This window comes from Paraburkholderia solitsugae (assembly GCF_013177695.1).
Taxonomy (GTDB): domain Bacteria; phylum Pseudomonadota; class Gammaproteobacteria; order Burkholderiales; family Burkholderiaceae; genus Paraburkholderia; species Paraburkholderia solitsugae.
Genome location: NZ_WOEY01000029.1, coordinates 1 through 56,827 on the forward strand (window position 1 = coordinate 1; position 56,827 = coordinate 56,827).

The 56,827-nt window shown below is 60.7% G+C and carries 50 protein-coding genes, 2 tRNA genes and 4 pseudogenes; 32 read left to right on the forward strand and 24 right to left on the reverse strand.

All coding sequences use genetic code 11. The features are described 5' to 3' along the window. Positions 1–199: 199 nt before the first annotated feature. From GNZ12_RS07735 to GNZ12_RS07750, 4 genes are read right to left on the reverse strand one after another with little or no spacing between them, the layout of a single operon-like run. Positions 200–1,060, reverse strand: coding sequence for an efflux RND transporter periplasmic adaptor subunit (locus GNZ12_RS07735; protein WP_172309787.1), 861 nt, complete (start codon positions 1,058–1,060; stop codon positions 200–202). A 13-nt stretch (positions 1,061–1,073) separates the two neighbouring features. Next, positions 1,074–1,274 (reverse strand): DUF1656 domain-containing protein, encoded by a 201-nt coding sequence (locus GNZ12_RS07740; protein WP_054042269.1) that lies wholly within the window; start codon positions 1,272–1,274, stop codon positions 1,074–1,076. Next, positions 1,264–3,474, reverse strand: coding sequence for an FUSC family protein (locus GNZ12_RS07745; protein ID WP_172309788.1), 2,211 nt, complete (start codon positions 3,472–3,474; stop codon positions 1,264–1,266). Before GNZ12_RS07745 ends, GNZ12_RS07740 begins: the two co-directional genes overlap by 11 nt. Positions 3,475–3,485: 11 nt before the next feature. Next, positions 3,486–5,015, reverse strand: a complete 1,530-nt coding sequence (locus tag GNZ12_RS07750; protein WP_172309789.1) for an efflux transporter outer membrane subunit — start codon at positions 5,013–5,015, stop codon at positions 3,486–3,488. Positions 5,016–5,170: 155 nt separating this feature from the next. On the opposite strand from GNZ12_RS07750, the gene GNZ12_RS07755 reads away from it, so the two are divergent. Both GNZ12_RS07755 and GNZ12_RS07760 read left to right on the forward strand, forming a co-directional pair. After that, positions 5,171–6,109: a LysR family transcriptional regulator gene (locus GNZ12_RS07755; protein ID WP_172309790.1), complete on the forward strand. Its 939-nt coding sequence runs from the start codon at positions 5,171–5,173 to the stop codon at positions 6,107–6,109. A gap of 219 nt (positions 6,110–6,328) precedes the next feature. Further along, positions 6,329–6,487, forward strand: a complete 159-nt coding sequence (locus tag GNZ12_RS07760) for a hypothetical protein (RefSeq protein WP_172309791.1) — start codon at positions 6,329–6,331, stop codon at positions 6,485–6,487. A gap of 95 nt (positions 6,488–6,582) precedes the next feature. Here the strand turns inward: GNZ12_RS07760 and GNZ12_RS07765 are convergent, their stop codons facing one another. From GNZ12_RS07765 to GNZ12_RS07805, 9 genes and pseudogenes are all read right to left on the reverse strand, one after another. Beyond that, positions 6,583–7,302 (reverse strand): SOS response-associated peptidase, encoded by a 720-nt coding sequence (locus GNZ12_RS07765; protein WP_172309792.1) that lies wholly within the window; start codon positions 7,300–7,302, stop codon positions 6,583–6,585. A 224-nt stretch (positions 7,303–7,526) separates the two neighbouring features. After that, a complete protein-coding gene (locus tag GNZ12_RS07770) occupies positions 7,527–8,333 on the reverse strand; it encodes a metallophosphoesterase (protein ID WP_172309793.1) in 807 nt (268 codons plus the stop codon). Positions 8,334–8,384: 51 nt separating this feature from the next. Next, positions 8,385–9,803 (reverse strand): FAD-binding oxidoreductase, encoded by a 1,419-nt coding sequence (locus tag GNZ12_RS07775; RefSeq protein ID WP_172309794.1) that lies wholly within the window; start codon positions 9,801–9,803, stop codon positions 8,385–8,387. Between the two features lie 74 nt (positions 9,804–9,877). Then, on the reverse strand, positions 9,878–10,303 hold the full coding sequence (locus GNZ12_RS07780) for a DUF2069 domain-containing protein (protein ID WP_172309854.1): 426 nt from the start codon (positions 10,301–10,303) through the stop codon (positions 9,878–9,880). Between the two features lie 11 nt (positions 10,304–10,314). Next, positions 10,315–10,917, reverse strand: coding sequence for an NAD(P)H:quinone oxidoreductase (gene wrbA / locus GNZ12_RS07785; RefSeq protein WP_115780521.1), 603 nt, complete (start codon positions 10,915–10,917; stop codon positions 10,315–10,317). 92 nt (positions 10,918–11,009) lie between these two features. Then, positions 11,010–12,017: pseudogene (locus tag GNZ12_RS07790) on the reverse strand (group II intron maturase-specific domain-containing protein); the annotation flags it as partial. Beyond that, positions 11,992–13,689, reverse strand: a complete 1,698-nt coding sequence (locus GNZ12_RS07795; RefSeq protein WP_235993640.1) for a recombinase family protein — start codon at positions 13,687–13,689, stop codon at positions 11,992–11,994. The gene GNZ12_RS07795 and the pseudogene GNZ12_RS07790, both read right to left, overlap by 26 nt. Next, positions 13,686–13,868, reverse strand: a complete 183-nt coding sequence (locus GNZ12_RS07800; protein WP_102857292.1) for a hypothetical protein — start codon at positions 13,866–13,868, stop codon at positions 13,686–13,688. The genes GNZ12_RS07795 and GNZ12_RS07800 overlap by 4 nt, the downstream gene beginning before the upstream one ends. 123 nt (positions 13,869–13,991) lie before the next feature. Beyond that, positions 13,992–14,732 (reverse strand): annotated as a pseudogene (locus GNZ12_RS07805) (reverse transcriptase N-terminal domain-containing protein); the annotation flags it as partial. Between the two features lie 1,179 nt (positions 14,733–15,911). Between GNZ12_RS07805 and GNZ12_RS07810 the strand changes: the two are divergent. Continuing rightward, on the forward strand, positions 15,912–17,228 hold the full coding sequence (locus GNZ12_RS07810; RefSeq protein ID WP_172309795.1) for a YihY family inner membrane protein: 1,317 nt from the start codon (positions 15,912–15,914) through the stop codon (positions 17,226–17,228). 39 nt (positions 17,229–17,267) lie between these two features. Here GNZ12_RS07810 and GNZ12_RS07815 read toward each other — a convergent pair whose 3' ends face one another. The 3 genes from GNZ12_RS07815 to GNZ12_RS07825 all read right to left on the reverse strand — a co-directional run bounded on the left by GNZ12_RS07815 (position 17,268) and on the right by GNZ12_RS07825 (position 19,981). Beyond that, positions 17,268–17,588 carry an Mpo1-like protein gene (locus GNZ12_RS07815; protein ID WP_074282753.1) on the reverse strand — a complete coding sequence of 107 codons (321 nt, stop codon included), beginning with the start codon at positions 17,586–17,588 and terminating at the stop codon, positions 17,268–17,270. 198 nt (positions 17,589–17,786) lie between these two features. Next, positions 17,787–18,632, reverse strand: a complete 846-nt coding sequence (locus GNZ12_RS07820; RefSeq protein ID WP_172309796.1) for an alpha/beta fold hydrolase — start codon at positions 18,630–18,632, stop codon at positions 17,787–17,789. Then, positions 18,629–19,981, reverse strand: a complete 1,353-nt coding sequence (locus GNZ12_RS07825; protein ID WP_172309856.1) for an O-acetylhomoserine aminocarboxypropyltransferase — start codon at positions 19,979–19,981, stop codon at positions 18,629–18,631. Before GNZ12_RS07825 ends, GNZ12_RS07820 begins: the two co-directional genes overlap by 4 nt. 239 nt (positions 19,982–20,220) lie before the next feature. Here GNZ12_RS07825 and GNZ12_RS07830 point away from each other — a divergent pair, with 239 nt between their 5' ends. The 6 genes and pseudogenes from GNZ12_RS07830 to GNZ12_RS07855 form a co-directional block, all read left to right on the forward strand. Further along, positions 20,221–20,685 (forward strand): CBS domain-containing protein, encoded by a 465-nt coding sequence (locus GNZ12_RS07830; protein WP_172309797.1) that lies wholly within the window; start codon positions 20,221–20,223, stop codon positions 20,683–20,685. 162 nt (positions 20,686–20,847) lie between these two features. Continuing rightward, the gene (locus tag GNZ12_RS07835; RefSeq protein WP_172309798.1) at positions 20,848–22,785 is read left to right on the forward strand and encodes an MFS transporter; all 1,938 of its coding nucleotides are present in this window, start codon (positions 20,848–20,850) and stop codon (positions 22,783–22,785) included. A 245-nt stretch (positions 22,786–23,030) separates the two neighbouring features. Beyond that, positions 23,031–24,131 carry a chorismate synthase gene (gene aroC, locus GNZ12_RS07840; protein ID WP_172309799.1) on the forward strand — a complete coding sequence of 367 codons (1,101 nt, stop codon included), beginning with the start codon at positions 23,031–23,033 and terminating at the stop codon, positions 24,129–24,131. 47 nt (positions 24,132–24,178) lie between these two features. After that, positions 24,179–25,477, forward strand: a complete 1,299-nt coding sequence (locus GNZ12_RS07845; protein ID WP_235993641.1) for a tetratricopeptide repeat protein — start codon at positions 24,179–24,181, stop codon at positions 25,475–25,477. A 147-nt stretch (positions 25,478–25,624) separates the two neighbouring features. After that, positions 25,625–27,409: an IS1634 family transposase gene (locus GNZ12_RS07850; protein WP_216673134.1), complete on the forward strand. Its 1,785-nt coding sequence runs from the start codon at positions 25,625–25,627 to the stop codon at positions 27,407–27,409. Positions 27,410–27,484: 75 nt separating this feature from the next. Further along, positions 27,485–27,691, forward strand: a pseudogene (locus tag GNZ12_RS07855) (ADP-heptose--LPS heptosyltransferase); the annotation flags it as partial. Positions 27,692–27,826: 135 nt separating this feature from the next. On the opposite strand, the gene GNZ12_RS07860 reads toward GNZ12_RS07855, so the two are convergent. After that, positions 27,827–29,500: an electron transfer flavoprotein-ubiquinone oxidoreductase gene (locus tag GNZ12_RS07860; protein ID WP_172309801.1), complete on the reverse strand. Its 1,674-nt coding sequence runs from the start codon at positions 29,498–29,500 to the stop codon at positions 27,827–27,829. Positions 29,501–29,690: 190 nt separating this feature from the next. Between GNZ12_RS07860 and GNZ12_RS07865 the strand changes: the two genes are divergently transcribed. After that, entirely contained in the window at positions 29,691–30,467 is a 777-nt protein-coding gene (locus tag GNZ12_RS07865; protein ID WP_172309802.1) for an SDR family oxidoreductase, read from the forward strand. Positions 30,468–30,561: 94 nt separating this feature from the next. Then, positions 30,562–30,993: an acyl-CoA thioesterase gene (locus tag GNZ12_RS07870; RefSeq protein WP_172309803.1), complete on the forward strand. Its 432-nt coding sequence runs from the start codon at positions 30,562–30,564 to the stop codon at positions 30,991–30,993. Positions 30,994–31,117: 124 nt separating this feature from the next. On the opposite strand, the gene GNZ12_RS07875 is transcribed toward GNZ12_RS07870, so the two are convergent. Next, positions 31,118–31,663: a LuxR C-terminal-related transcriptional regulator gene (locus GNZ12_RS07875; protein ID WP_172309804.1), complete on the reverse strand. Its 546-nt coding sequence runs from the start codon at positions 31,661–31,663 to the stop codon at positions 31,118–31,120. 242 nt (positions 31,664–31,905) lie between these two features. Here GNZ12_RS07875 and GNZ12_RS07880 point away from each other — a divergent pair, with 242 nt between their 5' ends. The 15 genes from GNZ12_RS07880 (at position 31,906) to GNZ12_RS07950 (ending at position 45,799) form a co-directional block, all read left to right on the forward strand. Then, entirely contained in the window at positions 31,906–32,610 is a 705-nt protein-coding gene (locus GNZ12_RS07880; protein ID WP_028200192.1) for a CoA transferase subunit A, read from the forward strand. A gap of 2 nt (positions 32,611–32,612) precedes the next feature. Further along, positions 32,613–33,254: a CoA transferase subunit B gene (locus tag GNZ12_RS07885; RefSeq protein WP_172309805.1), complete on the forward strand. Its 642-nt coding sequence runs from the start codon at positions 32,613–32,615 to the stop codon at positions 33,252–33,254. A 261-nt stretch (positions 33,255–33,515) separates the two neighbouring features. Continuing rightward, positions 33,516–34,427 carry an alpha/beta fold hydrolase gene (locus GNZ12_RS07890; protein ID WP_172309806.1) on the forward strand — a complete coding sequence of 304 codons (912 nt, stop codon included), beginning with the start codon at positions 33,516–33,518 and terminating at the stop codon, positions 34,425–34,427. Between the two features lie 83 nt (positions 34,428–34,510). Further along, a complete protein-coding gene (locus tag GNZ12_RS07895; RefSeq protein WP_074282765.1) occupies positions 34,511–34,864 on the forward strand; it encodes a RidA family protein in 354 nt (117 codons plus the stop codon). A 73-nt stretch (positions 34,865–34,937) separates the two neighbouring features. Continuing rightward, positions 34,938–37,181 carry a RelA/SpoT family protein gene (locus tag GNZ12_RS07900; RefSeq protein ID WP_172309807.1) on the forward strand — a complete coding sequence of 748 codons (2,244 nt, stop codon included), beginning with the start codon at positions 34,938–34,940 and terminating at the stop codon, positions 37,179–37,181. Positions 37,182–37,331: 150 nt separating this feature from the next. Continuing rightward, positions 37,332–37,408: transfer RNA gene (locus GNZ12_RS07905), tRNA-Val, on the forward strand. A 252-nt stretch (positions 37,409–37,660) separates the two neighbouring features. After that, a complete protein-coding gene (thrS, locus tag GNZ12_RS07910; RefSeq protein WP_172309808.1) occupies positions 37,661–39,568 on the forward strand; it encodes a threonine--tRNA ligase in 1,908 nt (635 codons plus the stop codon). Between the two features lie 49 nt (positions 39,569–39,617). Further along, positions 39,618–40,142: a translation initiation factor IF-3 gene (gene infC, locus GNZ12_RS07915; protein ID WP_074263967.1), complete on the forward strand. Its 525-nt coding sequence runs from the start codon at positions 39,618–39,620 to the stop codon at positions 40,140–40,142. 247 nt (positions 40,143–40,389) lie between these two features. Then, the gene (rpmI, locus tag GNZ12_RS07920) at positions 40,390–40,587 is read left to right on the forward strand and encodes a 50S ribosomal protein L35 (RefSeq protein WP_074282768.1); all 198 of its coding nucleotides are present in this window, start codon (positions 40,390–40,392) and stop codon (positions 40,585–40,587) included. Positions 40,588–40,616: 29 nt separating this feature from the next. Further along, positions 40,617–40,976, forward strand: a complete 360-nt coding sequence (gene rplT, locus GNZ12_RS07925; RefSeq protein ID WP_006052502.1) for a 50S ribosomal protein L20 — start codon at positions 40,617–40,619, stop codon at positions 40,974–40,976. Positions 40,977–41,133: 157 nt separating this feature from the next. Next, positions 41,134–42,147, forward strand: a complete 1,014-nt coding sequence (gene pheS, locus GNZ12_RS07930) for a phenylalanine--tRNA ligase subunit alpha (RefSeq protein WP_172309809.1) — start codon at positions 41,134–41,136, stop codon at positions 42,145–42,147. A gap of 142 nt (positions 42,148–42,289) precedes the next feature. Continuing rightward, entirely contained in the window at positions 42,290–44,725 is a 2,436-nt protein-coding gene (pheT, locus tag GNZ12_RS07935; RefSeq protein WP_172309810.1) for a phenylalanine--tRNA ligase subunit beta, read from the forward strand. Positions 44,726–44,794: 69 nt separating this feature from the next. Next, positions 44,795–45,205, forward strand: coding sequence for an integration host factor subunit alpha (locus GNZ12_RS07940; RefSeq protein ID WP_063496729.1), 411 nt, complete (start codon positions 44,795–44,797; stop codon positions 45,203–45,205). Between the two features lie 46 nt (positions 45,206–45,251). After that, positions 45,252–45,659, forward strand: a complete 408-nt coding sequence (locus GNZ12_RS07945; protein WP_172309811.1) for a MerR family transcriptional regulator — start codon at positions 45,252–45,254, stop codon at positions 45,657–45,659. Between the two features lie 63 nt (positions 45,660–45,722). Next, positions 45,723–45,799, forward strand: a tRNA-Pro gene (locus GNZ12_RS07950). A 178-nt stretch (positions 45,800–45,977) separates the two neighbouring features. Here the strand turns inward: GNZ12_RS07950 and GNZ12_RS07955 are convergent. Further along, entirely contained in the window at positions 45,978–46,547 is a 570-nt protein-coding gene (locus GNZ12_RS07955) for a hypothetical protein (protein ID WP_172309812.1), read from the reverse strand. Positions 46,548–47,583: 1,036 nt separating this feature from the next. Between GNZ12_RS07955 and GNZ12_RS07960 the strand changes: the two genes are divergently transcribed. After that, positions 47,584–48,462, forward strand: a complete 879-nt coding sequence (locus GNZ12_RS07960) for a hypothetical protein (protein ID WP_172309813.1) — start codon at positions 47,584–47,586, stop codon at positions 48,460–48,462. Between the two features lie 145 nt (positions 48,463–48,607). Here the strand turns inward: GNZ12_RS07960 and GNZ12_RS07965 are convergent, their stop codons facing one another. After that, positions 48,608–49,213 carry a hypothetical protein gene (locus GNZ12_RS07965; protein WP_172309814.1) on the reverse strand — a complete coding sequence of 202 codons (606 nt, stop codon included), beginning with the start codon at positions 49,211–49,213 and terminating at the stop codon, positions 48,608–48,610. 276 nt (positions 49,214–49,489) lie between these two features. Between GNZ12_RS07965 and GNZ12_RS07970 the strand changes: the two genes are divergently transcribed. After that, entirely contained in the window at positions 49,490–49,852 is a 363-nt protein-coding gene (locus GNZ12_RS07970; protein WP_172309815.1) for a hypothetical protein, read from the forward strand. A gap of 84 nt (positions 49,853–49,936) precedes the next feature. On the opposite strand, the gene GNZ12_RS07975 is transcribed toward GNZ12_RS07970, so the two are convergent. Both GNZ12_RS07975 and GNZ12_RS07980 read right to left on the reverse strand, forming a co-directional pair. Continuing rightward, positions 49,937–50,281 (reverse strand): hypothetical protein, encoded by a 345-nt coding sequence (locus GNZ12_RS07975; protein ID WP_172309816.1) that lies wholly within the window; start codon positions 50,279–50,281, stop codon positions 49,937–49,939. An 87-nt stretch (positions 50,282–50,368) separates the two neighbouring features. Further along, the gene (locus tag GNZ12_RS07980; protein WP_172309817.1) at positions 50,369–51,163 is read right to left on the reverse strand and encodes a hypothetical protein; all 795 of its coding nucleotides are present in this window, start codon (positions 51,161–51,163) and stop codon (positions 50,369–50,371) included. 692 nt (positions 51,164–51,855) lie between these two features. On the opposite strand from GNZ12_RS07980, the gene GNZ12_RS07985 reads away from it, so the two are divergent. Continuing rightward, entirely contained in the window at positions 51,856–52,788 is a 933-nt protein-coding gene (locus tag GNZ12_RS07985; RefSeq protein ID WP_172309818.1) for a metallophosphoesterase, read from the forward strand. 11 nt (positions 52,789–52,799) lie between these two features. After that, complete coding sequence (locus tag GNZ12_RS07990; RefSeq protein WP_172309819.1) at positions 52,800–53,840, forward strand: tetratricopeptide repeat protein; 1,041 nt, start codon at positions 52,800–52,802, stop codon at positions 53,838–53,840. A gap of 158 nt (positions 53,841–53,998) precedes the next feature. On the opposite strand, the gene GNZ12_RS07995 is transcribed toward GNZ12_RS07990, so the two are convergent. Both GNZ12_RS07995 and GNZ12_RS08000 read right to left on the reverse strand, forming a co-directional pair. Beyond that, positions 53,999–54,316: a helix-turn-helix transcriptional regulator gene (locus tag GNZ12_RS07995; protein WP_172309820.1), complete on the reverse strand. Its 318-nt coding sequence runs from the start codon at positions 54,314–54,316 to the stop codon at positions 53,999–54,001. A 9-nt stretch (positions 54,317–54,325) separates the two neighbouring features. Then, on the reverse strand, positions 54,326–55,753 hold the full coding sequence (locus GNZ12_RS08000) for a tyrosine-type recombinase/integrase (protein WP_172309821.1): 1,428 nt from the start codon (positions 55,751–55,753) through the stop codon (positions 54,326–54,328). A gap of 352 nt (positions 55,754–56,105) precedes the next feature. Between GNZ12_RS08000 and GNZ12_RS08005 the strand changes: the two are divergent. Next, positions 56,106–56,507: pseudogene (locus GNZ12_RS08005) on the forward strand (IS5 family transposase); the annotation flags it as partial. Further along, a complete protein-coding gene (locus GNZ12_RS45505; protein WP_172309857.1) occupies positions 56,473–56,826 on the forward strand; it encodes an AlbA family DNA-binding domain-containing protein in 354 nt (117 codons plus the stop codon). The pseudogene GNZ12_RS08005 and the gene GNZ12_RS45505, both read left to right, overlap by 35 nt. Position 56,827 lies beyond the last annotated feature (1 nt).

Genomic DNA, 56,827 nt, shown 5'->3' on the forward strand with positions numbered 1-56,827 from the left:
GGTAAATCAAGATGAAATCTCGTCGCAAATGCATCATTTACATGGGAACATTTAAGACACAAAAAATGGCGCAAAGGCGCGCCACTTCTTGCTCAGCAGTGGTTCAGGTGTTCAAACTTCGGACTAGTAAACCAATAAGAAATCAAGGAAAGGCCAACGCCGTAGGTACACAGACACAAGCGCCGCGCAGGCAATTTGCTTAGCTTGGCTTAACAACAACAGTACAAGTAATCCCAGCAGCCAGCACAACCCCATCAGGCACAGAATCGATCTTCACCCGAACCGGCACACGCTGCGCCAACCTCACCCAGTTAAAAGTCGGATTCACATCAGCCAGCAGCTCACGGCTTTCGGGATTATCCCGATCATAGATCCCACGAGAGATGCTCTCGACATGCCCCTGCAGGGTACCCCCGCTCATCAACCGAACTTCGGCCTTATCCCCGATACGAACATGAGGAAGCTTGGTCTCCTCAAAATACCCATAAACCCAGAACGAGTGACTATCAACAATCGCCAGCTTGGCCGAACCAGCCGTAGCATAATCGCCGCGAAACACATTCAGGTTAGTGACATAACCATCAACCGGCGACACCACCCGAGTCCGCTCAAGATTCAACTTAGCCGCATCGAGCGCGGCCAAAGCCTGCTGATAAGAAGCCTCAGCAGCAGACGCAGTGTGAGTAGCATTCTCACGACTCTCCTTGGACACAACCAAAGCATCCATATCCGCACGCCGCTGCGCATCATCGCGCTTCATCTGCAACTCCGCCTTGCGCGCAGCAACCGCAGCCTCTGCCTGCTCAACAGCAATCTGATAGTGCGACGGATCGATCTGCATCAACAGATCGCCCTTCTTGACCAGTTGATTGTCCTTAACAGGCAAATCGACGACCGCGCCCGACACATCCGGCGCCACATTGACGATCTCAGCGCGCACGCGCCCATCCCGTGTCCACGGTTCATCCATGTAATGAACCCACAACACGCGCCCAATCAAAATCGCGACGATAAAAATAATGGCTGTCGCGACGAAGCCAACAATATTTCGGATGGTCATGTTTCGACTCTGATCAACGATAAACGGCGAGACCCAGCACGCCGCACACACAAACGAGCAAGCTGGCCCGGAACAAGGACGGATGCCACACCACGCGATACAGGCCCGTATAGGCAATCACGCGGTCCAACACCCAGGTAAGCGCGGCGCCCGCGACAAACAGCAGCACGATGGCCGGCACGTAGGCGTCGAAAACAGCGATATCACGTGGCATGACGAACTCCTTCTGACGCGTTGGCAGGTCCGCTCATCAGCGGTTCAAGCGGCGATTGCGGATCGAGCAGCGCGGTACGAATGAAATGCAGTTGACTCAGAATGCGTTGCAGTTGATGCTGCTCCTCTCGCGGTGGCGTGAAGGTGGCCAACACCTGCTGAACGGCGGCGATCGCATCGGCAGTCGCCGCCAGTGCGCGGTCGAAGCGGTCCGCGCGCGGCCGTTCGAACAGCGCGGCCAGCGCATCGCACATCGCACTCAAGGTGACGCGCCACGGCATCGACTTCGCGTAGCGCGCGTCGCGGGGCAACGCCGCCACTTCGCCGCGCAAGTCGATCATCGCGTTGCCCACTTCGAGCACCGCGAAGAGCCAGCGCAAGGTATCGCGTTTGACTTCGGGTTCGTTCTGTGCGAGCGCGTTGATCTGGGACATCAGATCGCGTGCGCCGCTCTCGAAGCGTGAACGCACCCGGTGCATGCCCGCGCGGCTCGCCAGCGCCACCTGGCGGCGCAGGTCCACCAGCAGGCGGTTGCGTAGCCACGGCGTCGAGGGCGGCAGCAGTACGGCAAAAGCAACCGCGCACACCAGCATCGACAGCACCAGCGCAATCGCATCGTTAATGGTGCCGCTCGGGTCGTAGTGAATCAGGTTGTCCGGGCCGGCGAGGAAACAGAAGAAGATGCAGTAGCCGGCACCGTAGCCGGCTAGCGCGGGCCGCGTCGTCATGAACACGCCGAGCAGCAGGAACGGCGTGAGCGCGGCGCACAGCAGCGGAAAGCCGTCGATGTGCGGATACACGCCGTACACCGCGATCATCCCCATCACCGAGGCGACCAGCGTGCCGCCGGCCATCTGGAACGCCGTGCGCTTCGGATTCGGCGACGACGATGCCAGCGCACAGATCGCTGCGGCATCCAGCGTCAAGGTCGAGCCGCTCGGCCACGCGGTCGCGATCCAGAACGCGCCGAGCACCATCATGACGATAGCCGCGCGCAAGCCTGCGACGCCCGCGGCGATTGCATTGGTCTTCGGCTCGTAGCGCTCGATCCAGCGCTCACGTTCGTGCGTGTCGACGGCAAGCGACGCATAGGTGGCCGCGTACGCGTGCAGATCGTCGATGAAGCGGTACAGCAATTCGGCGCCGGTGTCGAAGTCGAGCAGCGGCGCGTCCGGCTGCGTTTCCAGTGCGGCGCGTGTCGCGCGGACCCGATTGGGCAGTTCAGCCTTGTACGCGTCGAGTTGCGCGGCGGCGTGGACCGCATCCGCGGCGCTCAACACCGGTTCGCCGGATTTCGCGAGCAAGGGGGCGATTTCCTTGAAGTACGGTTCCAGCGCTTCGATCGCGACCGCCGCGCCGCGCGTGTTCGCATCGCGCAGCCGGTTCATCAACTGATGCAACGCGTGAAAGCGCGTCGACGCGGCCATGAACTCGCTGTTCAGCCGCGTCAGACGGCCGCCGCGCATCCGCGAATCGGGGCCTTCGAACACGGCGACGCTGCGTGCCGCTTCGAAGCCGACGATATCGGCGACAAAGCGCGCATTCGTCGCTTCGATCTGCGCACGGTCGTTGCGGCCGGCCAACGAGGCGGACACATACTCGACGAATGCCGAGAAACGCGCGCGCACGGTGCCGCGCATCTGCAAGCCGGCGAACTGTGGAAACACCAGCCCGCTAACGGCGCCCGCGCAGACGATGCCGACCACCACTTCAGCCACCCGCGTGAGCGCGCTCAGAAACGCGCCATCCGGATGCTGCGAAGCGGGGATGCCGATCAGCGCGGCGGTATAGCCGGCCAGCACGAAACCGTACGACTTGAAGTTGCGATTGCGTGCGGCACCGGCGGTGCAGATGCCGACCCAGATCGCAGTCGTGACGATGAACAGTTCCGGCTGCTGCGCGAACAGGCCTATCAATGCAAGCATCACGACGAGGCCGACTAACGTGCCGCAGATCCGGTAGAAGCTCTTGGCGAACACCATTCCGCTTTGCGGCTGCATCACGATGAACACGGTGGTCATCGCGGTGCGCGGCTGCGGCAGGTCGAGTTTCATCGCGATGCCGAGCGCCAGGAAGCAGGCGGCGAGCGCTTTGAACAGATAGATCCACGTGAGACCGTCGGTGCGCGCCCAGTCGGCGGCGGCCGCGTAGAGCGCGGCAAACGACGCGGGGCGTGGAGCGGGAGAGGGGGAGGCTGACATGGTCGGTTTCCTTAGTCAGCCGCGCGCGCGTTGACGGACGGCTGGCTCTTGCCCTTCCCGTGCGCCGGCAGCGTCTCGTTCGCCTGCGGGCCATTGGCCGGTTCGTCGAGCCCGCCACCCAAAGCCGTGACCAGCGACGCATGCGCGGCGAGACGCTCGGCCTGAATCTTCGCGACGCCTTCCTGCGCGCGCAGCAACTGGCTTTGCGCGATCAGCACATTCAGATAGTCGGTCAAACCGCGCCGATACCCTTCGCGCGCGAGGTCGTAGTTCTTGCGAGCCGCCGCGACCGAACGGTCGGCGTCTTGCGCCTGGGTGGCGAGCGAACGGATCCGGATCACCTGATCGGAGATATCCTTCAGCGCGCCGACAATCGACTGGTTATAGCTATCGACCGCCTCGTCGTACCCTGCCGACGCCGCGCCGAGCTGCGAGCGCAGGCGCCCGCCGTCGAGGATCGGCAGCGACAGCGCCGGACCCGCGCTCCAGCTATGCGCCGGGTCTTTCAGGAACTGGAACAGAGGACCCATTGCCGCATATCCGCCGATCGACGCCAGCAGGTTGATGTCCGGATAGAAGTCGGCCTTGGCGACGTCGATGCCGCGCGCTTGCGCCGCAACCGTCCAGCGCGCTGCAACTACGTCCGGCCGATGGCCGATCAGATCCGCAGGCAGGGCGCTCGGCAGGCTGGCAGGGGCGGTGTCGAGCGAGAGCGTCGGGCGCTGGATCGCGTCGCCCGCGCCCGGACCCTTGCCGGCCAGTGCGGCCAATTGATTGCGGCCGAGTGCGATCTTTTCTTCGATCGCGTCGATCTGGCGCTCGTATTCCGGCATCGGCGTTTCGGCCTGGCTCACTTCGAGCTGCGTGCCGATGCCGCCCTTCAGACGACGGTTCGCCAGGTCGACGATCTGCTGTTGTTGCTGCAGTGTGGATTTGGCGATATCGAGCAGCGCGTAGTTCATCGACATCTCGATGTACGTGCGCACCACGTTGCCTTCCAGTTCGAGCTGGGCGGCGCGGAAATCCGCTGAGCTTGCATGGGCGGCGTCGAGTGCGCGTTCGGCGGCATTCTTGTCCTTGCCCCAGATATCGAGGTTGTACGACAGACTCAGCGTGCCGGTGTTATTCCACGATTGCTCGCCCGCGAGCGGGCCCGGGCCGTAATAGACGTTGTCGGCCCATTTCTGGCGCTGGATCGACAGGCTGCCGTTCACTTGCGGCGATAGCGCCGAACGGGCGACGCCCGCCATAGACATGGCTTCGCGCACGCGCGCCTGGGCGGCAGCGAGACTCGGATTGCCCGCCTGCGCGGCTTCGACCCACTCATTGAGCTGCGGATCGTTATAGGCGCGCCACCAGTCGGTGGCCGGCCATTGGGCGTCCGCGTTGGCGGCCCGGATGGCGTTGCCTGCGTCGAGCGAGGAGGGCTCGATTCCGCGGTCTTGCGGCGCGATGCCTCCGGTACTGGCACAGCCGGCGATTGTTAATAGAATCGTAAGAACCGCGGCTGCGGCGATCCCTTTCTGTACCGGAGACTGCACGATTTCCTCCAAAATTGATTATAGAAGCATGTGCGTCATTATATTTTTCGATTGATTGGGGAATAACCGGTAAAGATGCAAGGCATTTTTACGGAATATGAGACAATCGCCTTTGCGAATCGTGTAACAATCGCTACCGATCACTGGGAAAAAGTATGGATACGCTTCAAAACATGCGCGTATTTGTCCGCGTCGTCGAAGCGGGCAGCTTCACGGGGGCAGCGCAGCACCTGAACACGACCACGGCGTACGCGTCGCGCGCGGTTTCCGATCTGGAAGCTCACCTGCGCACGCGCCTCCTGAACCGCACCACGCGCCGGATCGCGCTGACCGAGGCGGGTGAGCGTTATCTGCAACGCTGCGAACAGATCCTCGCGTACGTGGATCAGGCGGAAGCGGAGGCAGGCGACGCCCACGCGCGTCCGTCCGGCAAGCTCAAGGTCCACGCGATGACGAGCTTCGGTCAGCACTATGTGGTGCCTGCGGTGGGCCGCTATCAGGCGCGCTATCCGGACGTGAATATCGAACTGACGCTCGCGCAGCGCATGCCTGATCTGCTTGACGAAGGTTTTGACGTGTCGCTGACACTGGCGATCGGCCTGCCGGATTCGGGGCTGGTGTCGCAGCGCCTTTGCAGCGCGTTCAGCATCGCATGCGCGTCGCCGGCCTATCTGGAGCGGCACGGCGTGCCCCAAACGCCTTCTGACCTCGCGCGCCACACTTGTCTGCAAATGGTGACGCCGATATTCCCGACCGACAAATGGATTTTTGACGGCCCGAACGGTGAGGAAACCATCGCCCTCGGCCCGGCCACCTTCCAGGTGAACGTCGCCGAAGCGATGGCGGTCGCGGCGTGCAGCGGCATGGGGGTCGGACTGATCCCGCTGTACTCGGCGATCAGCGGCTTACGTAGCGGTGAACTCGTGTGGTTGTTGCCGGAATACACGTCGCAGGAAATGAATCTGTATGCGCTGTATCCGTCGAGGCAGTATCTGGACGCGAAAATTCGCACCTGGGTCGAATTCCTGCGCGACGAACTGCCCGTCACACTGGCCGTCGATCAGGAAGAATTGCGCCAGTTCGCGCGCAGCTGAAGCCGCGCCACGCGGGCGGTTGACCATTGTTGACGGTTCCATGCCGATGCGGCGTGGTAACCTGTTACAAAAGTGCCGCGTCGCAACATTTCCTTACTTCTGCGTCGCGGTCGATTTGCTAACGTGTGGTTCATACGCTGCCGCATTCTGCCGGACGCGTTCAATTCGCCGCCGTTCGGCAAATCGCAACAACCGCAACACTTGAAGGACGAAGAATCCATGGATACGCATTTGATGATCGGCGTGGCCGTTATGTTGGGACTGATCGGAATCGCCGCATCGCGCGATTTGCTGCGCCGCTTGCGCGACCAGCAACCGCAACTGGTACCGATCAAGGTCGAGCGCCCTGATTTGCAGGGACAACGGCGCGATCGCTGAAGCTCTGAGGCTCGAACGCCCGCCGGGGTTGCCCACCACGCGCCGATTGAGCTTGCTGTTGCAATTTTTCGTTTTGTCTTCCGCGCTTCGCACGTTCAGTGCAGCGCTTCGATCAGACCCGGCTCGTCGTTGAGCGTGCGGTCTACTTCCGGGCTCACCCGGTGCCAGCGAAACCGCGCGGCGGGTAGGCAGGCGCTGTGTGCAAGCTGCTCGAGTTCGTCGAGCTGCAGGGCCGGATCCAGCCAGCGGCGCGCCGCCTCCGGCGCGAATACCAGCGGGCGGCGCCCGTGCACGTCGATCAGGCCCGCGTCGGCGGTGGCCGTCACGATCACCAATCCCATGCCTTCCGTTTGCGGCTCTGTGCCGCGCACGCTCGATAAGGCCGCGAGGTACATCGGTGCGTCGCTTTTCAGGTGCACGAAGTAGGGCTGGCGGACCGTTGCGTCGGCTTCTCCCGCGTTATCTCCGCTTGATGTTCCGGGCGCCGCTTCCATGCGCCATTCGAACCAGCCGTCTGCCGGTACCAATACCCGTCCCGTTTTCCACAGATCTTTGAAGTAGCGCGTATGCGGCGCGGTTTCGGCGCGCGCGTTGATCGTCTGCGGCAGATGCTGCTCGCGTGCCCAATCCGGGCAATAACCCCAGTGAATCGCGTGCAGCGTTTGGTCCGAGTAAATCGCAAGCGGGTGGGTGCCCGGCGCGAGATTGTAGCCGGGTCGGCGGTCGGCGGCGTCGAACAGCATGAGCGGATCGGCGAGGCCAAGGTGCTGTGCGTACAGATGCGGATCACGGTATTGGCTGATTCGACCACACATGAGCGACCTCCGGAGATCACCTGCCTGGCGGGTTTGACCGATTCGGGTTATCCGGGCGGTTTCGCGCCGATTTAACGCCGACACGCCAATGTACCAACGCGTCGACTCGCCGATGCTCCAACGCCCATGCGCCGGTCACGCGCCGGCAAGACCCGAACCCGACGACAACAGCAGCGTAGTGCCTGGCGCCTTGCCGCGCTACCCTGATCGGCCCCAAGCCGGCGCTAGATCTCGACGACCTTATCCCACGTGAACTGCGGATTCTCCGGCTGACCGGTGCGCCGGTCGAGATAGCCGCGTGGATTGCAAACCACGCGCGTGCCGTTCACGGTGTAATCGAACGGCGTATGCGTATGCCCGTGAATCCACAGCGCGACGGGCGAGCGCACCAGTTCCGGCAAATGATTGACGAAACCGGCCGACACGCGGTCTTCCGCGTAGCGCTCGGCCAGACTCAGCCGATGCGGCGCGTGATGGGTGACGACGATCGTCTTGCCATCGAACGGCCTCGCCACCTCGTGTTCGAGCCAGGCGCGCGCCTGCCGGTGCAGTGCGAGGGAATCGTCAGGGGTGAAATCGCGCGGCGAGTCCTGGGTGTTGTGCGGCCAGTTCATCTGGATCAGGCCGCGGAAGTCGAGCATCGCTCGGCGTGATGCGTCGATGGACTCGGCGAGCGTGTCGGGATCCGCCCCGTATAACGCGAAGTCGGTCCACAAGGTGGTGCCGAGCACGCGCCAGCGGCCTTGCGGGTCGACCAGCGTGGCATTGTTCAGCACATGCACGTTGTCGACTTGCGCGGCTGCGTCGTAGAGGGCCGTTTCGAGCGCGCCGAATTCGCCGTCGTAGTACTCGTGATTGCCGGGCACGTAGATCACCGGCACGGCGCCGTCGAAGGTTTGCGCGGCCCAGCGCGGGCCGGCCGCGTGATTGTGGATGTCGCCGGCCAGCACGATCAGATCCGCGTGCGCATGCGGGATCAGTTCGGGCTCGTCGTTCTCCAGATGCAGATCGGACAGCACTCGAATCTTCACGACGACGGCTCCTGCAATGGGCCTCGCACCCAATGGCGAAGGCTTCAAACGCTAGCGTAGCACCTTGCCCGGATTCATCAGGTTCAGCGGATCGAGCGCGCGTTTGACGGCGCGCATCAACTGCACCTCGACGTCCTGTTTGTAATGCATCGCCTCGTCGATCTTCAACTGGCCGAGACCGTGTTCCGCGCTGATGCTGCCACGATGCCGGTGCACGCTGTCGTAGACGATCTGGTTGATCGGGCTTTGCCAGGTTTTGAGGAACGCCTTCGCGTCGACGCCTTCGGGCGCCTGCACGTTGTAGTGCAGGTTGCCGTCGCCGAGATGGCCGAACGTGACCATGCGCACCCCCGGCACGGCTTGCGCAATCGCCGCGTCGGTTTCCTCGATGAAGTGGCCGATGCGCGAAATCGGCACCGCGATATCGTGCTTGATGTTCAGACCTTCTTCAGCCTGCGCGAGCGGGATGTGTTCGCGCAGATTCCAGAACGCACGCGACTGCGTGAGGTTTTCCGCGACTACCGCGTCTTCGACCAGGCCTTCTTCGAGCGCGGTTTCCATCAGACGCTCGAACAGTCCGCGCGCATGCTCCTCGCTCTCGCTGTCCGACAGTTCCAATAGAACGACCTGGGCGTGCGGTTCGGCGAACGGGTAGCGCATCTGCTCGAAATGCCGGCCCACCAACCGCAGACAGAAATCCGACATCAGTTCGAAGCCGGTCAGAAGCGGCCCGGCGACGCGTTGCGTGAGCGACAGGAAATCGAGCGCCGCATGCGGTGACGCGAGCGCGGCGAGCGCCGTGACGCGCGCGGCCGGCTGCGGATGCAGTTTGAGCACAGCGGCGGTGATGATGCCGAGCGTGCCTTCCGCACCGATGAACAGATCGCGCAGGTCATAGCCGGTGTTGTCTTTGCGCAGTCCGCGCAGGCCGTCCCACAGTTCGCCCTGCGGCGTGACCACTTCCAGGCCCAGACACAGCTCGCGCGTGTTGCCGTAGCGCAGCACGCCGGTGCCGCCCGCGTTGGTGGCGAGATTGCCGCCGATCGTGCAACTGCCTTCCGCGGCGAGGCTCAGAGGGAACAGGCGGTCGGCTTCCGCGGCGTGTCTCTGCACTTCGGCGAGGATGACGCCGGCTTCGACGGTGATCGTGTTGTTGTGCGGATCGATGTCGCGCACGCGGTTCAGACGCCGCAGACTGACGACCGCCTGCGCGCCGCTTGCATCCGGCGTGGCGCCGCCGGCCAGGCCGGTGTTGCCGCCTTGCGGCACCAGCGCGATGCGATGCTCGACGGCGAGTTTGACGAGTGCCGCGACTTCGTCGGGCGTGGCCGGGCAGAGCACCGCGCAGGCGGCGCCGGCGTAGCGGCGGCGCCAGTCGGTGAGGTAGGGGGCGGTGTCGTGCGGGTCGGTCAGCACCTGGGCGGCGCCGATGGCGGCGCGGCAAGCGGTGAGGAAAGCGGCTTGGGTCATGTTGGTCGGTCAGGATGTTCGGCGGACAGGTTACGCGGGAGGTGAAGCGACAAGTGACACGAGAAACGCTGTTCTCATCGCGTGTTTCCCTCGGCCTGTCCGGCGGTCTGCTTGGCGTTCTCTTGTGCTGCAAGCCTCGCTGCCCGTTTGGCCGCGCGCTTGAACGGTGCGACATACGCGAGCGTGCAGACGAAGAAGATCACGGCGAGGAAGGTTTCGAGCCAGCCGAGGCGGGCGCTCAGGCCGCGGTCGCTCCAGCCGCGGACGATGCCCTCGGCAAAATACAGCAGGATCAGCATCGACGCCCATTGCAGCGTGTAAAGCCGGTGCCGCCACACGCCGGGCAGGGCGAGCAGTAGCGGCACGGCTTTGAGCACCAGCGCCGAGCCGCCCGGGCGCAGCGGCGCGAGCCACCATTCCCACGCGACGGACAAGACGATCAGCGCGAGTAAGGCGGCCGTCGCGCCGAAAGCGGCGGCGCGTTTTTGCTGCACGGGCATGGCGGTTGCGTTCACGGCCGCTCGCTCATGGACGCCGCCGTGCGGGCAACGCGTGCACCGAGGGCAATCGCAAGCGTCTTTTCGTCGGCGGAGATGCCCTGTTCGGCCGTGCCTGCACGTGCGAAATGCGACGCGCCATAGGGCGTGCCGCCGGTTTGCGTGGTGGAGAGCGCGCTCTCGGTGTACGGAATGCCAACGATCAGCATGCCGTGATGCAGAAGCGGCAGCATCATGGACAACAGCGTGGATTCTTGGCCACCGTGCAAACTGCCGGTGGACGTAAACACGCAGGCCGGTTTGCCGGACAGCGCACCCGAAAGCCACTGTGGCGTGGTGCCGTCGAGAAAATATTTCAGCGACGCGGCCATGTTGCCGAAGCGGGTGGGCGAACCGAGCGCGAGACCGGCGCATTCTTCGAGGTCGCGCAGTTCGACGTAGGGCGGTCCTTCAGCGGGGATATCCGGCTGGGTCGCTTCGCAGACGGTGGAAACCGCCGGCACGGTGCGCACGCGCGCCTGCATGCCGGGGACGCTGTCGACGCCGTGCGCGATGGCCAACGCGAGCTCGCGCGTGGCGCCGTGACGGCTGTAATAAAGCACGAGAATGTCTTTCATAGGCCTCATCGGTAGGGTAGCCCCCCTCCCTTACGGAAGAGGGGCCCCCTAAGAACCGGACGTGCTACTTTCACAGCATCCGGCTCAAGCCTTTACAAGGCCCTCTCCAAAGAGAGGGTCGGTTTCACTACTGCTAGCCCAAGATTGTGGACCTGTGTATGGCAGTCAGGGTGCAAGAGTATACGATTAGATAGCGCATCCGATCCACCATGGACGCGATATTGGATGTGATGATCATGCCATCCCGTTTCCTTCGTGATCTTGCACTGACAGAGCCCACACAGTCCTCGTTGAGATTTATAAAGAGCGGACCATGACGTTCGGTGACGCATCGATGCAAGCATGCGCTCCTGTCGCACTTCTTCTCCTCGTTTTTCCCATTGAGGGTCGAACGGATTGAACTCACCCGCTATCTTGACGTGGCGTTTGATGGGGTTGGACGCGAGTGTGTGTAGCTCCTTCCACTCTCGTACTCCCTCACTGTTGACGGCCATGGTGCGAAAAACCCAGTTGCGATTGTCGGGTGAGGGGAAGTACTTCTTCCTTACCCACTCGGCGCTCTTGGCAGGGTGACGACGCACTGACCAACGCCATAATGCCTTGAACAGCAGATAATCCATTCGGCTGAACGCTTGCTTGGCCACTACGGGACGGTGATACTCGGCCCATCCTCGTAGCATCGGGTTTAGCAGGCGGATGAGTTCCTCCTGCGGCACCGTCTTGTGTTTGCTAATCGTTTCCTTGAGTTTTCGGTAGAACGCTTGCACGTTCTTCCTGCCCGGTTTGATGAGCATCTTGCCGGAGTATTTCCGGAAGTTCCAGCCAAGAAAATCGAAGCCGTTTGCAATGTGAGTGATACGCGTTTTTTCCGCAGATAGCTCCAGACCTCGTTGTGCGAGGAAGGTGACTACCTTTGGCTTGACGTGTGTTTCGAGTGCTACATCCGAGACGCACGTGATGATGAAGTCATCGGCATATCGCACGACATTAACTTTCAGCTTCTTGGCTTTCCCGATTCCCAGCTCGCTTGCTAACTGCGAGGTCAGTTGTCGTTCCAGCCCGTTTAGAGCCACGTTAGCCAAGGTCGGGGAGATTACGCCTCGTACAATGTTGCATACTTTTCACTCCGTCGTCTGAATCATTCGGATTTTCGCTGGCGAGAGCCCCCGGCTGTGGATCGATCCTGAACACAACGACGATTTCATCCTTGTGGATTTCGACGCGCTTGACCAGACCCAACACGATCCTGCGCTTCGTTTCAAGATCAATCGTATCCAGTTTTTCGGTGACGGCGCCTGCAAATTCCTCGAGCCGGTTTATGACCAGAAACAACTCGCTTTGCACCGCCCCTTGCTGTCTGGACTCAAGGATCTGCTGGTCAATCTGCTCAAGCCGGTTCTTCAGCTGCTCCATCTTCGGTTCGAAGTCGGTCTTGTCGATGATACCGTCTGCATAGCTGTCGATCAGCCGGGACTTGCCCTTTTCCAGTTGCAGCCGCTGCTTTTCAAGGTTGCTCGTGTCAAAGCCACGCTTCTCATGGCGCTCCATCATATCCAGTCGACGCTCATATTCGTTCTTCAGTCGTTCCGGATGCCTTAGCAATTCCACGACCTGCTGCCATACCAGATCATCGAGCCGGTCCGTTCGAACCTGCAGATTGTCACAGATACGTTGGCCGCCGAAGCGATAGGCATCGGTTCCAACACAGCGGTAATAGGCGTAGTCCCGCTGATGCCCCTTGGACGCAGCCTTGCTCACTTTCTTTGCGTAATAGGCGTAACGGCACTGGCCGCAGACCGTCAACCCTTGCAGCAGGCGTAGCGGCGCGCTCCCGCGCCTCTGGCGTGCCAGCTTGCGGTTCTCGGCAAGCTGTTCCTGAGCAGATTGAAACAGCGCCTCGCTGATGATGGCCGGCACCGGGATCTCGATCCAGTCCTGCGGGTCTGTGCGTGTTGTTGAATACGGCTTTCTGGGCACGTCGGCACTGTGGCGCTGGGCACGCACGCGCACCTGCAGGTGATCGCGCGACTGCGTCTTGCCGAACGCAGCCCGCCCCATGTACGCAGGATTGCGCAATATGCCCCATACCACGCTGCGGTCCCAGTACGGCTTGCCCGATGCCGTCACAGTACCCGACTCGGTCAGTCGGCGTACCACTTCTCCTATGCTCAGGCGGTCCATCCCCACCCACTGGAAGATCGCCCGGACCGTTGCAGCCTGGGGCAGTTCGATCACGTACCGGGCCGGCGTTCCGTCAAGCTGCCGGCGAATGTAGCGGTAGCCGTAGGGTGCCCCGGAGAGTACATTGACGCTGCCGCGTTTTGCGCCGTGAAGCTTGCCACGACGGTGACGCTCAGCGATCTTCGCCCGCTCGTATTCGGCGATCATGCCCTGCATCTGCAACAGCAGTGACTCTTCCGGCGTCGTACCGATTGCGTGATTGAGGAACACCACCTGGATGCCGCAGGCCGTGAACTCTTCCATCAGCAGCGCCTGGTGCGCATATTTGCGCGCCAGCCGGTCCGGTGACAGGATGTACAGATGATCGATCGCACCGAGCGCGGCACAGTCTCTGAGTCGCTCCAGCTGTGGCCTGATCAGTGTCGCGCCGCTCACGCCAGCGTCAACGAAACACATGTCATCGACGATCTGCGCCCCGTCAGCCGAAATACGCTCCCTCAGTGCAGCGATCTGGCTTTCAATGGTGCCGCGTTTGTTCTGCTGTTCGGAGGATACCCGCGCATAGAGCGCAACCATCGCAGCTTTGCTCATCGTCCACCTCGCTTGACGGTCGCCTTCCTGGCCGCTGCGCGCCGCGTAGCGGACGGCTGTGCCGTTGCGCGTGCTTCGATCGGACTGATCTGCTCGTACGCCTTTTGCAACTGCTCCTGGGCGTAGCGGTTCGGCTCGAAGGCCAGACGTACGCGCCATTTTTTACGTCCTCGGGTCATCGCTGCACCTTCTGTCAGCGGGAGCGACCGTCTCAAGGACGAGGTCCACATCAACCTTGGAACAGCTTCTGGACCACGGCGCCAGGCACTCCCTTGAAATGCGCAGACCCAATTTTATCCGGCAGTTTGCTCTGTTGTTGGTGGTGTTATGATTCCCCCTTGTGGCGTACCAGCGGTTGTCGCCTGAAACTGGCCATGAAAGACAATGCCAGCCTTCAACCACTTCCGAAGCACTCCTAGGTCCATAGGGGCGTTGGCGAGCAGCCAGTCGTGATCGATATTGTCAAAGCAGGCTTTGATATCCGCCTCAAGAACCCAAGCAGCCGAAGCTCCTTGGGACATAGTGGCGAATATCTGAGCCATTGCGTCGGAGGTCGATCGATTGCGCCGAAATCCGTAGGAGTTCGGATCGCTCGTCGATTCCGCCACAGGTTCCAAGGCCAGTAAGTATAGAGCTTGCATCGCTCGATCCTTCATGGTCGGAATGCCCAAGGGGCGTTCCTTTCCATTGGCCTTGGGAATAAAGACTCTGCGTAGAGGCAGAGGCCTGTATCCGCGCCGCTTCAACTCGTCGATGGCGTGCCATCGGCGTTCAGGTGAATCCCACAGGTCCCGGTCAACTCCCGCTGTCCGTTTCCCTTGGTTTTGAGTCACTCGCCGCACAGCCAGTGCTTTGGCTGACCACGAGCGGGTTAGCATCCGTTGCAGAGCTTTCACCCTGCGCCAGTTGCCTTCCAGTGTTGCCTTCGCAATTCGAATCTGCGTCCCTCGGACATTCCGTTCGACTCGATGCCAATCTATGGCAAACCAGTCGTGCGGAGCGCCGGAAAGCGCAGATCGAGTCTTTCGACAAGATACTTTCATGCTGCTCTCCTGCTCGGATGTTATTTCCCGACAGCAGGCACCAGCATCCCTTGCGGGGCGATGGAGCCCCGCGGGGGAGTTGAGTATGAGCACGGGCGGCTGACGCCGTGTGCTCTCCAAGTTTCAAGGGTTAATCAGCCGTCTTGCGACGAAAGACCAGACGGAAGTCTGCCCGCTTTCGCGTGGGATGATGTCGCAACCCCTATCCGGACCATTACAGCCCGGCATTCGCTTTCTCCGTCCTCCCATACCCGCACAGCCAACAGTATTCCTTGCGGTTTACCTGCCCGAGGGCAGCCATACGGGCTTACCACGTTCCCTGATCTTCACACGACAGAGTTAGGGCCTACCTCTCCCCCGGTGGCCGTGAAGGCGACGCATTTCGAGTTCACAACGAAATGACCGGCCACACACCGTTTGGTTAACGCCATTAGACGACTTGCGTCGTCAGTCAGCAGCTTTGGCGCCTCAATACTTACGAGGTTTATCAGTAGTTCACATATGTTGCCCATGTCCGCCAGCCTAGCTCCTTGACCCCATCGCTGCTCGGAGTCTCCACCGTTCCCCTCACGGAGTAGCGGTGCCCTGTTGATGCGCAGGGGGCTACGTTGTCAGAAAAGCTTCACACCCCACCGTTACCAGTGACGCATGTTTTCCTAGGCTACTTTTGGTCGCACAAAAGGTTCGCTACCGCCAATGCAGCACGGTTGAACAATGAAGATCGGAGTTGCACACATCGAGTGGGCCCCGGCTCAGATTTCTGCGTTGGATTTGGCCATCCCAAAAGAGGAGGTCAGCACGCTATTTTCGTTATAAGACGTTGTAATTCCACGTAACAAAGTTCGTTGTGAACGTTGTGTGGATGCAACGCTTTCTGAGTCGATGGACGTGAAAAACCGACTTTCTCCGAAGGAGGTAGCTGTTTTTTCCGCCATCAATTAATGGACTTAGCGCTCGAGAAACGCCGTCGAATCGACGGGGAGCCTTTCGCGGAAAGCCTTGTGCCACCGGGTGTTCTGCCGGATTTTTAAGAGTCCGGCGCGCCTCTACACGATAGAGTCGTGTCGCACGTGAACGGGTATTATAGGGGCTGGGTCCGCTGCACAGGCCATCCGTAGCCATTCGGCCAGGCCTCGCGCACTGTCCCGAAACACCGATTGAAGAAGCAAGGAGGTGGGTTTGTTGTCCAGGGTGCGTTTCGATCTCGACACGCTTAAACGGCTCGCGCAGTTTGCCGCGAAGCGCAGTAGCGAAGACCGCATTCCGCAGGTGGCCGGCAGTCTCACGTTCACCACCATGCTTGCGCTCGTGCCGCTCGCCACCGTCGCGTTTGCGTTATTCACCGCGTTTCCGATTTTCAGCTCGTTTCAGATGTCGCTGCAGATTTTCCTCGCCGACCATCTGATGCCTGCGCAACTCAACAGTCAGATTTTCGATTATCTGAATCAGTTCGCGTCGAAGGCCAAGGGCCTCACGACGATCGGTATGATTTTTCTGTTCGTCACCGCCGTGATGACGATGATGACCGTGGAATCCGCTTTCAACGTGATCTGGCGGGTGCGCAAGGCGCGACCGATCGCGCAGCGCATTCTGGTCTACTGGGCGATCATCACGCTCGGCCCGATTCTGATCGGTGTGAGCCTGTCGATTTCTTCCTATCTGTTCACGCGGTCCATGGCGCTCACCACGGCCGTCCAGCATATTCCGCCGGTAATCGACTGGGCGCTGACCGGCGCCGCGCTGCCGTTGACGGCGCTTGCCTTCACGATGCTTTACGTGTTTCTGCCGAATTGCCGGGTGGAGTGGCGTGACGCAGTGATCGGCGGGATTACGGCTGCGATTGCCTTCGAACTCGCCAAGCGGGGCTTTGGCTATTACGTGCGCCGGATTCCCACCTACACCACGGTGTACGGCGCATTTGCCGCTGTGCCGCTATTCCTGCTGTGGATGTACCTATGCTGGTTCATCGCGCTGGCCGGGGCGATGATCGCGTCGGCGCTGCCGGCGATCCGCATTGGCCAGTTTCACCGGCCGACTTTCGAGGGTAGCGATCTGTTCGATTCGCTTGAACTCCTCGCGCGGCTCTCAGAAGCGCGCGATGCCGGCAAGCGTGGCTGCACCGTGCCGGAGCTCTCGCGAATGCTTCGCCGCGAGATGGATACCACGATCAAGCTGCTGCAAAAGCTTGAGGAGATCGAGTGGATCGCGCGCTTGCAGGACGACGACACGCGTGCGCACTTCCTGCTGCTGGCCAATCCGGCGCAGATCACGGTCGAGCGTCTGTTCGGCCTGTTCGTGATCGACCGCGCGGAACTCGAATATCAGCTTGAACTGAACTCTACGCGCGTGGATGGCCAGACGCTGCTGGCGGCGCTGGAAAACGACAAGCTGAAAGTGACGCTCGCTACGCTGCTGGCGGCGCGTGCTGCCGCGCGGGCAGCGCGAGCGCCGGAAAGCGAGCAGGGTGCTTCTTCAATGCCTCATCAGGCTGCCTGAGCAGTGCGCCTGAGCAGGCTGCCTGAAGCGGCGGCAAACCTACAGCGAAATCTTCCCCACGCAGATGTCCTTGAACATCACCCAGTCGCCCATCAGGCTATAAAGCGGATGCCGGAAGGTAGCCGGCCTGTTCTTCTCGAAGAAGAAATGCCCGACCCAGGCAAAGCCATATCCGCAAATCACGGCAGCCGGCAGCCATAGCCAGTCACCGGTGGCGAGCGCCATGGCGAGGCAGCCGATCACGCCGAGCGAACCCACGAAATGCAGCCGCCGCGATACCGTGTTGCGATGCTCGCTCAGGTAGTACGGGTAGAACTCCGCGAAACTCGCGAAGTGATCGGTGTGCGCGGTATGAGCCATCACGGCCTCCGAATGTCGACGCTACTCGATTCCTTGCCCGTCGCTCCCAGGTTGCTTCGCCGCGCGCCGACATGCCTTGCGCGCGCTGGGAGAGAACCGGCTTGACCCATTGTGCGGCTATCGGGGCAGGCGCGCAACCTGGCCATTCGGCCGATGGTGCGCCTTTGCCTGCGCGGTTATCGTGACGATTCGCAGCGACTATTGAACGCCCCCTGGAACGGCACGGGCGGCCTTCGAGGCGAAGCTGAACAGCTCGTCGAGCGTGGCGTCGGGCTGCTCGGTCATCAGGGCATGGCCGGCTTCGAGCATGACGGTGTCGACCGGCACACTGGCTTGAGAGAGCGCGTCGGCGAGCGCTTTGGCCGCGCGCGGTGGCGTCATCGCATCGCGCCGGCCCACGATCAACCGCGTCGGGCAACGCACCTGCGCGGCGCGCGTGAGGCCATCCGCGTAGCTATTGCAGGCGGTGAAGTCGGTGTGGAACAGGTGCGGCTCGCCGCACGCCGAGACGCGTTCCATCAGCCGCTGATTCATACCGTGCAGCCAGAAGCCCGGGCCGGGGCACGACGGCTTGGCGGCGAGCGTCGAGTGCGACCATTGATTGACCATGCCGATTGCATCGGGCTCGCGATGCAGGGCGGCATCGAGCAAGGCGTCGGAGACGGCCATCGGCACGGCGGTGGCGAGTAGCGCCAGGTGCGTCACGCGCGCCGGATAGCGGCCGGCGAAGTCGAGTGCGATCAGCGAGCCCATGCTGTGGCCGGCCACGAATGCGCGCTGTACGCCCGCGGCGTCGAGCAGGGCGGCCAGCCAGTCGGCCATGGCTGTCACGGTGGTAAGCGCCGGGCCGGCGCTGCGGCAGTGTCCGGGCAGATCGACCGCCAGCACGCCGAAGCCGTGATGCGCGAAGTAACGCGTTTGCAATGCCCACACGCTATGGTCATGCTCGGCGCCGTGGATGAACACGGCAGTCGGCAGGCTGGAGTCGAATGGTTTGCCGCCGGTGTACGCATAAGCGGGCTTGCCTTGAACGGTGAGGATCATGCGGACTCCGGGCGGGGTTTGACGGTATTGGCGGACGGTCCGCTCCTGGGCGCAGTCGTCCCGCTCGCTTTCTGCGCGGCTTTGAGCGCGCGCTTGAGGTCGTCGATCAGATCGTCGGGGTCTTCGAGGCCGATCGACAGGCGGATCGTGCCTTCGGCGATGCCGGCTGCGGCGAGCGCGGCGGCGTCCATGCGGAAATGTGTCGTCGATGCAGGATGGATGACCAGCGAGCGTGCGTCGCCGACGTTTGCGAGATGCGAGAACAGCGAGAGCGTTTCAATGAAACTGCGCCCCGCGGCGCGATCGCCGCGCAAATTGAAGCTGAACACCGCGCCCGAGCCGCGCGGCAGCAGACGCTTCGCGAGCGCATGGTCTGGATGCGACGGCAGTTCCGGGTAGGCCACGGTTTCGACGGCAGGGTGTGCGCACAGGAACTCGACCACCTTGCGCGTATTCGCGACGTGCCGTTCCATGCGCAGCGGCAGTGTCTCGATGCCTTGCAGCAGTTGCCAGGCGGCTTGGGGGTGCAGGCACGCGCCGAAGTCGCGCAAACCCTCGCGGCGCGCGCGCAAGAGGAACGGTGCGACCGTGCTTTCTTCGGCGAACACCATGCCGTGAAAGCCCTCGTACGGCTCGGTAAATTCGGGGAAACGGCCGGACGCGTCGAAGTCGAATGTGCCGCCGTCCACGAGTACACCACCGATCGTGGTGCCGTGGCCGCCGAGAAATTTAGTCGCGGAGTGATAGACGAAGTCGGCGCCATGCTCGAACGGCTTGAGCAGGTAGGGCGTGGTGAAGGTCGAATCGACCAGCAGCGGCACGCGGTGTTCGTGCGCGAGCTGCGCCACTGCGGCGATATCGAGCACGTCGAGGCCGGGGTTGCCGAGCGTCTCGCCGAACAGCAGGCGCGTGTTCGGACGCAGTGCGGCGCGCCACGCATCGAGATCGCCGGGTTTGACGAAGCTTGTCTCGATGCCGAAGCGCCGCAGCGTGTAGTGCAGCAGGTTATGCGAGCCGCCGTACAGCGCGCTGGAAGCGACGATATGGGAGCCGGCGCCCATCAACGTGGCGATCGCCAGATGGAGGGCCGCCTGACCGCTGGCCGTGCCGATCGCGCCCACGCCATTTTCAAGCGCGGCAACGCGCTCCTCGAACACGGCCACGGTCGGATTCGAGATGCGCGAATAGACGTGGCCGGCGCGTTCCATGTTGAAGAGCGCCGCGGCGTGGTCCGAGTCGCGGAACGAAAACGAGGTAGTCTGGTAAATAGGCGTGGCGCGCGCGCCGGTGGTCGGGTCGGGCGCTGCGCCGGCGTGCAGCGCAAGCGTATCGAAACGGTTGGCGGACATCGTGGGCGGCGAGGCCACGGACGGCCTCGCGAAAGGTGAAAGTGGCGGCCATCCTATCATCGGCACGGATCGCTTCAAGCGCGGTTTTCCCGATGCGCGCGGTCCGGATCGTGCCCGGCTAACCGTGCAAACGCCCGTTGCGCCTTGGTGGGCGGGCCGCTTTCCTTTTATGGACCTTTCCGCTAGGATCGAAAGTCATTCAGGCATTATCAGCTTAGCGGGTATCACGGAGACAGATCATGCGAGTCAGCGACATTCTTAAAGTCAAAGGCAACACCCTTTTCACGGTTACGCCGGATACCACGCTGCACGACGCAGTCAATACCATGGCCGAGCACGATATCGGCTCGCTGGTCGTGATGGAATACGGCGACCTCGTCGGCATGCTGACGTTTCGCGAAATTATTCTGACCTTGAGCAAGCACCACGGCAGCCTCGGTACCTCCACGATCCGCAAGTTGATGGACGACCATCCGCTCACCTGCACGCCCGAGACGGACGTCAATGAGGTTCGTCGCATGATGCTCGAGCACCACGTGCGCTATTTACCGGTAATGGAAAGCCGCACGCTGATGGGCGTGATCTCGTTCTACGACGTCGCGAAGGCGGTGGTCGAAGAGCAGGGCTTCGAAAACCGCATGCTGAAGGCCTACATCCGCGACTGGCCGGAAGAACAGCAGGAACAGCAACCGGCGCCGCGCTAACTAACGCGCGGTGGCTCACCGCGGCGCTCGCGCCGTTGCCGTGAGGGTGAAGATGCTGTCAAGGCGCGCGCGAAAGCGTGCGCTTTTTTTGTGCCCAGCCCGTTCCTGGCTATTTCCACCTCGTTGCTCTTTTAGCCCGTTTTTAGTCCGTTCCGGAATTTCATGAGCGATCGTCCGTTACCTGCTGCCCGCCGTACCGCCCGCCCTCACGAGTCGCACGAGTCGCAGTTCCGCCTGCTCAGCCAGCGCCGCTTCGCGCCGTTTTTCTGGACCCAGTTCCTCGGCGCGATGAACGACAACGTCTTCAAGATCGGCTTCACGTCACTTGTGACGTATCAGGCGGCGCGCTTTTCCGGTGTCGATCCGAAAACGGCGGCGTTCCTGATCTCGGCGATTTTCATTCTGCCGTTCGTGCTGCTCTCGGCCACCTCCGGCCAGATCGCGGACAAGTACGACAAGGCGATGCTCACGCGCTTCGTCAAGAGCTTTGAAATCGTCGTGATGTTGATCGGCGGCGCGGGTTTCTGGCTGCATAGCGCGCCACTGCTGTATGCGTGCACGTTTCTGATGGGTGTCCATTCGACCGTGTTCGGACCGGTCAAGTATTCATACCTGCCGCAGCATCTGTCGAAGTCGGAACTGGTCGGCGGTAACGGCATGGTCGAGATGGGCACCTTCGTCGCGATCCTGATCGGCACGATCGTCGGCGGCGTGGGCGCGGGTTTCGTCGAGCATGGCGCTGTGGTGCTGGCCTGCGCATGTGTCGGGATTGCGCTGGTGGGGCGGCTGGTGTCGAACTTCGTGCCTGTCACGGCAGCGCCGCAGCCCGGCCTGAGCATCAACTGGAATCCGGTCAGCGAGACGTGGCGCAACCTGAAGCTCGCGCGCGAAAACCGCACGGTGTTTCTGAGCCTGCTGGGGATTTCCTGGCTGTGGTTCGTCGGCGCGACCTTTCTGTCTTCGTTTTTCAGTTTCGCGAAAAATGTGCTGTCAGCCGATCCGGACGTCGTGACTGTGCTGCTCGGCACGTTCTCGATCGGCATCGGCATTGGCTCGCTGCTGTGCGAAAAGCTCTCGAAGCGGCGCATCGAAATCGGCCTCGTGCCGCTCGGCTCGATCGGCATGAGCGTGTTCGCGATCGATCTGTTCTTCGCGAGTCATGCGTTGCCGGCCGCCGGGCATTTGCTGAGCGTTGGCGAATTTCTCGTGCGAGCTGCCCATTGGCGAGTGCTGGCCGATCTGTTTCTGCTGGCCATGTTCGGCGGCTTCTATAGCGTGCCGCTCTATGCGCTGATCCAGAGCCGCAGCCAGCCGAGCCACCGCGCGCGCATCATCGCCGCGAACAATATTCTGAATTCGCTGTTCATGATCGTCTCGGCGTTGATGGCTTTGGGGTTGACCGCGGCGGGCTTCAGCATTCCGGCGATTTTCCTCGTCACCGCGTTGCTGAACATTGTCGTCGCGACGTACATCTATTCACTCGTGCCCGAGTTTTTGCTGCGTTTTATCGCCTGGGTGCTGGTGCACACGTTCTACCGGATTCGTCTGGTGCATGCCGAACGGATTCCGGAAGAGGGCGCGGCCGTGCTGGTGTGCAACCACGTGAGCTTTGTCGACGCGATCGTCATCATGGCCGAGAGCCCGCGGCCGATCCGCTTCGTGATGGACTATCAGATCTTCAAGTCGCCGTTCGCCGGCTGGGTGTTCCGCCATGCGAAGGCAATTCCGATCGCTCCCGCCCATCAGGATCCGGCGCTGCTGGCGCGCGCCTATGAGCGCTGCGCCGAGGCGCTCGCCGAGGGCGACCTGGTCTGCATCTTCCCGGAAGGCAAGCTGACAACGACCGGCGAGATGAATCCGTTCCGCCACGGCGTGACCGAGATCATCCGCCGCACGCCGGCGCCGGTGATACCGATGGCGCTGCGCGGACTGTGGGGCAGCGTGTTTTCGCGTGCCAACGACGCGCACTGGCCGCGGCCGATCCAGAAGGGTGTGATGAGCCGGCTGACGCTGGCGGTGGGTGAGCCGATCGATCCGGCAGAAGCGACGCCGGGGGTACTGCAGCAGATCGTCACCGAGTTGCGTGGGGCGCGGAAGTAGAGCCGCGGGATAACGGCCTGCCGATCGGGCCGGTAGCGCAAGCTGCGGCGTCAGGGAATTCGCGGTTGTGTCCCGGGTTGTGTGCCGCATTGTGTGCCGATATGGCAGTCATTCCTGCGCGCCCACCTGCGGCCCCGCCCTGCCGGCGACTCGTCCGGAAGGCAAAGGCTCGTCGCGCGCTGCGGCCCTGGCCCCTTGAGGGCTGGCATAATAGTGCCTTCCCCGCATTTCTTTGGACGACGCCCATGTCCGGCAACACGCTCGGTACGCTTTTCACTGTCACGACCTTCGGCGAATCGCACGGCCCCGCTATCGGCTGCGTGATCGACGGCTGCCCGCCGGGCATGGCGCTTGGCGAAGCCGACATCCAGCTCGAACTCGACCGCCGCAAGCCGGGCACGTCGCGCCACGTCACGCAGCGCCAGGAAGAAGACAAGGTCGAGATCCTGTCGGGCGTGTTCGAAGGCCAGACCACCGGTGCGCCGATCGCGCTGCTGATCCGCAATACAGACCAGCGCAGCAAGGACTACGGCAATATCGCGGACACCTTCCGTCCCGGTCACGCCGACTACACCTACTGGCAGAAATACGGCATTCGCGACTATCGCGGCGGCGGCCGTTCGTCGGCTCGTCTGACTGCGCCTACGGTGGCTGCCGGCGCCGTTGCGAAGAAATGGCTGCGCGAAAAGTTCGGTACCGAGATCCGCGGCTACATGGCGGCGCTCGGCGAGATCGACGTGCCGTTCGTCGACTGGGCGCATGTGCGTGAGAATCCGTTCTTCGTGCCGAATGCGGAGATCGTGCCGGAACTCGAAAGTTACATGGACGCGTTGCGCAAAGACGGCGACTCGATCGGCGCACGCATCAACGTAGTGGCTTCCGGTGTGCCGGTCGGGCTCGGCGAGCCGCTGTTCGACCGCCTCGATGCGGACATCGCGCACGCCATGATGGGCATCAACGCGGTGAAGGGCGTCGAGATCGGCGCCGGATTCGCCAGCGTCGCGCAACGCGGTTCGGTGCATGGCGACGAGTTGACGCCGGAAGGCTTCGTCGGCAATCACGCGGGCGGCGTGCTCGGCGGTATTTCGACCGGGCAGGACATCACGGTGTCCATCGCGATCAAGCCGACTTCGAGCATCCGCACGCCGCGCCGCTCGATCAACAAGGCGGGCCAGCCGGTCATCGTCGAAACGTTCGGGCGCCACGACCCGTGCGTCGGCATCCGTGCCACGCCGATCGCCGAGTCCATGCTCGCGCTGGTGCTGATCGACCACGCGCTGCGCCACCGTGCGCAATGCGGCGATGTCGCCGTCAGCACGCCGAAGATCGCGGCGAGCGCGCCGTAAAGGGCGCGCTCTGAGCGTCCTCGTACTGCGCGCGCAGCATCGTCTCAATGACCGATACGAACATCGAGCCGGCAGATAGCCAACTCGCGGACCTGCGAGCGCGCGCCGCCGCGTCGCATGCCGGCGCGGCCGACTGCCTCGCGTTCGGACAAGCGCTGCTGGAACGCGCCGGCCGCGACAAGGCCCTTCGGCGCGAGGCGCTCGCGGCGCTGGTGCGCGCTTACCAGCTCGATCCCTCCTGCGAACCTACGCTGCTTCACACGATCGCGCAGACGGGCTTCATCGTGCGCGACTGGTCGCTGGTCGACTCCGCCACGGCGCTATTGCTCGCGCAAAACGCCGAAGACGCCAACGCGCTGATCTGGCGGGCAGCGGCCGTGCAACAGCGTGACGACTTCGAGTCGGCCGAGCGATTGCTGCGCGACGCGGTGCGCGCTGTGCCGGGCAATCCGGTGGCGCTTCACAAGCTCGCGTTGTGCATCAAGGAACAGGCGCGGTTTGCTGAAGCGGAAGCATTACTCAGGCAAGTGCTGGCGTTGTCGCCGAATAACGCGCATGCGCTGTTCGATCTGTCGGAACTCGAAATCCGCACGGGACGTTTCGCCGAAGGCTGGGTGCATTACGAATCACGCGTCGCGTTCGCCGACGATTTGAACAAAGCGCAGCATGCGCTCGCTGCGATCAGTGCGCATTGGCAGGGCGAATCGCTGGAAGGCAAAACGCTGATCGTGTATGGCGAGCAAGGCAACGGCGACTGCCTTTGGGCGGTGCGCTTTCTGCCGCTGCTGGCGGAGCGGGCGCGACGCGAGGGCGGCCGGGTGATTTTTGGTCACGACGGACCATTGCGGCATCTATTCGAACGGATGCTGCCTGCTGACTTGCCGCTCGAAACGAGCCTTGAGACCCGGCCGGATTTCCATTGCGGGTTGATGAGCTTGCCACTGCGGCTTGGCGTCTTCGATGCAATGGGATGGGGTGCGCCGTATCTGAGCGCCGAACCCGAGCGTGCGCAGGCATGGCGCGAGCGGGTTCATGCGCACACGGCCGGCAAGCCGGGCAATCGCAACGTCGGTTTAGTGTGGAACGGCAATCCTGACCATATCCGCGATACGCGGCGGTCGGTGCCCGTCGAGCAACTCGAGCCGCTATTGAGCGTGCCGGGTGTGACCTGGTTTGCGTTGTCGCCTGGGCGCAGCCAGACGGTCGCGCAGTGGCGAACCAAGGGGCTCGATGTTGCCGACTTGACCCACCATTTTCAGTCCGGATTCGACGATGTCGCCGCGTTGCTGGCGAATCTGGATCTGGTCGTCACGATCGATAGCCCGACTTTCGCTATTCGCGCCTGAAAGCCACCGTTTTTCGCCATTTCCTGACCCGACCGCAGTCGTAAGTCCTTGATTTGTTGTGTGGTGGTGCGCGGGGGACGGCGAAAATCGCTTGTAGTGAAGACCTTGGTCCTTGGCGTTGCGGCAGCGTGTTCCTACACTGTGCGCATGTTTCTCAAGCGCACCCAGCGGATCAAGGACGGCAAGACGCACCACTATTGGAGCGTGGTGGAGAACCGGCGTCTGATCAATGGCAAGGTGATGCAGCGTCAAGTGCTGTACCTGGGTGAGATCAACGACAGTCAGAAACTTGCCTGGCGCAAATCGATCGAGGTCTTTGACGAAGGCACCCGGCGTCAGGTCGCGCTGTTTGCAGATGATGCGCTGCCGGCTGATGACGCCAGGGCGATCGGCGTGCGGTTGAGCGAGATGCAGCTGAAGCGCCCGCGGCAGTGGGGGGCGTGCTGGCTGTCGTGTGTGCTATGGCAGCAGCTGGGCATGGACGAATTCTGGTCGGCACGCCTGCCGGCGTCGCGCAAAGGCACCCGCTGGCTGCAAGTGCTGCAGACCCTGGTGGCGTATCGGCTGATCGATCCTGGCTCGGAGTGGCGCCTGCACCGGCACTGGTTCACATCGAGCGCGATGGCGGATCTGCTGGACGCGGATTTTGCGCTGGCCGGCAAAGATACGCTGTATCGCTGCCTAGACAAGCTGCTGCCGCACAAGGATGCCCTGATGCTGTTTCTCAAGCAGCGCTGGGGCGAACTGTTCGGCGCCTCGTTCGACGTGCTGCTGTACGACCTGACCAGCACCTACTTTGAGAGCGACACACCGCGGGAAGCGCCGGACAAGCGTCAGTACGGCTACAGCCGCGACAAGCGCGGCGACTGTCGGCAGGTCGTGATCGGCCTGATCGTCACCCCGGAAGGCTTTCCGCTGAGCTACGAAGTGCTGCCCGGCAACACCGCGGACTGCACCACACTATCGGATCTGCTCAGGCGCATCGAAGCCCGATACGGCAAGGCAAATCGGACGTGGGTCATGGACAGGGGAATCCCAACGGAAGAGACGCTCGCACAAATGCGCGAGATGGGCGCCTCGTATCTGGTGGGCACGCCCAAGGGTCGCCTGAGCAAACTGGAGCAGTCCTTCCTCTCAAAGTCGTGGGAGCGAATCCGGGACGGCGTGCACGTCAAGCGCCTGCCGCAGGACAGCGAAACCTACGTGCTAGCCGAGAGCGAGCATCGCATCGGCAAGGAACGTGGCATGCGGCAACGCCGGCTCAAGCGCTATGTACAACGGCTCAAGCAATTGCAGGGGCAAGGCCTCACGCGTGATGAACTGCTCATGAAGGTGGGAGCGGCCAGACAGGACGCCGGGCGAGCCGCTTATCTGATCAGGCTGACGTTGCCACAAAGCCATGAGGCCGTGACGCCGGACACGTTCCACTTTGAGCTTGACCGCGCCAGGCTGCGCCGGACGCGACGCCGGGAAGGACGATACCTGCTGCGCACCAACCTGACAGGCCACGATCCGGGTCAGCTCTGGACCTTCTATACGCAGCTCACTGAGGTCGAACAGGCGTTCAAGGAACTTAAGCATGACTTATCAATACGGCCAATCTACCATTTCCGGGAAGAGCGCATCGAAGCCCATATCTTCGTCGCTTTCCTGGCGTACTGTCTGCAGGTGACGCTGAAAAACCAGCTCAGGCGCGCAGCGCCGGGCCTGACACCGCGCGCAGTGCTGGAGAAATTCAAGACCATGCAGATGGTCGACGTTCATCTGCCGACCACTGACGGACGCGACCTGATCCTGTCTCGCTACACCCAGCCAGAACCAGAGCACCGCCTGCTGCTTGACCATTTGCGCCTGACCTTGCCCGCACAGCCACCGCCGAAAATCACGGCCCGGCCATCGCCAGTCGCCGCTACCAAAACGTACGCCCTGTAGTGAAGACTGTTGATATGCACGTCATTTAAAATCAATGACTTGGCATCAGCCGAGGCCGCGAATAGCGAAAGTTGGGATAGCGGGCCCGCGCATCTGGCGGGCGCGCTCGGCGTGCCGACGTGTTTGATGATCGATCATGTGTCGGCATGGTTTTGGGGCGACGAATGGCGCACCGCGGCCTGGTACGATTCTATTGAGCTCTTTCGACAGCCTGAGATTGGCGCGTGGGCGCCGGTGCTGGCTAAAGTGCGAGAGCGGATTGAAATGATGCGGGGCGTCTGAGCTTTTTGCTTTGCGGTGGCGTTGGCAATACACCTGTAGCGGATGCCGCTTTGTCTTTTACCTGCTCGGAGCAATTGACCGCGTGCCGCGCGCGGACAGACATACAAGCTCCGCGCACGGCAAACAAGCACCGAATCACATATTCGGATAGTTAGGACCGCCGCCACCTTCAGGCGTCACCCAGACGATATTCTGGGTCGGGTCCTTGATATCGCAGGTCTTGCAATGCACGCAGTTCTGCGCGTTGATCACCAGCCGCTCGCTGCCATCATCGTTCTTCACGAACTCATACACCGCAGCCGGGCAGTAGCGCGATTCCGGACCGGCATAGGTCTGCCAGTTCACGTTCACTGGCACCGAAGGATCTTTCAGCGTCAGGTGAGCCGGCTGATTCTCTTCATGGTTGGTGTTCGAGATGAACACTGAAGACAACCGGTCAAACGTCAGCTTGCCATCCGGCTTCGGATAGACAATCTGCTTGCACTGCGAAGCAGGCTTCAACATCTCGTGATCGGAATGCTGGTGATGCAGCGTCCAGGGCACATTGCCGCCCAGCAGCTTCTGCTCGATGCCGACCATCAGGGTACCGAGGTACAGACCCTTGCTCATCCACTGCTTGAAGTTGCGCGCGCGATGCAGTTCCGTGTGCAGCCACGACGTCTTGAAGCTCTCCGGATAGGCCGTGAGTTCATCGCTGGTGCGTCCGGCCTGCACGGCTTCAAACGCAGCGTCAGCCGCCAGCATGCCGGTCTTGATCGCCGCATGCGAGCCCTTGATCCGCGAGGCGTTCAGGAAGCCCGCATCGTCACCGACCAGCGCACCACCCGGGAACACCAGCTTCGGCAGCGACAGCAGGCCACCCGCGGTGATCGCCCGCGCGCCGTACGACACCCGCTTGCCGCCTTCCAGAATCGCGCGGATGGCAGGATGCGTCTTGTAACGCTGGAATTCCTCGAACGGCGACAGGTACGGGTTCGTGTAGCCGAGGCCGACCACGAAGCCCACCACCACCTGGTTGTTGTCCATGTGATAGAGGAACGAGCCGCCGTACGTGTCGTTCTCCAGCGGCCAGCCGGCGGTGTGCATCACCAGACCCGGCTTGTGCTTCGCCGGATCGATTTCCCACAGTTCCTTGATGCCGATGCCGTGGACCTGCGGATCGACGCCTTCGCGCAGCTTGAATTTGGCGTTCAGTTGACGGCCCAGATGCCCGCGCGCGCCTTCGCAGAAGAGCGTGTATTTCGCGTGCAGTTCCATGCCGAGCTGGAAGTTCTCGGTCGGCTCGCCGTCCTTGCCGATGCCCAGATTGCCGGTCGCGACGCCTTTGACCGAGCCATCGTCGTTATACAAAATCTCCGCAGCAGGAAACCCCGGGAAAATCTCGACGCCGAGCGCCTCGGCCTGCTGACCCAGCCAGCGCGTGACGTTCGCGAGGCTGATCACATAGTTGCCGTGGTTCTTGAAGTTCTCCGGCAGCGCCCAGGTCGGCACGCTCTTCGAACCGGTTTCGGTCAGGAACAGGAACTTGTCTTCGGTCACGTCCACCGTCAGCGGCGCGCCTTTTTCCTTCCAGTCCGGGATCAGTTCGGTGATCGCGCGCGGATCCATCACCGCGCCCGACAGGATATGCGCCCCGATCTCCGAGCCTTTTTCCAGTACGCACACGCCAATCTCGACGCCTTTTTCAGCCGCCAGCTGCTTCAGGCGGATCGCCGCGGACAGGCCGGCCGGGCCGCCGCCGACGATCACGACGTCGTATTCCATCGACTCGCGTGGACCGTATTGCTCAATGAGACTTGCGGGGGTCATTGATGCTCCTCTTCTTACCGTTAGAATGCCTTTTCGGGATCGTATTGTGGGCGATGGTCTCCGCCACTGCAACCCGATGAGCAGAGATTAGCACGATCGTTCTATTTCTGTGATACGGTATGACCCGCAGTGCCGGTCCTACCGCACCCATCAACCGCGTCTGTAACAACAACCGAACAAGGGAACGACAATGGGCCGTTCGATCAATCTGGAAGGCAAAGTCGCGCTGATCACCGGCGCCTCGAGCGGGTTGGGGAAGCGCTTTGCTCAGGTATTGTCGCAGGCGGGCGCCAAGGTCGTGCTGGCGAGTCGCCGCACCGAGCGTCTGAAGGAGTTGCGCGCCGAGATCGAAGCCTCCGGCGGCGCGGCGCACGTTGTCTCGCTCGACGTCACGGATTACCAGAGCATCAAATCAGCCGTCGCTCACGCGGAAACCGAGGCGGGCACGATCGACATTCTGGTGAACAATTCAGGCGTGTCGACCACGCAGAAGCTCACGGAAGTCACGCCAGCCGATTTCGAATACGTGTTCGACACTAACACACGCGGCGCCTTCTTCGTCGCCCAGGAAGTCGCCAAGCGCATGATCATGCGCGGCGGCAACGCGCAGAAGCCGTCATACCGGATCATCAATATCGCGTCGATGGCGGGCTTGCGCGTGCTGCCGCAGATCGGCCTGTACTCGATGAGCAAGGCCGCCGTCGTTCATATGACGAAAGCCATGGCGCTGGAATGGGGCAAGCACGGCATCAACGTGAACGCCATCTGCCCGGGCTATATCGATACTGAGATCAACCATCATCACTGGTCGACCGAGCAGGGGCAGAAGCTGGTCTCGCTGCTGCCGCGTCACCGTGTCGGCAAGCCGGAGGATCTGGACGGGCTGTTGCTGCTGCTGGCGGCCGACGAATCGCAGTTCATCAATGGCTCGGTGATCGCCGCCGACGATGGGTTCGGGATCGCCTGAACGCGGCTTTGGGCCGCCGTTGGGGGCCTGATGGGATTTTTGCGCCGGCCCGCGCGCCGGCTTCAACCTGGTTTCAACCCGTTAAAGAAGGACGATGAGCGATTTTCACGCAGTTTTTGAGATGTCGATGCCGATCCGCTGGGGCGACATGGACGCATTCGGCCATGTGAACAACACGGTCTATTTCCGTTACATGGAGCAGGTGCGGATTTCCTGGTTCGAACAAATGGGTATGGTCGGCAGCAACGCCGACGGGCAGGGGCCGGTGATCGTCAATGCGTCGATGGAGTTTCTTAAGCAGTTGCACTATCCCGGCGATGTGATCGGCCGGATGTCCGTGGCCACGCCCGGACGCAGCAGCTTTGACACGGCCTTCGAACTCGTGCGCGCCGATGATCCGAGCACCGTTTATGCCCGTGGCGCTGCGCGCTGCGTGTGGATTGACTACGCCGCAGGCAAGTCGGTGCCGGTTCCGGATCGACTGCGCGACACGATCGAGCGCGCGGCGCTGGTCAAGGCGGCTTGATCGCCCGGCTCCCGTAACAAGCTCGTAGCCGCGCTCGCAATGGAACCTGGAGCCATTCTCGCGTTCGCTGCGGGTCGCCTCAAGGTCGCCCTCCCAACCGAGCCGGCATCCGATTCCAGAGCCGTCAGTGCCCGAGCAAACGCTGCAATAGCTCGGTCGCATTCCCCGTATCGTATTTGCGCATCAGCCGCGCGCGGTAGACATCGACCGTGCGCGGGCTGATATCCAGCACCCGTCCGATCTGCTTGCTGGTTTTGCCCGTCACCAGTTGCGCGGCGATTTCCCGTTCGCGCGGCGTCAATTCGACCGCCACGCGCCGCGTCGCGCTCAAATCCTCGAAAGTCCACACCCCCGCGGCATGCGGGTCGGTGCGTTGCTGCGCGCGGCCCGTCACGTGGCACCAGAACAATTCCCCATTGGCCCGCTTCATGATCCGGTCATCCGCGTAACTGCCTTGCGCGGTCATGATCGGCGGAATCCGCGCGCCGATCCGCTCGAATTCGTCCGTCGACGGATACAGAATCTGAAACGACTGGCCAAGCAGCGCCTCGCGCGTGCAGCCGAATATCGACGCCAGCTCGTCGTTGCAGTCTTCAATGATCCGTTCGCGCGACAGCACGAGTCCGATCGGGGCGAGGTGAAACGCGGTTTGGTAATCCAGGGCGGGCATGGGTTGGCGGCAAGTACTTATGTATTTTTGCGTATTGTGCCGCATGGCGCGCCCAGCGTACTCTTTCGAGCACATGACAACGCGGCGAAGCGTCCGCAGCAGGCATTGGCGCGAGGCAGGGCAACCTGAGCGCAAAGCCGGCCGCGGATGACTAGAATGACGTGTCGGGCGTTTGCCCGCTGAACGTCTTATCGAAGTCGCAACGAACCGGTTTCGGGTTTCCATAAAGGAAGGGACAAACGATGAACAAGGTCTATCCAGGCGCCGCCGAGGCGCTGAAAGACATCGTCAAGGACGGGCAGACGTTTGCCGTCGGTGGCTTCGGGCTGTGCGGCATTCCCGAGGCGCTGATCGGGGCGCTGCGCGATTCGAAGGTGCAGGGCATCACCTGCATCAGCAACAATGCGGGCGTCGACGGTTTCGGCCTCGGCCTGTTGCTCGAAACGCGCCAGGTCAAGAAGATGATCTCGTCGTATGTGGGCGAGAACAAGGAGTTCGAGCGCCAGTATCTGGCCGGCGAACTCGAGCTGGAATTCACGCCGCAAGGCACGCTCGCCGAGAAGCTGCGCGCAGGCGGCTCGGGCATTCCGGCGTTCTTTACGAACACCGGCTACGGCACGCTGATCGCCGAGGGCAAGGAAACCCGCCAGTTCGGCGAAAACCACTACGTGCTCGAACACTCGCTGACGGCCGACGTCGCTTTGGTCAAGGCATGGAAAGCCGATAAATCGGGCAACCTGATCTATCGCCGCACTGCGCGTAACTTCAACCCGATGTGCGCGATGGCCGGCAAGATCACGGTCGCGGAAGTCGAGGAAATCGTTGAAGTGGGCGAACTCGATCCGGACGCGATCCACACGCCGGGCATTTTCGTGCAGCGCATTGTGCTCAATGCGCATCCGGAAAAACGCATTGAACAACGCGTCGTCCGCGCGAAAGGAGACTGATCATGGCATGGACTCGTGACGAAATGGCCGCACGCGCGGCGAAGGAATTGCAGGACGGTTTCTACGTGAACCTCGGCATCGGCTTGCCGACCCTGGTGGCGAACCACGTGCCGGCTGGCGTCGAAGTGTGGCTGCAGTCGGAGAATGGCCTGCTCGGCATCGGCCCGTCGCCGACCGAAGAAGAAGTGGATGCCGACCTGATCAACGCCGGCAAGCAGACGGTGACCACGCTGCCGGGTTCGTCGATTTTCTCGTCGGCGGATTCGTTCGCGATGATTCGCGGCGGCCACATCAACCTGGCGATTCTGGGCGCGATGCAGATCAGCAAGAAGGGCGACCTGGCCAACTGGATGATCCCCGGCAAGATGATCAAGGGCATGGGCGGCGCGATGGATCTGGTCGCGGGCGTCAAGCGCGTGGTCGTGCTGATGGAGCACGTCGCGAAGGGCGATCAGCACAAGATTCTCGAAGAATGCACGTTGCCGCTGACGGGCGTGGGCGTGGTCGACCAGATCATTACCGACCTCGGCGTGATCGAAATCACGGAAGACGGTCTGAAGGTGACTGAACTGGCGCCGGGCGTCAGCGTCGACGAAATCAAGGCGAAGACAGGCGCGCCGCTGGATGTGAGCGCGGTGAGCTGAATGGTGTTGTGAGCCGTCCGCGGTTCTGGTCTGTATGACCGGCACGCGGCGGCGAGGCAGGATCCGGGGCGGGCGAGGCGTGAGTCTCGCCCGCTTTGTTTTAAGCGCCGGGTGTTCGTTCTGCACAGTCTTCGGCCGTCCTAGGCCGTTAGGCTGATCCTTGCCGTGCGGCAAAGCGGTTTACAATCCTTTGAAGATTGGACGCGTATTGATCCCTACTGTGCCCAGGCCGAATCCGCAGCGTATTTGCAAGGAACCCAGATGACCGAAACGTCCGCTTCCACCGCCGGGCGGCCTACGCCGCGCCAACGCTATGTGCAGTGCGCGAGCCCCGGTGGCTTGCACCGTATCGCCTATACCGAGTGGGGCGACCCGGGCAACCCGCGTGTGCTGCTGTGCGTGCACGGCTTGACGCGCTCAGGGCGCGATTTCGACCGCCTCGCGGCGGAATTCGCCGGTACTTACCGCGTGGTGTGTCCGGATGTGGCGGGGCGGGGCTTGTCTTCGTGGCTCGCGAACCCCAACTTCTATGGCATCCCGCAGTACGTCGCCGACATGGTTACGCTGATCGCGCGTCTGAACGTCGAAACGGTCGACTGGTTCGGCACTTCGATGGGTGGTCTGATCGGGCTCGCGCTGGCCGGTCTGCCGGAAACGCCGATTCGCAAGATGTTGTTGAACGACGTCGGTCCGCATCTGGAGCCGGTGGCGGTGCAGCGTATCGGCGATTACCTCGGCAAGCCGGTGCGTTTCGAAACGCTGCAGCAGGGCATCGATTACGCTGCGTTGCTGGCGCAATCCTTTGGCCCGCTCACGCCGGACGAATGGCGTGAGATCAATACGCCGCTTTTGCATGAGCAGGACGGCGCGTGGGTGCTCCGCTATGACCCCCGGATTGCGCAGCCGTTTGCCGCGACGACCGAAGAGGCGACCAAACTCGGCGAAGCGGCGCTGTGGCATTCGCTGGCTGTGTTTCAGGGGCCTGTGCTGGTGGTGCGCGGTGAGCAATCGGATCTGCTCTCGCGTGAGACCGTCGCGAAGATGGTCGAGACCGGACGCGCCGTATCGAACGCGGAAGTCGCGGGCGTCGGGCATGCGCCGGCGTTTTTGTCGGCCGATCAGATCGACCTCGCGAGGCAGTTCTTTATCGGTCCGGCCGTCGACGCGTCATAATATCGGGTTCCGCGCGGCGTCCTTGACTGGACGCAACGCGAAACGCATCTTCGATCAACTTTCAACCAACCTCAGGATTCTTCATGGCAGTCATTCGTCACCACGTCGGCAAGCGTCTCTCGGAAATCGCCGTGCACAACGGCACCGTTTACCTCGCGGGCCAGATCGCCGAAGACGCGGATCAGGACATCACGGGTCAGACGCGCGAAGTGCTCGGCCATATCGACCGTCTGCTGGCTGAAGTGAACAGCGACAAGTCGCAGTTGCTGTCCGTGCAGATCTACATCTCGGACATGGTGCACTTCGCCGGCATGAACGCAGTGTGGGACGAGTGGGTCGCACAAGGCGCCACGCCGCCGCGCGCTACCGTGGAAGCGAAGCTCGCGAATCCGAAGTGCCTCGTCGAAATCGTCGTGGTCGCCGCGCAGCGCGATTGAGCCTGGATGAGCCTGGTCTCGCAGTTGTTGTTGAAATTCCGTTGATCCGTCTGGCCCGGTGGGCCGTCGCACCATGACTACCGAAATCGTTACGAGCACGCCGGCACCCATCCCTTCCTTCGACGAAGCGATGGCGTTCGTGCGCGAACATGCGGGCGAGGTGCGGCTCTCATCGGGCGAGTTGCTGGCGGAGCATGCGGCGGGTACGGCGTCGATCATGCGCACGCTCAACGTCGATCCGCCGGCTGTGCTGGCGGCGGCCTTGTTCGCGCTGACGCCGCATCTGCAAGACCCGGAGCGCGTGATTGCCGACAACTTCGGCGAAGAAGTCGCGCAACTGGTTGGCGACGTGCGCAAGTTGCTGCGCCTGGGTACGGTGAGCTTGCGCGCGGCGCAGAATGCGATGCCCGAAGCCGGGCGCGATGCACAGGCCGCGCGCCGCGCCCAGGTCGAGGCGCTGCGCAAGATGCTGCTCGCGTTCGCGCAGGACATTCGTGTAGTGCTGATACGGCTCGCGTCGCGCTTGCAATCGCTGCGTTACTACGCGGCGGCGAAAATCACGCCGTCGCCCGACGTCGCGCGTGAGACGCTCGATATTTACGCACCGCTCGCGAACCGTCTCGGCATCTGGCAACTGAAATGGGAGCTCGAGGATCTCGCACTCCGTTTCGAAGAACCGGTCACTTACAAGCGCATCGCCAAGCTGCTCGACGAGAAACGCGTCGAGCGCGAAAGTTATGTTGCGCAGGCGATCGAGCGGCTGCAGCAGGAGTTGGCTGCGGCGAATGTAGAGGCCGAAGTCAGCGGCCGGCCCAAGCATATCTACAGCATCTGGCGCAAGATGCGCGGCAAGGAACTCGACTTCGCCGAACTGTACGACGTGCGCGCGTTTCGCGTGATCGTGCCGGACATCAAGGATTGCTACACGGTGCTCGGCATCGTGCACAACCTGTGGCAGCCGGTGCCGAAAGAGTTCGACGATTACATCTCGCGGCCGAAGCCGAACGGCTATAAATCGCTGCACACGGTCGTGATCGGCGACGACGGCCGCGCGTTCGAAGTGCAGATCCGCACGCAGGAAATGCATCAGTTCGCCGAGTACGGAGTGGCTGCGCACTGGCGCTACAAGGAAGCGGGCACGCGGGGTTACGGCGGCCAGTTCAGCGCCAATGAGAAGTACGACGAGAAGATCGCGTGGTTGCGTCAGCTGCTCGCGTGGAAAGATGACGTTTCGGAAGGCGAGCACGGCGAGAAGCGCGCCGCGCAGCCGTGGGAGCAACTGCGCCAGGCTACGCTCGACGACGACCACATCTACGTGCTTACGCCGCAGGCGCGAGTGATTCCGCTGCCGCACGGCGCAACACCGGTGGACTTCGCCTATCACCTGCATAGCGAGCTGGGGCATCGCTGCCGTGGCGCGCGTGTCGATGGCGCGATGGTGCCGCTCAACACGCCGTTGCAGAACGGTCAGACGGTCGAGATCGTCGCGGTGAAAGAGGGCGGTCCGTCGCGTGACTGGCTTAACCCGCAACTAGGGTATCTGCAGAGCCATCGGGCGCGGCAGAAAGTGCGCGCGTGGTTCAACGCGGTCGAAGTGCAGGAGCACATCGCGAGCGGCCGTGCGATGGTCGAAAAGACCCTGCAGCGCGAGGGCAAGACGTCGGTCAATCTCGATCAGCTCGCCGCCAAGCTAGGCTTCAAGACCACCGACGATCTGTTCTCGGTGGTCGGCAAGGAAGAATTCAGCCTGCGGCTCGTCGAGCAGGCGCTGCACGACGCGCCGCCGCCCGAGCCTGTCGTCGAAGCACCGGAACAGTTCGAGAAGCGCAGTAGCGGCGCGAGCGTTGCCCGCGGGGCTTCCACGGGTGTGCTGGTGGTTGGGGTCGATGCCTTGCTCACGCAACTCGCGCGCTGTTGCCGTCCCGCACCGCCCGACGACATCAGCGGCTTCGTCACGCGCGGCAAGGGCATGTCGATCCACCGCAGCGATTGCCCGACCTTCCTGCGCATGGCCGATCGCGCGCCGGAGCGTGTGTTGCAAACCGCATGGTCGGCCGATGTCATGAGCGGCCGCGGGCAATCGGTCTATCCCGTCGACCTCAGCATTGAGGCAACGGATCGGCAAGGTCTGCTGCGCGATATCTCCGAAGTTTTCGCGCGCGAGAAAGTGAATGTGATTGGAGTGAAAACGCAATCGCGTCGTAACGCCGCATTCATGCAATTCACTGTCGAGGTCTCGAACGCTGCGCAAATTCAGCGCGCGTGTACCTTGCTCGGTGAAGTAACGGGCGTGGTGCGCGCTTCACGCAAGAATTGATGCGCGGGCGCGGCGGCGGGTGCCCGCAGTTGCCAGTAGGCATCGGTTCGACGCGCCCGCGCGCGTGCCCTGTGTGTGAGTAGAAATTTAAAGTCGGTGCATAAAAGTACTTGCCAAGCGGTGTAGGGCTCCATATAATCTCGTTTCTTCAGGCTCGTAGCTCAGCTGGTTAGAGCACCACCTTGACATGGTGGGGGTCGTTGGTTCGAGTCCAATCGAGCCTACCAACGAAAGAGAAATTCCGGTTTTGCCGGGGTTTCGCAAACTGCAGTAAGCGTCTCGGCGCAAAAGGCAAATACGGTTATGGCACCGCGAACGTTGACCGAAACTACTTCGGAGCGACGCTAGTCGAGGACCACTTTCGCCACTGTAGTTAGCAGAAAATGTGAATGCGGCCCCTCGAAAGCGGGGCCGCATTTTTTTTGGGCTTTTTGACCTGGTTGTATGTGCCGCCGCCGGTCGGCACCACGGAGAACGCAATGGTTTCGATACGTCTGCCTGACGGTTCTGTTCGACAGTACGAGCATCCGGTGACCGTCGCCGAAGTGGCCGCCTCGATCGGCCCCGGCCTCGCGAAGGCCGCGCTCGGCGGCAAGATCGACGGTGAGCTCGTCGACACGTCCACGCTGATCGATCGCGACGTGGCGCTTGCCATCGTCACCGAGAAAGACGCCGACGGCCTGGACATCATTCGTCACTCCGCGGCGCACTTGCTCGCGTACGCAGTGAAAGATCTGTATCCGGAAGCGCAAGTCACGATCGGTCCGGTGATCGACAACGGCTTCTACTACGACTTCGCCTACAACCGTCCTTTCACGCCCGAGGATCTCGAAAAGATCGAAAAGCGCATGCAGGAGCTCGCGAAGAAAGACGAGCCGGTCTCGCGCCGCGTGGTGTCGCGCGACGAAGCCGTGGACTACTTCAAGAGCATCGGCGAAAAGTACAAGGCCGAGATCATCGAATCGATTCCCGCCAGCGACGAAATCAAGCTGTACTCGCACGGCAGCTTCACCGATTTGTGCCGCGGCCCGCACGTGCCGTCCACCGGCAAGCTGAAGGTCTTCAAGCTGATGAAGCTCGCGGGCGCCTATTGGCGCGGCGACTCGAAGAACGAACAGTTGCAGCGCATCTACGGTACGGCCTGGACGAAGAAGGAAGACCAGGACGCGTATCTGCACATGCTCGAAGAGGCGGAAAAACGCGATCACCGCAAGCTCGGCAAGCAACTCGATCTGTTTCATATGCAAGACGAGTCGCCGGGCATGGTGTTCTGGCATCCGCGTGGCTGGACGCTGTGGCAGCAGGTCGAGCAGTACATGCGCCGCCGCGTGAATGATGCCGGCTACCTTGAGATCAAGACGCCGATGATCATGGACCGCTCGCTGTGGGAGGCGTCGGGCCACTGGCAGAACTATCGTGAAAACATGTTCACGACGGAATCGGAAAAGCGCGACTACGCGATCAAGCCGATGAATTGCCCGGGTCACGTGCAGGTGTTCAACCACGGTCTGCGCTCGTATCGTGATCTGCCGCTGCGTTACGCGGAGTTCGGCTCGTGCCACCGCAACGAATCGTCGGGCGCGCTGCATGGCCTGATGCGCGTGCGTGGCTTCGTGCAGGACGACGCGCACATTTTCTGTACCGAAGACCAGTTCATCAGTGAATCGATCGCGTTCAACACGCTGGCGATGAGCGTCTATAAAGACTTCGGCTTCGACAATGTCGAGATCAAGCTGTCGTTGCGCCCGGATGCGCGCGCCGGCACGGATGAGACATGGGATCGTGCGGAGCAGGGCCTGCGCGATGCGCTGACGGCCTGCGGCGTGACCTGGGAAGAGTTGCAGGGCGAGGGCGCGTTCTACGGCCCGAAGGTCGAGTACCACATCAAGGACGCGCTCGGCCGCTCGTGGCAGTGCGGCACGTTGCAGCTCGATATGGTGCTGCCGGAGCGCCTCGGCGCCGAATACGTAGCGGAAGACAATAGCCGCCGCCGCCCGATCATGCTGCACCGGGCAATCGTCGGATCAATGGAACGGTTTCTCGGTATTCTGATCGAGCACCATGCTGGTGCAATGCCGTCGTGGCTCGCGCCCATGCAGGTTGTGGTGATGAATATCGCGGAAAGTCAGACCGAATATGCGCAGTCTCTAGCCCAATCGTTGCAAAAACAAGGGGTTAGAGTAGAGGCCGATTTGCGCAACGAGAAGATTAGCTATAAAATACGGGAGCACACGCTGGAAAAGGTGCCGTACCTGCTTGTGGTCGGCGACAAAGAGCGTGAAGCCCAAACGGTAGCCGTGCGTGCCCGTGGTGGTGTTGATATGGGCGTTATGCCTCTCGACACCTTCATTGAGCGTCTGCGCCAGGATGTGCAGTCGTTCAACTGAGCCACTTGGCAGCCCGGCTCGTTTTTTTAATTTTTAGAGGAAACGTAACATCGCTACTGATAAGTCTGCGCACCGCATCAACGGTGAAATTACGGCACCAGAGGTGCGCCTGGTCGGGGTCGAGAACGAACCGCTCGGCATCGTGAAACTCGCTGATGCGTTCCGCATGTCGGAACAGCAAGACGTGGATCTGGTCGAAATCGCTCCGCAAGCGGTTCCGCCGGTTTGCCGCTTGATGGACTACGGCAAGTTCAAGTACTCGGAAGCGAAGAAGCAACACGAGGCCAAGCTGAAGCAGAAAATTGTCCAGGTTAAGGAAGTTAAATTCCGCCCGGGCACCGATGACGGCGATTACAACGTCAAACTGCGCAACCTCATCCGCTTCCTCGACGACGGCGACAAGACGAAAATCACGTTGCGTTTCCGTGGCCGCGAAATGGCTCACCAGGAAATCGGTATGCGCATGCTCGAGCGCCTGCGCACGGACCTCGACGAAGTCGGTCAGGTCGAGCAGATGCCGAAAATGGAAGGGCGCCAGATGATCATGGTGCTCGCTCCGAAGAAAAAGAAGTAAGCGGCTGGAGCAGCGGCGCATCGTGTGGTGCGGGCTCCGGTTGTCAAAGATTGAGCGATGCTGTGCCGGGTGTCCGGTGTGGTATCGGCAGGTTTCGGAACGGCGTGCGTGTCAATGCGCGTTGCTTCCTGAAAAGCGGCCGCCAGCAAGGTCGGCGGTCTGCATACCAAGTGGAATGGGTTTCGAAGGGCGGGTAATGGCCATCTGGCCGACCGCACACCCATATCCATCTAATAATGGAGTTGTCATGCCGAAGATGAAGACCAAGAAGAGTGCTGCAAAGCGCTTCGTGGTGCGTCCGGGCGGTACCGTCAAGCGCGGTCAGGCCTTCAAGCGCCACATTCTTACCAAGAAGACCACCAAGAACAAACGCCATCTGCGCGGTTCCACGTCAGTTCATGAGTCAGATATGAACTCCGTGCGCGCAATGCTGCCGTTCGCTTAACCCTTAACCGACACTCATAGGAGCAAGATATGCCTCGAGTAAAACGTGGGGTTACCGCACGGGCCCGTCACAAGAAGATCATCAAGCTGGCCAAGGGTTACCGCGGCCGTCGCAATAACGTCTATCGCATCGCCAAGCAGGCGGTCATGCGCGCAGGCCAATACGCCTACCGCGATCGCCGCAACAAGAAGCGTGTGTTCCGTGCATTGTGGATCACGCGTATCAACGCGGCGGTGCGTCAGCACGACATGACGTACAGCGTGTTCATCAACGGCCTGAAGAAGGCTTCGATCGAACTCGACCGCAAGGTGCTGGCCGACATGGCTGTGTTCGACAAGGCTGCTTTTGCTGCGATCGTTCAGCAGGTGAAAGCCGCCGTTGCAGCCTGATTGCGCTTTGGGCAATTAAACTGCGTGGTTCGTTGCAGCGAACATCCGGTAGTCTCGGTGACGCTGCAGCAAAAACGGGGCTCCTCACCGAGCCCCGTTTTTGTTGGTAGAACCGGTTTTGCAACGATTGAACACTGACGTTGAAATGATGGGATCAATGGATCTGGACCAGATTGTCGCGGACGCGCAAAAAGCCTTCGCAGAAGCCTCCGACGTCACCACCCTCGAGAACGAGAAAGCGCGCTTTCTTGGTAAATCGGGTGCGCTGACCGAGCTATTGAAGGGCCTTGGCAAACTCGATCCTGAAACGCGCAAGACCGAAGGCGCACGGATCAACCTCGTCAAGCAACAAGTGGAAGCCGCGTTGACGGCCCGCCGTCAGGCGCTGGCCGACGTGTTGCTGAACCAGCGCCTCGCCGCTGAAGCCATCGACGTCACGCTGCCCGGCCGCGGCACCGGCGCAGGCAGCCTGCACCCGGTGATGCGCACATGGGAGCGCGTCGAACAGATTTTCCGGTCGATCGGATTCGACGTGGCCGACGGCCCCGAGATCGAAACCGACTGGTACAACTTCACCTCGCTGAACAGCCCGGAAAACCACCCGGCGCGTTCAATGCAGGACACCTTCTACGTCGACGGCACAGATGCCGACGGCCGCCAGCTGCTGCTGCGCACGCACACCAGCCCGATGCAGGTGCGTTATGCCCGCACCAACACGCCGCCCATCAAGGTGATCGTGCCGGGCCGCACGTATCGTGTGGACAGCGACGCAACGCATTCGCCGATGTTCAACCAGGTCGAAGGCCTGTGGATTGACGAGAACATCAGCTTCGCCGACCTGAAGGGCGTCTACTCCGACTTCCTCAAGAAATTTTTCGAGCGCGACGATATTCAGGTGCGCTTCCGTCCGTCGTACTTTCCGTTCACCGAACCGTCGGCTGAAATCGACATGCTGTTCGAAACGGGCAAGAACGCCGGCAAGTGGCTCGAAATTTCGGGTTCCGGCCAGGTTCACCCCACGGTGATCCGCAACATGGGCCTCGACCCCGAGCGTTACATCGGTTTTGCTTTCGGCAGCGGCCTCGAGCGGCTCACGATGTTGCGTTACGGCGTGCAAGACCTGCGTCTGTTCTTCGAAAACGACCTGCGTTTCCTGCGTCAATTCGCCTGAACTGGCGCGTACGAACGCGACAAGCATAGAGCGCGGCATTGCACGCAGTGCGTGCCGCCAGCAGCGTCCCCGGCAGTGCCCAGTGAATCAAGGGGCCGCCTGCCGGACGTGGACCTAACCTGATCAGAACGACCACAGAACCATGCAATTCCCGGAATCCTGGCTGAGAACCTTTGTCGATCCGCAACTGACGACCGATGAGCTGTCGCACGCGTTGACGATGGCGGGTCTCGAAGTCGAAGACCTGCGGCCGGCCGCGCCGCCGACCTCGAAGATCGTCGTCGGCCAGGTGCTGGAAGTCGTCAAGCACCCGGACGCAGACAAGCTCAACGTGTGTCAGGTCGACGCCGGCACGGGCGCGACGCTGAACATCGTGTGCGGTGCGCCGAATGTCGCACCGGGCATCAAGGTGCCGGTCGCGCTGGTCGGCGCGCAACTGCCGCCGGCCGAAGAGGGCGGCACGCCGTTCGCGATCAAGCTTTCGAAGCTGCGCGGCGTGGAAAGCCAAGGCATGCTGTGCTCGGCACGCGAACTGAAGCTCTCGGAAGATCATAGCGGCCTGATGATCCTGCCGGAAGATACGCCGATCGGCCAGGACATCCGCGAAACGCTCAATCTCGACGACACGGTTTTCGAAATCAAGCTGACGCCGAACAAGGCGGACTGCCTGTCGGTGTTCGGCGTGGCGCGCGAGACGTCGGCCATCACCGGTGCGCCGCTGCGTCCGCTTGAGATCAAGCCGGCCGAAGTCAAGCTCAACGAAACGTTGCCGGTCAAAATTTCGGCGCCCGATCTGTGCGGCCGTTTTTCGGGCCGCGTGATCCGTGGCGTGAATGCGCGCGCGAAGTCGCCGCAATGGATGGTGCAGCGCCTGGAGCGTTCGGGTCAGCGCAGCATCTCCGCGCTCGTCGACATCTCGAACTATGTGATGCTCGAACTGGGCCGTCCGTCGCACGTGTTCGATCTGGACAAGATCCACGGTGGCATGGACGTGCGTTGGGGTCGCAAGGGCGAAACGCTCAAGCTGCTGAACGGCAACACTGTCGAACTCGATGAAACCGTTGGCGTGATCGCCGATGAACAGCACATCGAGAGTCTCGCCGGCATCATGGGCGGCGACAGCACGGCCGTCACGCTCGACACCACCAACATCTATCTCGAAGCCGCGTTCTGGTGGCCCGATAGCATTCGCGGCCGCTCGCGCAAGTACAACTTCTCGACCGATGCAGGCCATCGTTTCGAACGAGGCGTTGATTACGCGACTACCGTCGAACACATCGAACGCATCACGCAATTGATCCTCGATATCTGCGGCGGCGAAGCCGGCCCGGTCGACGATCAAACCGTCAACGTGCCCAAGCGTGAGCCGGTGAAGATGCGTGTCTCGCGCGCGAACCGCATCATAGGCATCAAGATCGACGCGGATGAAATCGCGCAGATCTTCACGCGCCTCGGCCTCAGCTTCGAACGCGACGGCGATACGTTCTCGGTGAACCCGCCGTCGTACCGTTTCGACATCGAAATCGAAGAAGACCTGATCGAAGAAGTCGCGCGTATCTACGGCTTCGAAAAGATCCCCGCGCGTCCGCCGGTCGCGACCAGCGAAATGCTGCCGACCAACGAAACGCAGCGCTCGATTCACGTGATCCGTCACGCGCTCGCCGCGCGTGATTACGCGGAGACGGTTAACTTCAGCTTTGTGGATGCCGAGTGGGAGTCGGACTTCGCCGGCAACGACAAGCCTGTTCGTCTGTTGAATCCGATTGCGAGCCAGCTATCGGTCATGCGCACCACGCTGTTCGGCAGCCTGATCAACGTTCTGCGCACGAACCTGAACCGTCGCGCGGCCGATCGCGTGCGCGTGTTCGAAGCCGGCCGCGTGTTCCTGCACGACCCATCGATCAAGGCAGGCGAATTGACGGTCGAAGGTTTCGCGCAGCCGAAGATGATCGGCGGCCTCGCCTATGGTCCCGCGCTCGAGGAGCAGTGGGGCGCGCAAACGCGCGCGGTCGACTACTTCGACGTGAAGGGCGATCTGGAAGCCGTGCTCGCGCCGGCCGTGGCAAGCTTCGTGAAAGCGGAGCATCCGGCCTTGCATCCGGGCCGCAGCGCGCGTATTGAACTGAATGGCCGCGCAGTGGGCTGGATTGGCGAATTGCATCCGCGCTGGATGCAAAAATATGATTTACCGCATGCCCCGATTCTGTTTGAAATCGAAGCGGAAGCATTAATGCAGCGCGTATTGCCGACTCCGGCGGAAGTATCTAAATTCCCGCCGGTGCGTCGTGATATTGCGGTGGTCGTCGATCAGAAAATCGAGGTTCAGGCGCTGTTGGACGAGCTTCAGAAGGCTCAGTCCGAAGCGGCATGCAAGACTGTTCAGAAGGTTGCACTTTTCGACGAATTCCGTCCAAAATCAAACACTTCCGGTGGTCTGGCTGCTCATGAGAAAAGCCTTGCGTTCCGTGTGACCTTGCAAGATACTGGCGGGACCCTTCAGGATGAAACGGTCGATCTGGCTATTCAAACTCTGGTGGAACGTCTGGCTCGAGTATATGGCGCACGGTTGCGTGGATAACCCGCATTTAACATTTGCACGGCATTTTTTCGCAACCTCCGTTTCTGCTTGGCGCGCCATTTGATAGATATGAATGAAATGAACTCGAGTGATTTCGAAGCCCTTCTTACGGCGCAACGCAGCGCCATGATTCGCGAAATTCCGACATCACCCGCGGCCGTTTCCACCGAAACGCCGACGCTGACCAAGGCTGAACTTGCCGAGTTGCTGTTCGACAATGTCGGGCTCAACAAGCGGGAAGCGAAAGACATGGTCGAAGCGTTCTTCGAGGTGATCCGTGATGCGCTGGAGAGTGGCGATAGCGTGAAGCTGTCGGGGTTCGGCAACTTCCAGTTGCGCGACAAACCCCAGCGTCCCGGCAGAAACCCGAAGACCGGCGAGGCGATTCCGATCGCCGCGCGCCGCGTTGTGACGTTCCATGCAAGTCAAAAGCTGAAAGCGCTGGTTGAGAACGGCGCTGAAGCGAGCTTCGCGCGCTGATTGACGGGCGCATCCCTGCGCAACCCACCACGACGGCTAACTGACGATGACAGCGACGATCGAAAAAGTCGTCTTGCCTCCGATTCCGGCGAAGCGCTACTTCACGATTGGTGAGGTGAGCGAACTATGCGGCGTGAAACCGCATGTGCTGCGCTATTGGGAACAGGAGTTCACGCAGTTGCGGCCGGTCAAGCGGCGCGGCAATCGCCGGTACTACCAGCATCACGAGGTGCTGTTGATCCGGCGGATTCGTGAGTTGTTGTATGAGCAGGGCTTCACGATCAACGGGGCGCGCAATCGGCTTGATTCACCCGGTTGTGGTGCGCATGGTGCGCCGACTGACGTGGTCGAGGAAGGCGAGGGCGCAGCAGCGCCGGCAGCAACAACGGCTGCGGTGGACGTCGAGCAGTTGCGCAAGGAATTGCTGCATGTGATCGATTTGTTAGGGCACTAGTTTGCTTTGTTAGCGCAGGGCGGTTCTAATCGCTCGAAGTGTCTGTTATAATTTTCAGCTGTTCGGGGCGTAGCGCAGCCTGGTAGCGTACCTGCATGGGGTGCAGGTGGTCGGAGGTTCAAATCCTCTCGCCCCGACCAATAGATATAAGGCTCTCACGGCTTCGGCTTTGAGGGCCTTTTTCTTTTCTGCTGGCAATCCACGGAATGTGCCCAACAATGTGCCCAACGGATTGGCGGGCTGGGAGATGGGAGTGCACGTCGTTGCAGTCGCAATCAATTGCACCAGCCGATCATCATGCGGAGGGGGGGCGATGAGTCACGGCCACCGCGTCCGCATTGCATTTAAAACGCTCGCCAGTTGTGATCCGGCTTCAATGCTGTAATCGTCAATAAGTTGACCAAGCGCGACCGTTGGGTAAGTTCTTCCGCTTCCTTTTTCCCAGCGTTCATACTTAATCGATCTATAGTCGCCGAAGCCACGACCCATGAACGACCGGACGACGGTCGGGCGTGGTCGATCCTTCTTTGCCGGATGGCCTGCACACTCGTTCCTGAGATCGCGAAGGACTTGCCACGCGGTCAGGTGCTTGGCGGTAAAGGCCTGCTTAAGGACGACTCTTGATAGCTCTGCGATGGCGTCTTGCTGGATGATCACCGCCTGAAGAACACCCCAGAATTCCAAGTAGGCCTGCAGCGGTTCGTCAAGGGGGAAACCCCGTACGCGGTGCGCCAGAAGACACTCTGTCGAGTCCTGTAGCAGATACATACTGGTGTAATAAGCGGCATAGTCATCCTCACTCCCCGATGCGTAGAAGAAGGCTTGGCAGGCGCTACTCGCATGAAAGTAGTCGTATATTTCGTTGCGGCGCTGCGCGATAGTTTTCATTTTTCGTCTTCCGGTAGCAGGTGTTCTGGATGCGCCGCATCATAAAGCGAAGGCGATTCCGCAATCTGGCTCAACAGGAACGCCGTGAGCAATCCTATACCACCACGCACAAGCATGATCGTCGGCAGTGCAATTGATCGCATTCATGCTGTGCCGGGAAGGGAAGTCGTCGAGCGGCTCGGTGGTATGTATCCGCCACTTTGCTACCCCCTGACACTCCCGTTGCGTTGTGGATGGCTTGCCACACCGTTCCGCTATTCAGCGCGTCGCGCTTTCACAGCTATATCGCGTTGTCATCAGGAGGTGAGGCGGACTATGCCGGAATAAAAGCATAGGCGGGAGACAAGTTAACCCGATGCGCTCGACTCTTGGCTTGACATAGATAGACTCACTAATATATAAATAGTTATCCGTACCAATGGAGTGGTGGGGCAGAAGTTAGTCCCGACGGATCGCCTGCAATGGGCGATACAGGCACTCCGGCGTACGGACATTTCCCTTCGAATGTCCTCGCCGAAGCAATGAACCGGCGAGATGCGCGTGTGCGCCTCGTCTAACTGAGGAATTGCATATGGCCGTTACATTCGTCAAAAAACACCAAAGCACCCCATCCACAACCCCATCGGCGGGGCGCGGTCACACTCGGGCTAAAGCGCCGGAAATCAGTCTTGACCAGCCGGGACGATTGCGGGTTGCGCATCTATTGGCGCTCTTCGGAATCTCTCATGCCACGCTCTATGCCGGGATACAGTCCGGGCGCTACCCGAAGCGCGACGGGTTGGACGGAAGACTTCCCTACTGGAAGACGGAGACAATCCGCGAGTTTCTTCGTTCGTAAGCGTAACGCGCTCAACCGAGGGGGCGCTCATTGGCTCGTGAGGTCAAGAGCAACCCCACCACAGCAGCTTGATTGCCGTTGCGCTTGCAGTCGAACGCTTCCGCTTCTCATTGAACCGAAACGGGACCAAGGCTCCTGCTAATGACAAGAGAGTAGCCGGAAAAAGTTGCGTGAAAAATGCCAACGGAGTGGCTTGAAATGATGGAATTTCTCCCAACAAGACTGGATCGCACGATCATACAGAGGTCGCTTTCAAAGCAGACCTATATTGATGTGCTGGCCCCCTTCAAATCGCTATGCGGAAGCTATCTGACAAAGGCTGACTTTTGGTCCAACAAGAACATGCAGGGGGCCGACGGATGGTTCCTCGAGGACGCGATACGTGTCGAGTTGAGGTCGTGTTACAGCAAATACTTCGTCCGGTACACGCTTTTCCCCGCACGATTGACCACGCCCGCGTTCGAGGCGTTCGTTGCGAAAACCATCGCACTCGGGTCGGCTGGATACTCGAACGCGCTTGCGCACGGATACTTGCGCGAATTCGAAATTGCCGTGGACTTTCCGGACAGACACACAAAGGACTACTTATTCCATCGTCATGGAGTTCGCTCCGGCAAGCATATAAAGGGAAACCAACAAATCGCCGGAACCCATTATCAAGGCTCGTTAAGCTCCGCTCTACAAACGTATGCATACAACAAGGCGGAACAGATGGCCGAGGTGGGACAGGTCTGCGCATTCGAAAACCTGATGCGTATCGAAGCGAGATTCAGGAAGAGGACCGTCAAGCTCGGCGAGCTGGCGAACTTGGAGAATCCATTTTGCAAGCTTGTCGTATGTTCGATGCAGGACCTCTACCAGACCGTCCATCCTGAACCTGCAATATGGAAATCGTTTCTAGCGAAGGCGACAGTGCTGGGTGTTCCAGCCGCAATGGCTAGTTTTTCGCCGAAATATCGGCAACAGTTTCGCGCCATTCTCAAACAGCGTGGAGCGCCATGGTGGAAACCGATGGCGTTGATGAAAGGCTTTCCCGAACGGGCGGCGGAGCAGTTGCGACTGGATCTGTGCAATTGATTGCAACCAGCACAGCCTCCCGGCAGAGCGAACCATCTCAGTCCCATTCCGAACCTATCCTGTTCACGACAGGGGATGTACTAGCTCTTGAGTGAAGCGGCGTCGCGAGGCGGCTTAGGTTTGAATGAACTCTTCCGGGCATGCTTCATGGATGTGTCTGGAGCAGCGCGTCGAACAATTCATTTGTCCACGTCCGTCGCTCCTCGACAAACCGGCGCTGTGATTCAGAGCCCCATGACCTCAGGTCTTCAATGATCTCAGCCATAGTGAGAACATCAAAGAATCCCTTTTCAGTTACGGCCGCTTTGCGTCCTTCTGGCGTGGCATCGCCCCAGATCAGGATCGCACCGTCAATATAGATCTCCTTTCCGTGTACGAACACCTGCTGCGCGGGCGAGTTGGCGGCAGCGTCCAGCAATGCAAAGAACGCTGCTTTGTTGTGGTGATCTAGCTGCTTAACATCGGTCAGGATGAGGTATTTGTAATTTTCGTACTCAATCTCGCATTTGAGCTCAGCGACGTAAGATTTGCCGGTGGCCTTGTCGCGCAAGGTGAAGTCAAGGGTGGAACCCGACTTCTCTCCCCGCTTCCTGAGTGTCGGTCGCCCCAAGTCCTCATAGGGGCAGCGTGGATCGCTAGCCCAGAGACGGACTAGCTCCTCCGAAAAGATTCCAAAGACGCGGGACAAGTATTTTCCCCTCGCCATCGGGGCATCCGGTCTTCGAAATGTCGAGAGGAAGTGATCGCTCATGGTTTCCCTACGGTACCCGGACTCTGCAATTGGTTGCAGCCGCGACTTCTGTAACCATTTGACGAACCGCGTCTGGGGCGTCAAACATTTCACTCAATTATTTGACGAACCTGCAATAACCTCGATTCGCCAGCTGTTCGGGAACGACGATTCTAGAGGCCAAACAAGAGAACTGGGACCAAAAAAACGGCGGTTTCGCTCGGCTCGCGAGCCCTACGTGCCGATCGCCGGTCAACACCACAATCGGCTCGCGGTTAAAAAACGGTAGCATCGAACATGACGAACAAGAGGTGTAACTCTAGCGATGAGCCGTTCACCGAACTCGATGGCCTCGATCCGCGCAAGTTCACGGACGACATTCTGGATGAAAGCCCGGAACCGACCGACGACGAGGTCTTCGAAGGCATCTACCAGTCGGGTCTCGGTCTGCGGGACGGACAACCCTGCCTACCCGGACTGGCTCGCGTGGCTCACGAAGAACCACCCCGACGATCCTGCCACGTAAGCAACGCAGGAATCGGCGGCAAGGGTCGATGGACCTTGCAATCAATTGCACGATGCCACGATGCAATCCTGACAGGCTCATTGATTCGGATGCACGTGTGTGCGGTGGCCTCCGATGCGTCGATCGGCGCGTAGGCCGGATGCCGGATCACGTACTCCTTGTGACCGGACGTGTTGCCCCTTTCTTCTATCGTTGGGTGTTCCACCTTGCGTGCCATCCTAATCGTCCCCTTCCTCGCAGAGTTCATTGATTTCGGCTGCGGCGTCGCCGACCCGGTACGCAATGATGACCCTATCGTTGTACGCGGCAAATCTTGACAGCCGTGCCTGGTCCGACCGGTCCCGGTAGCTCACATAGCCACACAGCGCCTTGGCCGTCGCATGCGCCGATACGATCGTCGCGGTGCCGAGCGAGACCTCGGAGTCGTAGTTCAGCAGTCGCAGCGCGTCGTGCCGCGACACCGGGCATTCAGTCGTGCCATAGCCGCCGCACTCACCCGCCTGCGCGAACGTGCAGCCCAGCGCGAGACCAATCGTTAAGCCGATTTTAAGTAGCTTTTTCATTTTCGTTTATCCGATATGAGGCAGCAGCGCCAGCACACGTTCTACCTGCACCGCGACAAGGCGCTGCCCCATCGTGAACGGCAAATATCAACCCTTCGTCGCCAGAACGACGAACGCGTGATCTCTTTGCGAGGTCACGCCCGCCGCGACGAGCTGATTTCCGGACACCACGGCTTCAAAATTCAGTGAACTGCCGGAACCGAGCAAGCATGAACTGCTATTGAATGTCACCTTGCCATCAAGCACATGCTTTCCGGTTGACCGGGGCGCAACGGAGCCGCTGAAAGTGCAGGTCCCATTGGCACCGGTGAACGTGCCATCCGCCGCGACAGTCAAGCTCACCGGAACGCTCGACGCCTCAGTCTGACCGGTCCATGTTCCTTGCGCTTCAGACAGCGTTGCAGGCGAGTCGTACAACGAGTTGTAGTCCCCGTTGAATGTCACGCTGGTCGTGCCCTGCGGGAACGGCGATGAAAGAGATTGAGCAGCCGCAACCGTGCCGGACAGGGATTTCTTGGCAGTGAAGGATCCGGATGTGGTCGCCGCAACGGGCACATCCGACGAGGGATAGGCCACCGCCGCCGAGTCGGAAAAATTGCCTCCGCTCGCGGTCATGACCCCTTCAACAAGGCCCACGCCACTTGTCGATGTGGGCACGATGAAATACTGACCGTTCTCCAGAACGAGGGTTGATACTGCAAGCCCGGTGCTTGTCCCACCTCCCCAAATACCCTCGGGAATGACCGTGGACGCTTTGGGCGCAGGCGTACAGGCAACCCACCCTGCACTTGTCGCTTGCATACATGGTCCGTCACCGCCGCCGCCACCGCACGCCGCGACAATAGGAAGCGTCAACATGGCGACCTTAGTTCTGATTTTCATAACTACCCCCGGTGGATATTGTGTTTATTGATATTCTCAACGCGCTCATACGCGCGCCCCGGCCAGCGTTGACGGTGATTCTGCTTCTCGAACATGTGTCCGTTGGTCAGGCGAGGCGGAGCACGCATGAAGCGCGCCAGGTAGATAAGAGCCTGAGAAAGCGCTGGGCAAGTGCAGTGGTGCGTCGTGATGGGATCTTTTACCGGTCACGGATGATTCAGGGTTGGAACAGTTTTTCTGGGAGATTATGGTCCGCGCGCGACTCCGCTCAGCGCAACAGCACATTCGCGACTAAATCCCTTGCTGCCCAAACTGTCTCAGTCCTGAGACGGTTACTTCAAAGGAATAGGTCTTGAGTAGATGACGGCAGCACCGATGTTGCCCCCACGATGATGCAACCCCGAGACATCGCCGCGAATTGTGATGCAAGCCCATGACATGTTGCAAAACTGAAAACAAGGGCAGTCGTCGGAGGCATTGATCTCCACACCTAGCCGGACATTGCAATCAATTGCACAGATGCATATTTCCCACTACCGGGAGTCGACCGTCCCTAAGCGAACCGAGATCGCACTGACATTCGCGCAATTGATTGCAGGAGCGGCTATCCACGAGATGGACGCCACGCTCATAACTTGCTATACGTTATTGCGTACGGCGTGACCGCGACAAAAAATACGCACGGGGGAACGATGAGGTACGACATCATCGGTGACATTCACGGGCAGGCTGAAAAGCTGCTCGCGCTGTTGCAGCGACTCGGCTACCGGGAGCAGTCCGGCGCATGGAGGCATCCGGAGCGTACGGCGATATTCGTGGGCGACTTCATCGATCGCGGTCCGCACCAGCTTGAAACCCTGAATATCGTTCGCCCAATGGTCGATGCCGGAAGTGCGATGGCGGTCATGGGCAATCACGAATTCAATGCAATTGCTTGGTATCTGCGCGATCCCGATCAGGATGACGAATATCTGCGCCCCAGAAAGGGCGAGGTGGGCGGGAAAAACAGGCACCAGCACGCGGCGTTCCTCGCCGAAGTCGAGCACAAGCCTGATCTGCACGGTGAGACCATTGACTGGTTCCTCGCCCTGCCGCTGTGGCTCGAATTGCCTGAACTGCGGGTGATTCATGCCTGCTGGCATCCGGGTTGTATGGCGGAGCTTGAAACACGCTTAAAGCCGGGACACCTGCTGGATGACGCAATGATGGTCAAAGCCAGTCGCACGGGCACGGTTGAATACCGCATGATCGAGACGCTCTTGAAGGGCGTGGAGGTCCGGCTTCCTGCTAGCGCTTCGTTCATAGACAAGTCGGGCATCACCCGACATGAGGCGCGCACACGCTGGTGGGACGGCGCGGCGACAACCTACCGGCAGGCAGCGCTCGTACCCGCTGAGACCAGAGCCCAACTTCCCGATACCGAGATACCTGAGGGCGCGAGGATCGGTTATACCGGCGACAAACCGGTATTCATCGGTCACTACTGGATGACCGGCAGCCCCGATATCCAGTCGCCTACGGTCGCTTGCGTTGACTACAGCGCCGGTAAGGATGGTCCGCTTGTAGCCTACCGTTGGAGCGGCGAGTCGGTGTTGTCCTCCCACAATTTTGTTTTGTCCCAGTAGTCGAGGTGTCTATGTCGCCGAAACTTGAAGTGGAGATCAGGAAAGCAAAAAAGGGGGATCCCGAGGCGCAGTTCGCGGTTGCAGAAGCGTATCGCACCGGCAAAGGCGTCGATGAAGACTTTGCCGAAGCTCTGTACTGGTATCGCGCTGCGGCTGAGCAGGGCAATGTCAGCGCTCAAAACAACCTAGGCACGATGTTCCAGAGAGGCATCGGTACCGAGAAAAATCCCAAATTGGCGGTGTACTGGTATCGGCAAGCCGCCGAAGCTGGTGACGAGGTCGCACAGTTCAACCTTGCCATGCGCTATGCGCGCGGGGATGGCGTCGAGCAGAACGATACGGAGGCCGCGCACTGGTTCGCGAAGTCGGCCGATCAGGGTTACACCGAGGCCATCGGGGAACTCGGAACGATGTACCGGTTTGGGCGAGGGGTGCCGCAGGACATCGCGGCGGCTGCCCGCTATCACACCACAGCAGCACGGAATGGCGACGTCACGTCGATCGGTAACTTGCTGGGTTATCAGGGTGAGATCGAGAGCGCTGCATTGAGCGGGAGCGCCGTTGCGGCACTGTGCCTCGCCGAGATGCACGGGAACGGAGTGCCCGTCGAGAAGGATCTGGCGCAGGCCTATGCGTGGCTAGGTTGGGCTAGACGCCTCTGCGAACGTGATGACGACGCCACTCTTCGGCGAGAGGTCGACATCATGTACCTTGGATTGACCGCAAGCCTGTCTGAGGCGGACCAGCGGCGCGGTGAGGACCTGCTGAAAGCTCTGGCGCTGGGACAGGCGACATCGCAGGTAGAACCTATGCCAGCACGGACTCGACACGTCAACGGCAAATCGAACTCCGGTGGCGAATCACCCGCCGACCTTGATGGCCTCGATCCGCGCAAGTTCGAGAACGACTTCGACGACGGGCAGGAAGAATCCGACGACGAAGGCTTCGAAGGCATCTATGGGTCCGGGCTGCGTGTGCCCGAAACATCGTCGTACTACGAGGCATGGTGCGCGTGGCTGAAGGCAAACCATCCTGACGATCCTGCCACGTAAGCAACGCAGGAATCGGCGGCAAGGGTCGATGGACCTTGCAATCAATTGCACGATGCCACGATGCAATCCTGACAGGCTCATTGATTCGGATGCACGTGTGTGCGGTCGACCCGCAATGCGCCGATCTCGTTGGGTCATGGTTTCAACGGCACGCGCTGTTACTTCTTCAAAAATTCCCTCAACGTCTCTGTGCGCCAGAAGGGTATTTTTGCATCGTGGCCGTCTGGTTGCGGAAATTTGCCGTCCCTTACGCGTGCGTATAACGTTGGCCGCGAAATGGCCAGTAACTTGATTACGTCGTTCACGCGCAATCGTCCCGGCTGCGATAGATCAATGATCGGCGATTGCTTGACGGGCTTTACAGGTAGCACGGGTTCGACAGCCGTTGTTGCGCGATGAGTTGGTTTCGCCTTCTTCCCGGTCTTCTTTGCCGCCGCGTTCGCTTCAATCTGCGGTTTGATGAACGTGAATACCATGATCTACCCTCAAGCAGATTTGCCGAATTTCGCTACGATCACATTCGTGTCGGGCGATACGAGCAACGCCAGCCGTTGACCGAGCACTTGCCACGCCGCCGCCTGTTCGGGTTCCAGCTTCTGACGTTGATAAATTTTCTTGAGTCCGTTTTCTTCGGTGTGGTTCAGGCACTTTTCGATCACGTCACCAGCTATGCCTAGCTCGCCCATTAGCGTTGCACCGCTGCGCCGCAGATCGTGCGGGGTCCATAGGCCGCCCGCCATCCGTAGAGAGTTGACAGCCGAACTGCGGTTTTTCAACGGCGTGGCGCGTTGTCGGTCCTTGATCTGCTTGCCAATCGACTTGGTGTCAATGTGCTGTTCTTCGTTTGGGGAAGGGTAGCACCAGCGCCTAGCGCCACTAATGGTCTTCAACGCCTCGAATTGCTGCACAGCAAAGTCACTCAACAGCACGATATGTTCTTTGCTGTTCTTCGAGTGGTCGGCGGGGATGCGCCAGCGGCGGGCTTCTAGATCGACGTTGGTCCACTCTGCGCGTGAAAGCTCACCGACGCGACAAAGCGTACTTAACATGAGCATGATCGCTCTGCGGGTAGCGTCTTGAAGATTGGCGGCGGGCAGAGCGGCGGCCAGCGCCTTGATCTCCGCCTCCGAGAGAACGCGAGATCGTTCCGTGTCCTTCTGAAATTCTTTCGACTTCTTGACTTTGGCTGTGCAATCAATTGCAATCAGGTCGCGGCGGGCTGCCCATGCTATGAACTGCCGGACTTCACCGAACGTACGGCGGGCGAGTCGTGCTGCTCCCCGCAGTTTGATCGCATCGGTGATTGCCAGCACGTCGCCCGCTGTCACGTCCCGTAGGGGCTTCACGCCGATGGACGGCAATACATCCTTTTTCCACGCGCGTTCGAGTTCTGCGCCGCTGTCCTTGCGGCTGGATAGCTCTGACGTCTTCCAAGTATCGAACGCATCTTGAACCGTGCGAAGCGCATCGGCTTCGGCGGCGGCCTGTGCCAGTTTCGCTTTCGCCTCTTCTGCCTGACGGATGACCTCGGCGTGAGCAGCGAGCCGTCGTTTCTTTACGTGGTCGTTCGGATTGACCCCGGTCGAAAGGATTTGCTCCGCCTCGTCACGGTTCTTGCGGATTTGCGTCAGCGCGACCCCCGGCCATGTTCCGGCATTGAAGTCGTGAAGCTTGCCGCCGTGGCGGAAGCGCCAGCGGAACAGCACCGACACCCGATCTTCCGCGCGGATCCGTACGAGCCCGTACAGACCTTCGCCATCGGGAAGGCGATCACCCGCGTTTTCGGCTTTCAGCGCCTGCAAGCCTTTTACCGTGAGAACAGGCATGATCTCCCCTTGTTTGCGACCGCCGCAAAATGTGCCCAACAATGTGCCCAACAGATTTTCCAGATAGCGGAATACGGGGACGGACAACCTCAGACACCTGTTTGACGTATGAGATTGATTCTACTAGGTTTTGTGTGGTGAAGGAGATGGCCTAAGATAGGTATTTACGAAATCGAACTTTTATGGGGTGCAGGTGGTCGGAGGTTCAAATCCTCTCGCCCCGACCAAAGAAATCAAGGAGTTACAAGTTTCGGCTTGTAGCTCCTTTTTCGTTTCTGGGCCAAGACCCCCACAGACTCAAGACCCCACGCAATCAATTGCGCAGCGAGCCGGTATCATCAAGCCAACGACAAACCTAACGACACGCGGGGGCAGAATGAGCGACAGCGATGGTAAAGACGTAGCGAATGAGGCCGTTAGCGACCTCGAAACAGAACTAGGGTTGCCACTCTCGATCATCTTGACTGGTGCCAATCGACACGACGTCACACAATTGTTTCCCCTCATTGACGCGATTCCACCCATCCGTGGTATCCGCGGTCGACCGTTGCGAAAGCCTCAAGTCGTCTATGCCGATCGCGGATACGACTCCGAAGCACACAGGCAGAAATTGCGTGATCGGGGTATCAAACCTGTTCTCGCGAAGCGCCGCACCGAGCATGGCAGTGGCCTTGGAAAATATCGATGGGTAGCCGAGCGTACTCATGCCTGGTTCCATAATTTCCATCGCCTTCGAGTCCGCTATGAGCGCCTTGCCAGGATCCATGAAGCTTTCTTGAAGTTCGCCGCTTGCCTCATCTGTTGGAATACCCTCCAGCGATCTACGCAGGAGCCTTTTTGAAACCGTCTCTAAGCTAGACGGCCTAACGGACCGGGCAAAAACGGAGCTAGTCACAGACGTAACCGCATTTGCCAACGCCGGAGGTGGCACCATCATCTACGGCGTCCAGGAGCAGCAGCACAACGGCCAATCTCTTGCCGCTGCAATTTCCCCTGTCACTGATACGCACGTTACGCAAGATCGGCTGCGGGATATTATCCATTCAAACACGGACCCCGCGCTTAGAGGGTTCTCCATCACGCCGATAGCCGCAAATGGCGGGACGGTTTACCTCATGGTCACTTGGCTCCTGGTTCTTGAATCCGTAAGTGCCAGTTAGC

What these genes read in the sequence shown, in the direction of transcription:
- GNZ12_RS07735 (WP_172309787.1), bottom strand. Translation starts at nt 1,060, where the DNA reads ATGACCATCCGAAATATTGTTGGCTTCGTCGCGACAGCCATTATTTTT.
- GNZ12_RS07740 (WP_054042269.1), bottom strand. Translation starts at nt 1,274, where the DNA reads ATGCCACGTGATATCGCTGTTTTCGACGCCTACGTGCCGGCCATCGTG.
- GNZ12_RS07745 (WP_172309788.1), bottom strand. Translation starts at nt 3,474, where the DNA reads ATGTCAGCCTCCCCCTCTCCCGCTCCACGCCCCGCGTCGTTTGCCGCG.
- GNZ12_RS07755 (WP_172309790.1), top strand. Translation starts at nt 5,171, where the DNA reads ATGGATACGCTTCAAAACATGCGCGTATTTGTCCGCGTCGTCGAAGCG.
- GNZ12_RS07760 (WP_172309791.1), top strand. Translation starts at nt 6,329, where the DNA reads ATGGATACGCATTTGATGATCGGCGTGGCCGTTATGTTGGGACTGATC.
- GNZ12_RS07765 (WP_172309792.1), bottom strand. Translation starts at nt 7,302, where the DNA reads ATGTGTGGTCGAATCAGCCAATACCGTGATCCGCATCTGTACGCACAG.
- GNZ12_RS07775 (WP_172309794.1), bottom strand. Translation starts at nt 9,803, where the DNA reads ATGACCCAAGCCGCTTTCCTCACCGCTTGCCGCGCCGCCATCGGCGCC.
- GNZ12_RS07780 (WP_172309854.1), bottom strand. Translation starts at nt 10,303, where the DNA reads ATGCCCGTGCAGCAAAAACGCGCCGCCGCTTTCGGCGCGACGGCCGCC.
- wrbA (WP_115780521.1), bottom strand. Translation starts at nt 10,917, where the DNA reads ATGAAAGACATTCTCGTGCTTTATTACAGCCGTCACGGCGCCACGCGC.
- GNZ12_RS07795 (WP_235993640.1), bottom strand. Translation starts at nt 13,689, where the DNA reads ATGAGCAAAGCTGCGATGGTTGCGCTCTATGCGCGGGTATCCTCCGAA.
- GNZ12_RS07800 (WP_102857292.1), bottom strand. Translation starts at nt 13,868, where the DNA reads ATGACCCGAGGACGTAAAAAATGGCGCGTACGTCTGGCCTTCGAGCCG.
- GNZ12_RS07815 (WP_074282753.1), bottom strand. Translation starts at nt 17,588, where the DNA reads ATGGCTCATACCGCGCACACCGATCACTTCGCGAGTTTCGCGGAGTTC.
- GNZ12_RS07820 (WP_172309796.1), bottom strand. Translation starts at nt 18,632, where the DNA reads ATGATCCTCACCGTTCAAGGCAAGCCCGCTTATGCGTACACCGGCGGC.
- GNZ12_RS07825 (WP_172309856.1), bottom strand. Translation starts at nt 19,981, where the DNA reads ATGTCCGCCAACCGTTTCGATACGCTTGCGCTGCACGCCGGCGCAGCG.
- GNZ12_RS07830 (WP_172309797.1), top strand. Translation starts at nt 20,221, where the DNA reads ATGCGAGTCAGCGACATTCTTAAAGTCAAAGGCAACACCCTTTTCACG.
- GNZ12_RS07835 (WP_172309798.1), top strand. Translation starts at nt 20,848, where the DNA reads ATGAGCGATCGTCCGTTACCTGCTGCCCGCCGTACCGCCCGCCCTCAC.
- aroC (WP_172309799.1), top strand. Translation starts at nt 23,031, where the DNA reads ATGTCCGGCAACACGCTCGGTACGCTTTTCACTGTCACGACCTTCGGC.
- GNZ12_RS07845 (WP_235993641.1), top strand. Translation starts at nt 24,179, where the DNA reads ATGACCGATACGAACATCGAGCCGGCAGATAGCCAACTCGCGGACCTG.
- GNZ12_RS07850 (WP_216673134.1), top strand. Translation starts at nt 25,625, where the DNA reads ATGTTTCTCAAGCGCACCCAGCGGATCAAGGACGGCAAGACGCACCAC.
- GNZ12_RS07860 (WP_172309801.1), bottom strand. Translation starts at nt 29,500, where the DNA reads ATGACCCCCGCAAGTCTCATTGAGCAATACGGTCCACGCGAGTCGATG.
- GNZ12_RS07865 (WP_172309802.1), top strand. Translation starts at nt 29,691, where the DNA reads ATGGGCCGTTCGATCAATCTGGAAGGCAAAGTCGCGCTGATCACCGGC.
- GNZ12_RS07870 (WP_172309803.1), top strand. Translation starts at nt 30,562, where the DNA reads ATGAGCGATTTTCACGCAGTTTTTGAGATGTCGATGCCGATCCGCTGG.
- GNZ12_RS07875 (WP_172309804.1), bottom strand. Translation starts at nt 31,663, where the DNA reads ATGCCCGCCCTGGATTACCAAACCGCGTTTCACCTCGCCCCGATCGGA.
- GNZ12_RS07880 (WP_028200192.1), top strand. Translation starts at nt 31,906, where the DNA reads ATGAACAAGGTCTATCCAGGCGCCGCCGAGGCGCTGAAAGACATCGTC.
- GNZ12_RS07885 (WP_172309805.1), top strand. Translation starts at nt 32,613, where the DNA reads ATGGCATGGACTCGTGACGAAATGGCCGCACGCGCGGCGAAGGAATTG.
- GNZ12_RS07890 (WP_172309806.1), top strand. Translation starts at nt 33,516, where the DNA reads ATGACCGAAACGTCCGCTTCCACCGCCGGGCGGCCTACGCCGCGCCAA.
- GNZ12_RS07895 (WP_074282765.1), top strand. Translation starts at nt 34,511, where the DNA reads ATGGCAGTCATTCGTCACCACGTCGGCAAGCGTCTCTCGGAAATCGCC.
- GNZ12_RS07900 (WP_172309807.1), top strand. Translation starts at nt 34,938, where the DNA reads ATGACTACCGAAATCGTTACGAGCACGCCGGCACCCATCCCTTCCTTC.
- thrS (WP_172309808.1), top strand. Translation starts at nt 37,661, where the DNA reads ATGGTTTCGATACGTCTGCCTGACGGTTCTGTTCGACAGTACGAGCAT.
- rpmI (WP_074282768.1), top strand. Translation starts at nt 40,390, where the DNA reads ATGCCGAAGATGAAGACCAAGAAGAGTGCTGCAAAGCGCTTCGTGGTG.
- rplT (WP_006052502.1), top strand. Translation starts at nt 40,617, where the DNA reads ATGCCTCGAGTAAAACGTGGGGTTACCGCACGGGCCCGTCACAAGAAG.
- pheS (WP_172309809.1), top strand. Translation starts at nt 41,134, where the DNA reads ATGGATCTGGACCAGATTGTCGCGGACGCGCAAAAAGCCTTCGCAGAA.
- pheT (WP_172309810.1), top strand. Translation starts at nt 42,290, where the DNA reads ATGCAATTCCCGGAATCCTGGCTGAGAACCTTTGTCGATCCGCAACTG.
- GNZ12_RS07940 (WP_063496729.1), top strand. Translation starts at nt 44,795, where the DNA reads ATGAATGAAATGAACTCGAGTGATTTCGAAGCCCTTCTTACGGCGCAA.
- GNZ12_RS07945 (WP_172309811.1), top strand. Translation starts at nt 45,252, where the DNA reads ATGACAGCGACGATCGAAAAAGTCGTCTTGCCTCCGATTCCGGCGAAG.
- GNZ12_RS07955 (WP_172309812.1), bottom strand. Translation starts at nt 46,547, where the DNA reads ATGAAAACTATCGCGCAGCGCCGCAACGAAATATACGACTACTTTCAT.
- GNZ12_RS07960 (WP_172309813.1), top strand. Translation starts at nt 47,584, where the DNA reads ATGATGGAATTTCTCCCAACAAGACTGGATCGCACGATCATACAGAGG.
- GNZ12_RS07965 (WP_172309814.1), bottom strand. Translation starts at nt 49,213, where the DNA reads ATGAGCGATCACTTCCTCTCGACATTTCGAAGACCGGATGCCCCGATG.
- GNZ12_RS07970 (WP_172309815.1), top strand. Translation starts at nt 49,490, where the DNA reads ATGACGAACAAGAGGTGTAACTCTAGCGATGAGCCGTTCACCGAACTC.
- GNZ12_RS07975 (WP_172309816.1), bottom strand. Translation starts at nt 50,281, where the DNA reads ATGAAAAAGCTACTTAAAATCGGCTTAACGATTGGTCTCGCGCTGGGC.
- GNZ12_RS07980 (WP_172309817.1), bottom strand. Translation starts at nt 51,163, where the DNA reads ATGAAAATCAGAACTAAGGTCGCCATGTTGACGCTTCCTATTGTCGCG.
- GNZ12_RS07985 (WP_172309818.1), top strand. Translation starts at nt 51,856, where the DNA reads ATGAGGTACGACATCATCGGTGACATTCACGGGCAGGCTGAAAAGCTG.
- GNZ12_RS07990 (WP_172309819.1), top strand. Translation starts at nt 52,800, where the DNA reads ATGTCGCCGAAACTTGAAGTGGAGATCAGGAAAGCAAAAAAGGGGGAT.
- GNZ12_RS07995 (WP_172309820.1), bottom strand. Translation starts at nt 54,316, where the DNA reads ATGGTATTCACGTTCATCAAACCGCAGATTGAAGCGAACGCGGCGGCA.